37 protein-coding genes and 1 riboswitch (2 of these 38 cut by a window edge) are annotated in these 57,671 nt (G+C 42.1%); of the genes, 14 read left to right on the forward strand and 23 right to left on the reverse strand.

Annotated elements, in window-relative coordinates; translation table 11 throughout:
- The 5 genes from T530_RS13475 to T530_RS0104250 all read right to left on the reverse strand — a co-directional run.
- A protein-coding gene (locus T530_RS13475; RefSeq protein ID WP_197018238.1) for a transglycosylase domain-containing protein crosses the window boundary here: on the reverse strand, nt 1–1,329 show its 5' portion. Its footprint begins 738 nt before the window's first position; only the first 1,329 of its 2,067 coding nucleotides appear in the window; its start codon is at nt 1,327–1,329; its stop codon lies beyond the left edge, outside the window.
- 130 nt (nt 1,330–1,459) lie between these two features.
- Complete coding sequence (locus T530_RS0104235) at nt 1,460–7,663, reverse strand: alpha-2-macroglobulin (protein WP_027727954.1); 6,204 nt, start codon at nt 7,661–7,663, stop codon at nt 1,460–1,462.
- Nucleotides 7,664–7,740: 77 nt separating this feature from the next.
- On the reverse strand, nt 7,741–12,555 hold the full coding sequence (locus T530_RS0104240) for a hypothetical protein (protein ID WP_027727955.1): 4,815 nt from the start codon (nt 12,553–12,555) through the stop codon (nt 7,741–7,743).
- Nucleotides 12,556–12,564: 9 nt separating this feature from the next.
- Nucleotides 12,565–14,118 (reverse strand): OmpA family protein, encoded by a 1,554-nt coding sequence (locus tag T530_RS0104245; RefSeq protein ID WP_027727956.1) that lies wholly within the window; start codon nt 14,116–14,118, stop codon nt 12,565–12,567.
- Nucleotides 14,119–14,303: 185 nt separating this feature from the next.
- A complete protein-coding gene (locus T530_RS0104250) occupies nt 14,304–15,647 on the reverse strand; it encodes an acetate kinase (RefSeq protein WP_027727957.1) in 1,344 nt (447 codons plus the stop codon).
- Between the two features lie 288 nt (nt 15,648–15,935).
- On the opposite strand from T530_RS0104250, the gene dnaE reads away from it, so the two are divergent.
- Together dnaE and T530_RS0104260 are read left to right on the forward strand one after the other, a co-directional pair.
- Nucleotides 15,936–19,664, forward strand: a complete 3,729-nt coding sequence (gene dnaE / locus T530_RS0104255; RefSeq protein ID WP_027727958.1) for a DNA polymerase III subunit alpha — start codon at nt 15,936–15,938, stop codon at nt 19,662–19,664.
- The gene (locus T530_RS0104260) at nt 19,661–20,254 is read left to right on the forward strand and encodes a YggT family protein (RefSeq protein WP_027727959.1); all 594 of its coding nucleotides are present in this window, start codon (nt 19,661–19,663) and stop codon (nt 20,252–20,254) included. Before dnaE ends, T530_RS0104260 begins: the two co-directional genes overlap by 4 nt.
- 20 nt (nt 20,255–20,274) lie before the next feature.
- Here the strand turns inward: T530_RS0104260 and recG are convergent, their stop codons facing one another.
- Both recG and T530_RS0104270 read right to left on the reverse strand, forming a co-directional pair.
- Nucleotides 20,275–22,458, reverse strand: coding sequence for an ATP-dependent DNA helicase RecG (recG, locus tag T530_RS0104265; RefSeq protein WP_027727960.1), 2,184 nt, complete (start codon nt 22,456–22,458; stop codon nt 20,275–20,277).
- Nucleotides 22,458–25,193, reverse strand: coding sequence for an ATP-binding protein (locus tag T530_RS0104270; RefSeq protein ID WP_027727961.1), 2,736 nt, complete (start codon nt 25,191–25,193; stop codon nt 22,458–22,460). Before T530_RS0104270 ends, recG begins: the two co-directional genes overlap by 1 nt.
- 109 nt (nt 25,194–25,302) lie before the next feature.
- On the opposite strand from T530_RS0104270, the gene T530_RS0104275 reads away from it, so the two are divergent.
- From T530_RS0104275 to T530_RS0104290, 3 genes are all read left to right on the forward strand, one after another.
- Nucleotides 25,303–26,958, forward strand: coding sequence for a putative manganese-dependent inorganic diphosphatase (locus T530_RS0104275; RefSeq protein ID WP_027727962.1), 1,656 nt, complete (start codon nt 25,303–25,305; stop codon nt 26,956–26,958).
- Between the two features lie 562 nt (nt 26,959–27,520).
- Nucleotides 27,521–28,360 carry an RNA polymerase sigma factor RpoD/SigA gene (locus T530_RS0104280; RefSeq protein ID WP_038073625.1) on the forward strand — a complete coding sequence of 280 codons (840 nt, stop codon included), beginning with the start codon at nt 27,521–27,523 and terminating at the stop codon, nt 28,358–28,360.
- A 149-nt stretch (nt 28,361–28,509) separates the two neighbouring features.
- Nucleotides 28,510–28,606: riboswitch (glycine riboswitch) on the forward strand.
- Nucleotides 28,607–28,688: 82 nt separating this feature from the next.
- On the forward strand, nt 28,689–30,107 hold the full coding sequence (locus T530_RS0104290; protein ID WP_027727964.1) for a sodium:alanine symporter family protein: 1,419 nt from the start codon (nt 28,689–28,691) through the stop codon (nt 30,105–30,107).
- A 76-nt stretch (nt 30,108–30,183) separates the two neighbouring features.
- On the opposite strand, the gene T530_RS0104295 is transcribed toward T530_RS0104290, so the two are convergent.
- From T530_RS0104295 to ftsH, 5 genes are read right to left on the reverse strand one after another with little or no spacing between them, the layout of a single operon-like run.
- A complete protein-coding gene (locus T530_RS0104295) occupies nt 30,184–32,460 on the reverse strand; it encodes an ATP-dependent helicase (RefSeq protein WP_027727965.1) in 2,277 nt (758 codons plus the stop codon).
- A 9-nt stretch (nt 32,461–32,469) separates the two neighbouring features.
- On the reverse strand, nt 32,470–33,942 hold the full coding sequence (gene rimO / locus T530_RS0104300) for a 30S ribosomal protein S12 methylthiotransferase RimO (protein ID WP_027727966.1): 1,473 nt from the start codon (nt 33,940–33,942) through the stop codon (nt 32,470–32,472).
- Entirely contained in the window at nt 33,935–35,035 is a 1,101-nt protein-coding gene (locus T530_RS0104305) for a RodZ family helix-turn-helix domain-containing protein (protein ID WP_027727967.1), read from the reverse strand. Before T530_RS0104305 ends, rimO begins: the two co-directional genes overlap by 8 nt.
- A 3-nt stretch (nt 35,036–35,038) precedes the next feature.
- On the reverse strand, nt 35,039–35,704 hold the full coding sequence (locus T530_RS0104310) for an outer membrane lipoprotein carrier protein LolA (RefSeq protein ID WP_027727968.1): 666 nt from the start codon (nt 35,702–35,704) through the stop codon (nt 35,039–35,041).
- Between the two features lie 8 nt (nt 35,705–35,712).
- A complete protein-coding gene (gene ftsH / locus T530_RS0104315) occupies nt 35,713–37,716 on the reverse strand; it encodes an ATP-dependent zinc metalloprotease FtsH (RefSeq protein ID WP_038073634.1) in 2,004 nt (667 codons plus the stop codon).
- A gap of 179 nt (nt 37,717–37,895) precedes the next feature.
- On the opposite strand from ftsH, the gene fliS reads away from it, so the two are divergent.
- From fliS to T530_RS14640, 3 genes are read left to right on the forward strand one after another with little or no spacing between them, the layout of a single operon-like run.
- Nucleotides 37,896–38,336, forward strand: a complete 441-nt coding sequence (fliS, locus tag T530_RS0104320; RefSeq protein ID WP_027727970.1) for a flagellar export chaperone FliS — start codon at nt 37,896–37,898, stop codon at nt 38,334–38,336.
- A 15-nt stretch (nt 38,337–38,351) separates the two neighbouring features.
- Entirely contained in the window at nt 38,352–38,825 is a 474-nt protein-coding gene (locus T530_RS0104325) for a hypothetical protein (protein ID WP_027727971.1), read from the forward strand.
- Between the two features lie 33 nt (nt 38,826–38,858).
- On the forward strand, nt 38,859–39,383 hold the full coding sequence (locus T530_RS14640; RefSeq protein ID WP_051537817.1) for a dihydrofolate reductase: 525 nt from the start codon (nt 38,859–38,861) through the stop codon (nt 39,381–39,383).
- Here T530_RS14640 and T530_RS0104335 read toward each other — a convergent pair whose 3' ends face one another.
- The 3 genes from T530_RS0104335 to T530_RS0104345 are packed head-to-tail and all read right to left on the reverse strand — an operon-like array spanning nt 39,384 to nt 42,327.
- On the reverse strand, nt 39,384–40,652 hold the full coding sequence (locus T530_RS0104335) for a hypothetical protein (protein ID WP_027727972.1): 1,269 nt from the start codon (nt 40,650–40,652) through the stop codon (nt 39,384–39,386).
- A 15-nt stretch (nt 40,653–40,667) separates the two neighbouring features.
- Nucleotides 40,668–41,600 carry a hypothetical protein gene (locus T530_RS0104340; RefSeq protein ID WP_156011533.1) on the reverse strand — a complete coding sequence of 311 codons (933 nt, stop codon included), beginning with the start codon at nt 41,598–41,600 and terminating at the stop codon, nt 40,668–40,670.
- Between the two features lie 16 nt (nt 41,601–41,616).
- On the reverse strand, nt 41,617–42,327 hold the full coding sequence (locus T530_RS0104345) for a hypothetical protein (RefSeq protein ID WP_156011535.1): 711 nt from the start codon (nt 42,325–42,327) through the stop codon (nt 41,617–41,619).
- Between the two features lie 144 nt (nt 42,328–42,471).
- Here T530_RS0104345 and T530_RS0104350 point away from each other — a divergent pair, with 144 nt between their 5' ends.
- Nucleotides 42,472–44,427, forward strand: a complete 1,956-nt coding sequence (locus T530_RS0104350; protein WP_027727975.1) for an ABC-F family ATP-binding cassette domain-containing protein — start codon at nt 42,472–42,474, stop codon at nt 44,425–44,427.
- A gap of 15 nt (nt 44,428–44,442) precedes the next feature.
- Complete coding sequence (locus T530_RS0104355) at nt 44,443–44,802, forward strand: hypothetical protein (RefSeq protein ID WP_027727976.1); 360 nt, start codon at nt 44,443–44,445, stop codon at nt 44,800–44,802.
- 94 nt (nt 44,803–44,896) lie between these two features.
- Here the strand turns inward: T530_RS0104355 and T530_RS0104360 are convergent, their stop codons facing one another.
- Entirely contained in the window at nt 44,897–45,379 is a 483-nt protein-coding gene (locus tag T530_RS0104360; protein WP_027727977.1) for a YkgJ family cysteine cluster protein, read from the reverse strand.
- An 86-nt stretch (nt 45,380–45,465) separates the two neighbouring features.
- On the opposite strand from T530_RS0104360, the gene T530_RS0104365 reads away from it, so the two are divergent.
- Together T530_RS0104365 and T530_RS13485 are read left to right on the forward strand one after the other, a co-directional pair.
- A complete protein-coding gene (locus tag T530_RS0104365; RefSeq protein ID WP_027727978.1) occupies nt 45,466–46,437 on the forward strand; it encodes a DNA methyltransferase in 972 nt (323 codons plus the stop codon).
- Nucleotides 46,418–47,038: a pseudouridine synthase gene (locus tag T530_RS13485; RefSeq protein WP_051537818.1), complete on the forward strand. Its 621-nt coding sequence runs from the start codon at nt 46,418–46,420 to the stop codon at nt 47,036–47,038. Before T530_RS0104365 ends, T530_RS13485 begins: the two co-directional genes overlap by 20 nt.
- A gap of 113 nt (nt 47,039–47,151) precedes the next feature.
- Here T530_RS13485 and yicI read toward each other — a convergent pair whose 3' ends face one another.
- The 4 genes from yicI to T530_RS13495 form a co-directional block, all read right to left on the reverse strand.
- Nucleotides 47,152–49,518 (reverse strand): alpha-xylosidase, encoded by a 2,367-nt coding sequence (gene yicI, locus T530_RS13490; protein ID WP_051537819.1) that lies wholly within the window; start codon nt 49,516–49,518, stop codon nt 47,152–47,154.
- Nucleotides 49,519–49,542: 24 nt separating this feature from the next.
- A complete protein-coding gene (locus tag T530_RS0104380) occupies nt 49,543–50,379 on the reverse strand; it encodes a carbohydrate ABC transporter permease (protein WP_038073637.1) in 837 nt (278 codons plus the stop codon).
- A complete protein-coding gene (locus tag T530_RS0104385; RefSeq protein ID WP_197018239.1) occupies nt 50,376–51,161 on the reverse strand; it encodes a carbohydrate ABC transporter permease in 786 nt (261 codons plus the stop codon). The genes T530_RS0104380 and T530_RS0104385 overlap by 4 nt, the downstream gene beginning before the upstream one ends.
- A gap of 178 nt (nt 51,162–51,339) precedes the next feature.
- The gene (locus T530_RS13495; RefSeq protein ID WP_051537820.1) at nt 51,340–52,599 is read right to left on the reverse strand and encodes an ABC transporter substrate-binding protein; all 1,260 of its coding nucleotides are present in this window, start codon (nt 52,597–52,599) and stop codon (nt 51,340–51,342) included.
- A gap of 229 nt (nt 52,600–52,828) precedes the next feature.
- On the opposite strand from T530_RS13495, the gene T530_RS0104400 reads away from it, so the two are divergent.
- Nucleotides 52,829–54,562 (forward strand): sensor histidine kinase, encoded by a 1,734-nt coding sequence (locus T530_RS0104400; RefSeq protein ID WP_197018240.1) that lies wholly within the window; start codon nt 52,829–52,831, stop codon nt 54,560–54,562.
- A gap of 1 nt (nt 54,563) precedes the next feature.
- The gene (locus T530_RS0104405) at nt 54,564–55,328 is read left to right on the forward strand and encodes a response regulator (protein WP_027727982.1); all 765 of its coding nucleotides are present in this window, start codon (nt 54,564–54,566) and stop codon (nt 55,326–55,328) included.
- Here T530_RS0104405 and T530_RS0104410 read toward each other — a convergent pair.
- The 3 genes in view from T530_RS0104410 to T530_RS0104420 are tightly spaced (at most 25 nt apart) and all read right to left on the reverse strand, a layout consistent with a single transcriptional unit that may run on beyond the window.
- The gene (locus T530_RS0104410; protein WP_027727983.1) at nt 55,325–56,374 is read right to left on the reverse strand and encodes a LacI family DNA-binding transcriptional regulator; all 1,050 of its coding nucleotides are present in this window, start codon (nt 56,372–56,374) and stop codon (nt 55,325–55,327) included. The genes T530_RS0104405 and T530_RS0104410 overlap by 4 nt on opposite strands.
- Nucleotides 56,375–56,399: 25 nt before the next feature.
- Entirely contained in the window at nt 56,400–57,248 is an 849-nt protein-coding gene (locus T530_RS0104415) for a carbohydrate ABC transporter permease (RefSeq protein WP_027727984.1), read from the reverse strand.
- On the reverse strand, nt 57,241–57,671 hold the 3' portion of the coding sequence (locus T530_RS0104420) for a carbohydrate ABC transporter permease (RefSeq protein WP_252507350.1). Its footprint extends 391 nt past the window's final position; only the last 431 of its 822 coding nucleotides appear in the window; its start codon lies beyond the right edge, outside the window; it ends in the stop codon at nt 57,241–57,243. Before T530_RS0104420 ends, T530_RS0104415 begins: the two co-directional genes overlap by 8 nt.

The following is a 57,671-nucleotide window of genomic DNA, read 5'->3' on the forward strand; positions in this document are numbered from 1 at the left end:
TTTGTCAGAAAGAATTGAAGCGATTATGCGGGCAGTATCGGTGCTATATAATTGGCGTGCTGTAGTTTTGTCAGCACTTTTAAGCGCCGTCTTCCCACCCGCCAGATATTTCAGAGGAAAATAGTTTCCGTTCCTGACAAAAACGCTGAAGGCCGGTACCAGCTCCTTCAGGGACACTTCGCCAGCTCCAAGGGCAAGACCTAGATCAGCTTTAAGCCCGGCGTCATTTTCCCGAAGTGAGTCAAAGCCAAGTTCGTAGAGTTTTTCCAGGTAAGTTTTGACACCAAGACGGTCGAGAGTTGAGACCGCAGGAACATTGAGGCTTGAAGCAAGGGCAATTCGCATGCGAACAGGCCCGTTAAAACGGTTGTTGAAATTTTCGGGGATATAGAGTTTTTCGCTGCCGAATTCTGACGGCACGTCCGCAAGAACAGAATAAGGCTGAATTAAATCCTTTTCGATTGCAAGGGCATACAAAAAAGGCTTCATTGAACTGCCCGGCTGATTACGGACAAGAACACCGTCAATCTGGCCGGCATTTTCATTATCAAAAAAATCTCCGTTGCCCAGCCAGGAAATCACAGAGCCGTCTGAATTATCAAGGAGAAGCAGGGCCCCGTTTGTAATTCGGGAACCATGAGCCTGCTCAAGAGCATCACACAAAAAGCCTTCTGCAATCTGAGAAATTTCCAGATCTACTGTGGTGTGAAGTTCATAAGGAAGGCGCTGGTGGCTTCTTTCAAACTGATTTGTCAGGAAATTTACAAAGTGAGGAAGATTGAAAGGATAGCGGAAATATCGCGCGTCAGCAGGCACAATATAATTTGGATTTCTAGGAACCACAGAAAGAGCCAGGATTTCTTCTTTTGAAAGCTGATATAATTCACAGCCATAAAAAGTTCTAGCTGCCGAAGTAATTCCATAAGAGTTAGAACCAAAATAAATGGAATTCAGATAAAGTTCTAAAATCTTTTTTTTACTAAGTTTTGCTTCCAGACGATAAGCATTAAAAATATCTTTAATCTTCCTTCGTAAGGTCGGGGAATTATCTTTATTGATGAGTTTTGCAAGCTGCATTGTAATTGTAGAAGCGCCGCGCACAATCTTCCCGGACCGTCGGTTTTGAAAAAAGGCCGCAGACAAAGAAAGCCAGTCTACCCCATGATGAAAGTAGAAACGGCGGTCTTCCTGCCTTAAAAACTCCTTTTGCACGGCTTTGGGGATTTTCTTTATCGGAGTGAATTCCCGGCGTCCCCCGCCACTAACCGGCGTCACCTGAATAAGTTCCCCATTGCGGTCATAGATTCTGCAACTGTATTCCTGAGCCACAAAGTCATTCAAGGCCGGAAAGGGCAGAATTCGCAAAATCAGAGGAAAAAGAAAGAGAAATATCAGTATAAAAGCAATACATCGCAGGATTTTACACCCTGCGATGCGATGAATCCATTCCTTCAACTTACTACTCAATTACAAAGAGATAACCGTCGCTGCGGCCAAATACCTCAGGCTCATACATACATTCAGCCTGTACAGGAGGTGTCGGGTAAATACCACGTCGTACAGCCCGGAAGGTAAAGTCAAAGAAGTAGCGGCCAGAACGCATTTCGTCCCAGAAGAACTGAGCTTCATTATCAGTTATGTTCTTGTGACTCATAATGCTTCGCCAGCTCTGAGAATTAGAAGACTGTGCCGCAGAACCGCTTGTGACAAGTGTCGAATCAAGGATTTCTGCACCCGACGGAATCGGGGCGCGAACTGCAACATATTCTCTTGTGCGGTTGGTCTGAATGAAGACCTTAGCCTTATAAATCTTACCGGACTCAAGTTTTAAGTCGCAGGTATCTTTAGTAACATTTATAAGTTCGCCAGTATCAAAATCAGTGATTTCATAAGTGATATTCAAGCCTTCATCACGAGCTGCCTGGGCTTCATCCGGCAGGGCGTATTTCATTTCTACCGTGTAGAAGAGATAACCGTCTCCTTCCTTTTCAAAAACAAGTGGAATTGCCTTATCACGTGGAAGAGAAGCTATGAATTCATCTTCAAAAGGAAGTTTTAAAGTCTTAGGCTTTGAAGCAACACCCTTGAAGCTTTCCTTCATAAGCTGACGGCCACTCAAAGAAGCAGTTGCCGTATAATCAGTTGCATCAAGATTACGCTTTTTAATATAAGTATAAATTGATTCAAGAACTGATGCAGTTGTACTTGTGTTCTGCCAGTAACCGTGCGACTGCTTTCTCAAAAGAGTATAAATCAATCTGTCTACCATTCCGTCATCAGGATTTTCAGAAACAAAAGCAGTAAGAATTGCCGCATACTTCAAATCCTCATTCTGATAGAAGAACCAGTAGCCGCTTCTTGCTTTTTTAGAAAGAGTAACTCCCCGCTGGTCCGGCTGCAGATATGGCCTGATTTTTCCGTTGATAATTTTTACCTTTTCCTTATCTGATTCCTTATCAGAATTTCCGTAAGCCAGAGAAAGATAGGCGGCAGCATCCAGAGGCAAATCATCGATTCTTGAATAAAGTTCATCCCGAATAGAATTCAGAGAAGTATCTTTTACCAGACTGAATACATAGCAGGCAAAAGCTTTATCAAAATCATAATAATTTGAGTTTGTCAGTCGTTTTGAATAATTTTTAACCGCAGAAACAAGATAGCGCTTAAGGCTTGCTACGTTTATAGGAATATCATCAGGACTATATCCTCTCTGCATTGCAAGGGCATAAATATAAAGAATACGCATACTTACAAAATCTGAAGAATATATTGACTCAGGCCAGTAACCAAAGCCACCGTCCGAATGCTGATAATCCTTCCATTTACTTGTCCATTTTGTAACGCAAGTCTTGATATCCTGAATCTTTGAATCCATTCCAAAAATATCGATGTAGTCTCCAAAACTTACAAGAGGCAGGATTCGTGAACCCTGCTGTTCAAGACAGCCGTAAGGATAATCAAAGAGGTAATTTACCGAACTTCCAAGAAGTCCAAGGCGGGTTGCATCAAGAGTAAAGCTAAAATCACCGCGACCTTCTTTTGCAAAGCCCGGAATTATTACAGATTCTTTTTCAGAGCCGCTTTTTTCATCAGAAATTGTACCGGTCATTGTCACTGTTTCGTAAACAAAAGTCTTTTCAATTCTGATTGGAGAAACAAGCCTTTCATTCAAAAGGTCAGATTTAATCTTATAAACAAGATTTACAGTTCCCTCTTTTTGTGCAGCTACATCAAAATAAACTACAGTAGACTGACCTGAAGCAACGTAAACAGTATGAGAACTTTCTCCATCAACAAAGCCTTTTCCAGGAATTGTTTTACGGCCTTCAAGTTTATCCTGTTCGGTGTCCTTTGTCGGAGACTGAACTTCTAGGCTTACAGTAACCTTCTGACCGTCCTTTCCAAGATTTGAAATCAAAACACCGCATTCCGCAGTATCTCGTTCACGGAGTCGTCGAGGCTGAACCTGCTGAATATTTATAGGATTCTGGACTTTAACTTCTTCTTCCTGCAGGGCAAACAAATCATCTTTTACGCCAAAAGCCGTAATTCTGTAAGTTGTAAGACTGTCCGGCAGTTTAAAGGTAACCGTAGCCTGGCCGTTTTCGTCTGTAATCATAACAGGCTCAAAGAAAGCGGTAGGACGGAAATCCTTTCGTTCATCTTCCTTCTCTTCATCAGAGTCACCACCCTTAAGATCTTTTACACTATAAGTAACTGGGTCCATAAGCAGGGCACGGGAATCTCCACCGTAAACACGAAGCGGGAAGTTTGATTTACTATAGAAAAAATCTATCGGGTTCGGAACGTGATAATTAATTAAATCAAGAACGCCGCGGTCTACAGCCATTGCCGTAAGCTCTGCGCCAGCGTAAGGCTTTCCACCCTTTGTCGCTGTAAATTTAATGGTTGCAGTATCGCCCGGCTTGTAGCTTGGCTTATCGCATTCAACCTTAACAGTGAAAGAACGTACATAAGGATTTATTAAAAGCGGAGTTACACCGTAGTAGCCCTTTGGCTTATCAAGGTCCGGCTCACCATATTTGTGAACAGGCGGGCCCTGGCGTTCTGAATAAGAAGAAACCGAAACATAAACAACAGGAACATAGTTTCCAGCAACCGGAATTTCAAGAACTTCTGCACCATTTTCAAAATGACGGATTTCTTCTGTAAAGATACCTTCGCGTTCAACAGTAATCAGATAATCACCGGCAGGAAGAGGACTTTCCAGAAGCACCCTTGCAGTTTCACCCGGATTATATTGAGACTTATCAGGAGTAAGCTTCAAAGAATTTGAATTGTACTGATCAAACCAGCTTGAACCACTACCTGTAACATAGAATTCACTCTTACAGATAACCTTGTTTCCGCGGCTGTCTTTACCTGTAATTTTCAGAGTGTACCAGCCGCTTGATTTAGGAGTAAGAGGAAGAATTCCATTAGCCAGAGCCTTAAGGTCACCGCTGACATCTTCAACATCTGACCTTTCATAACGAGTGTAAATTGTATCATCAACACTCTGCTCATGAACCATTGTCCAGACTTCATGAGAAAGTGAATATTCAAGCCCCGAAACCTTAATTGCAACTTCACCTTCCGGCATAATTTTGCCGTCCGGATTTACAAGAATGTAAGGTATTTCAAGTTTTTCACCGGCCTTTGCAAAACCGCGGGTGTTACGGGCTTTTGCAATTCCAACGTAGAACTGGGCAGGATGAACAAAAATATCATTAGAAGCAGCAATTCTCTGATTTGAAACATCCGTTACGGCAGACTCTACGTGATAGATGTAAGGGGTGCCGTCTGTAATTTTTTCTGTTGAGCAGGAAATTGCAGCAGTACCGTCAAGACCGAGAACGCCCTCATCATTTGAATAATAATTTCTGTCAGGATAGATTCCCGTATAGAAAGAATAGCCTTTGGCTGCCGGCTCCGAAGTTTTGAAAGTTGTCGGAGACTTATACCAGGAAACTTCATACTGAGCGCCGCTTAATGAACCGCCGGCAAGATAATCTGCAGAAAGTGTTGCAGAAACTTTATCTCCTCCAAAATAAGAAACCTGAGGAACTGTGATAGAAGATTCAAACTTAACCCGCTCAAAGTCAGCAATCACAAAGGAGATTAATTCACTTTGATTTGATTTTCCATCCCGTGAATAAATCAGATTATAATAACCGCGTTCAACATCATCAGGAATTTTAAATGAACCATAAAAACCGCCTGATTCAGAAAGCTGGCCTTTTATAGGAGTGATAATATCCTTAGATTTCCAAGAAGTGCCTCTTGCCGAAATTGCATATTCCCCTTTATGTGGCGTAAAGGTTCCTAAAAGCTGGTCGCGGTCAATACCACGGAAGGTTACGATTTCACCAGGACGATAAATTCCCCGGTCTACGAACATAAAGGTTCTCTGTTCAGGAGTTCGGGCCCGTCCAATGCCGGCAGTAGTCACACCGTCACGCCATGAATTATGAGAAGAAGGAGCAAAGGCTGCCCGGTCTTTTCCATTTACAACATAAACAAAGGCGTCCCGACCTTCTGCCGTAATTTTTTCAATTTCTTCTTCAGAATAATTGATTACAGCAAGGCCGTTTTTATCTGTTCGTCCCTTTGCATAAAGCTTATCGTATGTGCCTGCATTTCCATAAACGAAAATCTCTTTCGGGTATTCAGATTTTCCGATATGGTCCAGATAATCGTTAAGATCGTGAACTATGTAAACTTCCGCATTTTCGACCGGCTTTCCGCTGGAAAGACTTCGCACCATTACGACAGCTTTATTTATAGACATACGGGCAGTAATACCAAGGTCGGTAACCTGCACTACACCACTCATAGAGGTCATTTCTTCCTCATATTTTTCTCTCCAGTAATTATATTCCAGATATTTTGCATTACCTTCGAAACGCACAAAACCATAACCGTCATCAAGGAAAGGATCCAGTTCAAGCTCCTGGAAAATTCTCTGATTTCTGCTCTCCAGATCCAGGTTCCCGATAGATGAAATTGTATTATTAAATCCGTAAACACCATTTCCTGACGGACGGTCTGTTTTCTGAAGCTGATAATTTCCATCAAGAAGATTCTGATACTCAAAAATCATTTTGTGAGGGAACTGAGCTTCCAGCATTGTCGTTCCATGATTCTGGAATCTTACATAAGATTTTTCTTTCGGAGTCTTAAAATCATAAGATCTGGTTGAAGAGGCAAGCATTTGCCCATATTTATCTTTGAGTCCGGCATTTATTGTAAGTTTATGATTTTGATTATAATCAAATGGCAGATTGCAGAGTTTTACCGTACGGCCATTTACAATAATATTTTTTTCAGTAAGTTTCTTTCCGTCATCCCATGTAAGATTTTCAACAAGAGACTGTTTATCAGGTATCTGGGAAAATGTAAGTCTTAAAGGCCATGCAATTTTTACAGAAGAATATTCTGTCAATTCGGCCACACGAGTAACTTTAAATGGAAGAAGTGTGTCATATCCCTTGGCTTTCCCATTAGAATTGCTTACTTCAACCCTGGCATTATGAGGAACGTTGTCTTTGATTTTTACAAGGAAAGTATTTGAGCGGCCAGCGTCTTCATCAAACTCGGCATGATTAGCCCACATATGAAAAATATCTTTGTAGACTGCTTCAATATCATATTGAACAGTTTCACCGCTCACAAAAACTTTAAGTCCATGTCGTACAGCAGAAACAGTTGTTGTGTAATTTGTTCTCATCACAAAACGATTTTCATAAGGCGGAAGGGCGCCAGTATCCCAGCCATGAGCGCAGTCGCTGTCTTTTACATAGCCACCCCAAATATTGATAACTTCAATAGCTTCTGCCGTAGTCCTAAACTCTGTTTCTCCTGTAAGCTTTTTACCGCCCGCAGATTTTAGTCCCGGCTTAATTTTGATTGTATATTGAACTGTCGGATCTGCCGGCAGGTCTGATTCAAAACTCAAATGCTTTGTGCCGTACCAGCGGAAAACGCCAGGAAGGGGAGGCTCAATCGACATGATATCAGAACTTGTCTGAGGCTTATCTACTGCCTGTAAAGAACGGGCAGGTCGTGAAAAAATAACATAAAAAGAAGGATGATTTTCTCCTGCAACGATTTTTCCCTGAGGGCCCCAGTCTTCAACAAAAAATTCTTTTGTAGAATCATCTTCTTCCGGTTCATCGGCAGGTTTATAATTCTGAAGCGTCGATTTTTTTGTTACATATTTTGTCAGATAGTCAGAAAGCTTTCTTATTCCCGGAATAAATGATTCACTTTTATCATTTTTATCAGCCGGATTATTTTTACCATTTTTCCCAGTACCAGCCTGCCCATCATCATTTCCCGCAAAAACAGAATCAGGATATTCAGGAGTGTAATCCAGAGTAAAAAACTGACTTACAGAATCGTAATCAACAAGATTTGAAGAATCTGTAGACAGATGAAGTGATGCCCGTTCCTTATACACAGGCTTTTCCTCTGAATAAGATTCCGCATTAAAAGGAGTTCCAGCAAACCCTGCTGAAACTCTGGCCTTTTTTACCGGTCCAGCTTTTTCACTCGGATTAACGGCAGCTGTATCTTCACTTTTCACGGCTGATTTATTTTTGCAGCCGGCAAAAAGCAAAGCCAAAATACAAAGAAAAATAAATATTCCAGACTTCTTCATAAAAACCTCTGTAAATAGAGTTTATTATGAAGATTATAACACGATAATGCGGCTAATAAAATCACACCCGAAGGATTTTATTCTTCCGAGATTGTTACACGAAAGCTTCTTGAAGTCTGCTCCCTTGATAACAGATCCCAACTGAATGAAATTGCTGAATCTCCAGCATCAGATTCGGAATTTGTATCTGTAAAGACAGAATTCAAATAGCCAAGATTTGGGCCTGTACCCGTATAGCTTCCGTACCAGAATCTTGAAACATCATCTACGCCAAGAGCATTCTTAAGGAATACATTGAAGCAATATCCACTGCCAGCCATAGTAAATCCGTTATTTGAAGGATTAATCTTTACCTTGTCCGCATCAGGCTTTGTAGCATTAGTTTCCGGAGCAACAAGGGTATCCATAATTACACCAAGCTTATCTGCACCACTGACGTCAGCCTTAAGCAAAAGGTAAGGAGTATCGCCGTCATAGCAGACTTCAGCAGTTACAGAAAGTGATATTCCAAGGTCATCTGCAGATTTTTCTGCAGCAGTTTTTTCAGATACATCCAGCAAATAGAATTTTTCTGCCTTTGTTGTGTTTCCTGAGCTTTCTTCAAGCTTTGCAAGATAAAGACTGTTTCCCTGCTGAACCAAGTAATGAAGTCCGCTGAAATTGTATGAAGTTGCTCCCCAGTTTTTACCGCCGTCAAGGCTTCCCACAATATCAACTCCGCCGGTTTTACTACCTTTATCTGTAGCAGTATAAATCCAGTTTGTATTTACTTCATTTATCATAGAAGCAAATCTGAAGGCAAGCTGCTTTGCATTAGTAACTGAAGAAGGACGAACATAGCTGCGTGTATCGCTGCGAGTCCAGCTTGTATAGTCTGTAACCTTAGTAAAATCAGAAATCTCAATCAGATATTCTTTTGTTTCAACCACACTAGAAAGTTCTGCTGTCGCAGAATAAATTACCTTTATTGTTTTTCCAGAATACTGACTGTAAACAGAATAAGGAATTGTGATATTTTTGTTCGAATCAACATTTACATCTTTATCTCCAGTAATATCTGCTGATTCAACATAAACCTTAGGATAATCAGAATTCCAGCTTGCCTTTTCTGACTTAGAAACATCAATCTGAATATCACCATTACTGTTTATGTTTGTCGCTGCTGTTTTTGAAGTAGAAAGCTGTAAACTATCACTATTATTTTTTTCCTTATTGTAATACTGTTTTCCTACAGCAGTAATTCCTGTTGTAGTTTCAAGATCAACTGTAATAATGGTGTCGTAATAGCGAATATAATTTGTATTTGTCTTGTTTGTAACCTTTACACGTACAATAATATAGTTATAATCAGTTTCAACATCAAAAGTGCCGTTTTTTGTTTTAGTACCATCAGTTGAAGTAACTTCTTTCAATTCTATTTCGACTGGGCTTGCTTCTGTCACATCTTTTTTATCGTTTCTATAAACAAAGGCTTGTACAATCTCGTTGTCATTAATAGGAAGAGCTTCAATTGTGTATTCACCAGTTCCGTCTGTTAATTCGAATTTGTTTACATATTCCTTACCCTCAGAAACTCCGGTCTTTTCTGTTCCAACATCATCCCACTTAAAGCCAGTAATTGCTTTATTAGGTCCTCTAACGTTATAAGTCTGCAAACGGGTTTCTGTATCGCCTGCGCGAACAAAGGTAACCTTATAATTTTTGGAATAAGGTTCTCCCACAGCACTAGTAACTTTATAAATGACCTGCGAAGTTCCAACTGGAATATTCTTTACTTCACTAGTCCAGCTTGTATATGGCAGTTCAGAAGGTTTTGTGATTACAATACCGTTAATATCATAAGGTTCTAGAATAACATCTGCCTCAATACTTTCATTTTCTCCAGCCATCTTGTTATAAGAAACAACAGAAATAGTCTCATTCTTCTGGCTTGTATTCATCGTAAGAAGAACTTTATCAGTTTGTGCATTAAGATAGTAAATAACATCATCAAAATCACTTACATAAACTCCGTATGAAGAACCTTTGTCAATTGCAGGTTTAGCAGTAAGTGTATGACAATCCAAATCTGGCTTATTAAAGGTGATTTTGCTTGATTCTTTTTCACCTACAAGAATCGTAATTTCTGTTTTTCCCATCGGCAAATCTTTAGTAGTTCTGCCATTGGCAACATCATTTGCATTTTCAGTCTGAATTTCACCAAGGATGATTTCATAATACTTCTTGCCATTTATTTCTTTATAAGTATGTGCCAATGTAGTTTCTTTCGTAGGATTCATAGAGAAACTTTCATTTGCGGTTGAATTAGTACTGCTTGCGCGGATATTCTGCACCTTATACGAAATCTTTTTGCAGGCAGAAGCATCATCATCAGCCATTCGGAAATAGATTTTTGCAACGTCTGTGTCTGTTGTTACAGTTTTTGGAACATTTTCTACAATGTGACGAACACCGGCATCATCATCTGTATCCAAGTAAGAATAATAACCATTTTGCTTATTATTTTCATTTATCGTCTCAATAATCAACTCTTTCACTGCTGTGTTAGAGTCACCAGGCTTAGAAATCACGATTTTATGATAACTCACATCGCTGCGAGTGCTAACATCTTCTGCGCGTACATTTTTGCTTGTATCAAAATCATCAGAATGATAATAAGGACGGCTAACTGTTTTAAGCCAGAGTGTAGTTAAAGCACTCGAATCTTTATTGCTCAAATCAAAAATTATACGGTTTGTATTATCAGCTCTTAAGTAACCAGTTCCCCATTTTGTACTATCTTCTTCAGGACAAGTATCTCCAACATAATAATAAATATGAGTATGACTGTCGTATGGTTTTACGCTGAATTCCATTTTCGTAACATCACAGGCATTGTCTGCACGCACATACAGTGAATAATTATTTGGCTTATTTTTTTCACCACCATTTGTCAGAGCTACCTTAGCAGGAAACATTGCAGTAACACCAGCCTTGTAATTTGCCTTTGCCCCAGTATCTTTATCCATGTAATGCGCAGTCCAGGTTCCCGACTTAGAATCCAAAGAAGAATAATTTATAGCTTCCAGAATTGTGTTTCCGCTCTGTTTGTAGGCATAAATTGTGTAAGTACGAGGTTGGCAACCTTCTTCCGTAACCGTAAATGTGATTACCTGAAGTCCGCCAAGAAGATTTACGCTGTAATTATTTGATTTCAATTCAGAATACTTGGTCTTTGAAACAGGATTTGACATAGTTTCATTTTCCGAAAGTTTCGGATTAAGAATAATCACATCTGTATTTTCTGAAACGACTAGCGAATAAATTGTTTCATCTTTATTAAAAGTAAAGTTTGTGATTGCCTGAGTTTCTTGATTTGTTTTGTTTCCCTCATCATCAATTGTTACAAGATTTGTAACAGAAAGATCTTCCAGCTTTGAAGTGTCGTCCTCACAGACTGGCGAAGCAGAACTGCCACCAATATCATTCAGAAAATCCTGACTTGTAGAATAATACTGAACTCTTGGCAATGTGATGGTATAAACATTTGTAATCGGATTTGTTTTATCATAAGCGAGCACCGTCGCCGTCACCTTTGTTACACCGTAAGGAAGGCTTGTAATACGCACACGGTCGGAATTCTGATTTTCAACCGGAAGAAGAATCGAAGAAATATCTTTCTCCTCAATTTCCTCCATTTTTTCCAGGCCGGTAACCGTCTCTCTTGTAACAGTGCTTGTAGTTGTTGTCGTTGTGCTTCCGTCAGAATCAGTATGCTCTTCAACACTTGTCGTATTTTCTACATACGAAGCAACTTTTTTTGTTTCCTTCGTCGTTTCTGGACCTTTTATAAGCTTTCCGTTTGCATCAACCTTTACTACAGTTTTTGTAACAGTCTGATAGTATTCATATTTATAAACAGGTTTTGCGGTGTAAGAAGCAGACCAGCTTACAGTGGCATTTTCATCAGAAGGAACAGCCTTAAGATAAACAGTATTATCCTTGCTTGTCAAATTAGCGGTTTTATAATCTTTTACGGAAGGCTCATAGGAAATCTGGTTTTTATTAAAACCGTCGCTTTCCTTTAAAACTACAAGACCGGTTGTTAAATCAGTTTTTTCTGAATTTCCTTCTTCAGCCTCAGAAAGTGAAGTCAAAATATGTTTTTTATTCAGATATACAATATAGGAATCCGAATAATAATCATCATCAGCAATAATTGTAATTTTGACGCAGGTAGTTCCATAAGGAAGATTTGAAAAAACAATCGGATCTCCGTTACCTTCTGCCACCGAAAATTCAACCGGCATTTGAGAAGCTTCAGGCAAATCAACAAAGACTTCCATGTTCTCTGTAATAGAGTCAGATGAAAAAATTCCATTCGCAATATTTGTTGTACGAGTCTGAACTGCAGAATAAGTAATTTTTGCGTTTGAATTATTTTTAAAGGCCTTTACCGTAACCGGATCGTCTTTTGCACAAAGGAAAACAGACGAAGAATGATTTCTTGCCGCTTTCTGGGCGTCTGTACAGTCAGCAGATTTATCATAGCCAACTTCGTATTCATGCTGAGCAGCATTATAAAAAATCTGATTGTAATTTCCTTCTGTTGCTTTTAAAACGACAATACCGGAAGTAGTTTCTGTATTTTTTACTTCATCATCAGAAGAATAAAAGGCCTCGGGATTTGAATTAATAACACTTCCGCCCGAAGAATTCTGTTCGGAAGAAGATGAAGATTTTCTTCCCCTTGAAGAAAAAGAAGACAGACTTAAGCTTGTATCACCGGTCTTAAGTGAGCCGTCAACATTCATAAAATCATCAAATAAACTTGAACAGGAAGTTGCCGGCAAAAGCGCAAGTCCAATCAAGACTTTTACTATTAATTCACACTTTTTAGCAGTCTTTTTCATATCTGATTTTTACTCCTGTTTTTCCACAATGAATTCTACGCGGCGGTTTTTCCACCAGTTACTTCTGTCTTCCCATGCCGCAAGTGGATTTGCTCCACCCTTTCCCTTAGCAATAAGAATATCTTTTGTAATTCCTCGCTCCGAAAGAAGCCCCATAATCGCTTGTGCCCGAAGCTGAGAAAGCGGAACAAGCTCATTTATATTTTCACGTTCAGTATTTGTAACGTTATTAGCATAACCTTCAATTGTAATCAGACAGTCCGGATGCTCCTTAATCTGATTAGCAATGCTGTCCAGAGTTTCAATATTTTCACGGCGCTGTTCTTCAGAAATCTGATTAAAGCTTGCCTTGTCCGGGTCAAAGTGAATTGTATTAACCACAATCTTCCATTTTTTATCAGGAATAATAACCTGAAGCGGGATTCCGGTTTTTACAGAATCCTGAGCAACAATCACAGTCTGTCCGGTTCTCGTAACATCTGCGGCAGAAGGAACTACAGTCAAGCGGATTCCATAAGTGTTCATAGCAAATACATCTTCGCCACCGTTTCCTTTTCCATCCCAGCTGAGAGTCTGCGGCGGCATACCGCTTCCAGAATATTCGCGGAAAGTAGCGCCTTTTGGATCAAGAATTTCAAGTTTCCAGCTCTGAGGAGGCTCACAGATATTTGTAAGCTCCGGAGTAAGGATTGCAAGGTCGTTTAGGCCGTCGCCGTCCGGAGTAAAGTTTTCATGAATATTTGACTGAATTTTAAGCTCAACAGGCAGAGGACTGTCAGTTGAAACAAAGTCAGAAGAAAGAGTTTCGGGAAGAGCTTTCTCCTGCATTTCAGCAGGCTTTTCCTTTCTGAACTTCTGAGACCTGTTTTTGTGGAAGGCAGATCCCGGATAAGTTCTGATTCCGATATTTGCGGTAAAGAACATTGCAAGTCCGCCGCCAATACTGTTGTCGTAAAAAAGATTGAAATCACCTTCAATAAAAGGAATAAAATAGTCTGTGCCCAGATAAAAGGCGTTTTCAAAGGTGACTTTTCCAAAAAAGCAGCGGGCACCGTCCTGGGCAAAGCCTACAGATGTAAGGCGGCCGTCAGCCTTTGCTCTTGTTGAGGTATAATAATCGGTAGTAATAAAATCGACGCCAAGCGCAAGACCCGGAATAATTTCCAGCCAGGAAGGCAGCTTTGAAATCGAAGCCTTTGAAATTACACGGCGAAGACGGAATTCAAAAAGATTGTTTACAAAGTTTTCCATCAGGGCCCCGGAAGCGGTTCCCTGGCCGTACATAGAACGGTTGTAATCAAAACCAAAAAGCCAGCCGCCCCAGTTAAAGCCGAATCCAGCTGCAATATCCCAGCCATTATCTGTCATAGGAACAAAATCCTGGCTGGTAAAAGAAAGCGGAAAGGCAAGTCCGCCATAGGCTTCCAGATAAAAGTTTGAAATGTCAAAATCAGCCGCAGAAGGGAAGAATTTTCCCGAATCAGATTCGGCGTGAAGATTAGAAATATTTGTAAAAATTAAAATTAGAAAAAGAGGTAGAACTTTCCCACAAAGTCTGCTCATCAGTCATGTCCTTAATTCTCCGACGGGACAGCCATTATATCAAGAAAACCCTGATATGTTCAAGCAAACTTTGCGGTTTTTTACGGTTTATTACTTAATATTACAAAATAAAAAAAGGAGGGATTTAAGACCGAACAAATCTGAACGATTAAATATCCCTCCCCTATAACATAGCACCTGAAACCTTACTTTCCGATGATATCTCTTGCCAGAATCTTAGCAATATTTGGACGCTTTACCAGGTCGCCCTTCAAGCCTTCTTCGCGGGCCTTGTTTACATAGTCCGGGCTCTGGAAAGAATACTTGAAGTTTGTATGAACATCGTATGTTCCCTTCATGAGAGCGTAGGCATCTTCTGTCATTACCAGCTCTTCGTCTGTCGGGATTACGAAAATCTTTGTCTTTGAGTCATCAGCGTGGATGTATGTTTCAGCATTACCTGTGAATGACCATTCGTTGCGCTGTGCATCAATCTTGATACCGTAGTTTTCAAGACCAGAACAAGCCTTCATACGAGTGATTGGTCCGCGTTCTCCAACACCTGCAGTCCAAACGATTGCATCTACACGGCCGAGTTCTGCCATGAATGCACCGATATACTTCTTAATACGGAGAGCTTCCATTTCAATAGAAAGCTGACAGAGCTTGTCCCCCTTTGCAGCATCAATTTCGATATCGCGGCGGTCAGAATATTTTCCTGTGATACCAAGACATCCACACTTCTTGTTGAGAGCCTTGTCCATTTCGTCAGCTGACATACCAGTTTTTCTCATGATATAGAATGGAAGAGCTGGGTCCAGGTCTCCGGAACGAGTTCCCATTACAAGACCTTCAAGAGGTGTGATACCCATTGTTGTATCGTAGCAAACGCCGTTCTTAACAGCACACATAGAAGAACCGTTTCCAATGTGGCAGATGATAAGGTTGCAGTCTTTTGGATCTTTTCCAAGGAGAACTGCAGCGCGCTTTGCTGTATAAAGGAATGAAGTTCCATGGAAACCATAGCGGCGTGCAGCGTACTTTTCGTACCATTCGCGTGGAATTGCGTACTGGAAAGTTTCTTCTGGCATTGTCTGGTGCCATGCTGTATCCATGATAGCTGAGTGAGGAACGTTTGGCATAACCTTCTGAGCAGCTTCAATACCCATGATGTTAGCTGGCATGTGGAGAGGTCCGAGGTCTACTACCTCGCGGAATCCGTCCAAAACCTCAGGAGTGATAAGTACAGACTTTGTGAACTTTTCGCCACCATGAAGAACGCGGTGACCTACAGCTCCAATTTCGTCCATAGATTTGATAACACCAACTTCCGGGTCTGTAATTTCTTTAATGATAAGTTCAATTGCTTCTTTGTGAGTTGGACAAGGGCTTTCGATTTCTGTCTTCTTTCCTTTAGCCTTGTGAGTAATGCAGCTTCCTTCAATACCGATGCGTTCTACAACACCGTTAGCCATTACTTCTTTGTTGTCCCAGTCATAAACCTGATACTTTGCAGATGATGATCCGCAGTTCAATGTTAAAATAACCATTATAAACCTCTAAAAATAATATGCGTGTAAAAATAAAAATGGGTGTCCGCTTGTCGGTGGGAGAATGAACAAAGTTCATTTAGCTGCTCGCTGGCAGGTAGGCACTCTTAATGTGATTTTGACAGTATATTCCTATTTAATGTGATTTTCAACATGACAATAATAGCAAATGCGTTAAAAACGGCAGTCCAGTGAACTGCCGTTTAGCATTTACAAGAAAACGTCTCGTCCGATTTATCGGACGTCAGATTGTGACTTTGAGTTAAAAATATGATACAATAAAACCCTATGGCAGATTATCATGTATTTCCTGATGCGCCGGAAGGAACTCCGGTTGCGAACTTTGTTCACCTTCATGTTCACTCGGACTATTCACTTCTGGACTCCTGTGCAACGCTGGATAAGCTTGTAGCAAAGGCTAAGTCGCTGAATATGCCGGCTCTGGCGCTGACTGACCACGGAAACATGTTCGGTGCCCTCAACTTTGAAAAACTCTGCCACGTTAATGGAATTAATCCGATTGTAGGTGAGGAATTTTACGTTGCCTACGGAAGCCACTACGAAAAAAACGACGTTCCCTACAGCCACAAGGGAGAAGAAGGCGACCGTCACGCCCACTACTTCCATCTTATCCTTCTTTGCGAAAATCAGAAGGGCTACGAAAACATGTGCTGGCTTTCAAGCCGGGCCTTCTGTGATGAAAACGCCCTCTACTACGGAAAGCCCCGCATCGACTTTGAGCTTTTGCAGCAGTATCACGAAGGCTTAATCTGCTGTTCTGCCTGTATTCAGGGTGAACTTCCCCAGATGCTGCTTGCCGGTATGGATAAGGAAGCCCGGGAGCTGGCTCTTAAATACAAGGAGCTTTTTGGCCCCGACCATTATTACATCGAAATTCAGGATCACGGTATTCCGGACCAGAAAATCGTTGCAGAAAAGCTGATTAATCTTGCCCATGAGCTTGATATTCCTCTTGTCGCAACAAACGATATTCACTATGTAGAAAAGGAAGATGCGGTTGCCCAGGATGCCCTGCGCTGTATCGGCTTTAAAAATCTTCTTCACGAAAAGCACGCAAAAATGGGCGGAGACCAGGACCTTGATAACTGGTATTTTAAAACAGAAGAGGAAATGCGCTCCCTCTTCCCTCAGTGCCCGGAAGCCTTTGACAACACAATTAAGATTGCCAACATGTGTAATCTTACCATTAAACAGTATTCAACTCCTGAACTTAAGGAATGTCTGCCTCGCTTTGAATTGCCGGAAGAATTCCGCACACACGGCGACGACTACCAGTCTGACCAGAACGACTATGTAAAATATCTTGTAGAAGAAGGACTTAAAAAACGCTACAAGGAAATTACGCCTGAAATCCGGGAACGTGCCGACTACGAAATGAATACAATTTTCAGCATGGGTTTCTCGGGCTACTTCTTAATCGTTTGGGAATTCATCAACTGGTCTAAATCACTTTACGACCCGGTTCACAAATGTCCTAAGCACTACATTCCGATTGGACCTGGACGAGGTTCCGGTGCCGGTTCCCTTGTTGCCTATGCAATGACCATCACCGACATTGACCCCTTCCGCTACGGATTAATCTTTGAACGCTTCTTAAACCCAGAACGTGTATCCATGCCGGATTTCGACGTTGATATGGACTTCGACTTTCGCCAGGAGATTATCCAGCATACCCGCGATTTGTACGGTGATGCCAACGTAGGACACATCGTAACCTTTGGTACCCTCAAGCCAAAAAACTGTATTGCAGACGTAGGACGAATTCTTGGAATTCCGCTGGCAGAAGTAAACATGCTCAAAAAATGCATTCCTGAAAGTCCTAAGGCAAAACTTAAGGATGCCTTCAGCGAGCCGACAGAAAAAATGCCGGACGGCGGACAGCTCATTCCTTACAAGGATGATCCCCGCTTCCAGGAACTTTTTGAACTTGCCTTTAAGCTTGAAGGCGTAAAACGAAACACAGGTCTTCACGCGTCGGGAATGGTAATCGGTCTTACTCCTCTTCCAAACTGGGCTCCGGTCTTTAAAGACCCTAAAACCGGTGAAGTCGGCGTACAGTACACCATGGATATCATCGAACCTTGCGGCCTTGTAAAATTCGACTACCTGGGATTAAAAACTCTTTCCCTGATCCGCTACGCAGAGGCTATCATAAATAAACACCGCGCGCCGGGAACACCGGAATTTGTTACCGCAGAAGTCAGCGAAACAGATAAACAAACTTTTGATCTTTTCTGCCGGGGCGACTCTGTTGCCGTATTCCAGTTTGAATCGCCTGGTATGCAGAAAATTCTGCGCCAGTTCCAGCCGGAAAAAATTGAAGACCTGGTTGCCTTGAACGCCCTTTACCGACCGGGACCAATGGATTGTATTCCTCAGTATATCGAAGGAAAATGGCACCCTGAAACCGTTCACTACCCTGACCCTTCTCTTGAAGGTCTTTTGAAAGAAACCTACGGTGTAATGGTTTATCAGGAACAGATTATGAAGGTTGCCCAGATTATTGCGGGCTTCTCTCTTGGTGGTGCCGACATGCTGCGCCGTGCCATGGGTAAAAAGAAGCCTGAAGTTCTGATGGGTAAGAAAAAGGACTTTGTTGAAGGTGCCCTTAAGAACGGCCATACAGAAAAACACGCCGAAGAGATTTTTGATATCATGGTTCCTTTTGCTGGCTACGGTTTCAACAAGTCTCACGCGGCCGCTTATTCGGTTCTTGCCTACCGCACAGGCTGGCTCAAGGCCCACTACCCTGCCGAATTCATGGCAGCAAACCTTACAAACGAAATTACCTCTACAGACGGACTTCCTTTCTATATTGAAGAAGCCCGAAAAATGGGCGTTCCCGTTGACCCGCCGGACGTAAACCGCTCGGATGTCATTTTTGACGTTGTTGACGGACGAATCGTTTTCGGACTTAAGGGAATTAAAGGTATGGGAGAAGGCGCCGCCAGCGCAATCGTAAAGGAGCGCGAAGAAAACGGCCCTTACAAAAACTTTATGGACTTTGTAAAACGCGCCTGCACCCGCTTAGAAAAAGGAGAAGACGGACGCGAAAAAATTGCCGTAAACAAAAAGGCTGTCGAAGTTCTTATTAAAACAGGCGGCTTTGACCACTGCGGGCAGCATAACGGCGAACTCCTTAACCGCCCGACCCTGCTTGCAAACCTGGACGGAGCTGTAGATTACGCTTCTGACATTCTTGCAGACAAGATGATTGGTCAGGGTGATTTGTTCGGAGAGCTTGGAGAAGAAGCAAATGCCTACACCGAATATCAGTTTAAGATGATTCCGGACATTCCGACTATGGAAAAACTCAATATGGAAAAGGAATGTATCGGTATTTACGTCAGCGGTCACCCTCTGGACGACTACCAGAAGGCAATTGATCATGCCGTTACCCTAAAATCCAGCAATATGGCACGCATTGCCGCTGAAGAAAAGGCTGCAAAAGACGCAATGGCGGCAAGCGGCGCTAAATTCTATCAGCTGCGTGACGCGGGAAAATCTTATGTGGCACTTGGAATGCTTAGCGGACGCCGCGAAATCACCACTAAAAAAGGTGACAGAATGGCTTTCTGCAAGCTGCTTGATAAGGAAGGTGAAATTGACTGTACCTTCTTCCCGAAAACCTGGGCTCAACTTGGACCTCAGATTCACGACGGCGAAGTTTATGCCCTGCGCGGAAAGGTAGACGGAAGCCGCGAAACTCCGTCCTTCCTTGTAGACGCGGTAGAAGATCCGCAGTCGCTGGAAACACACGCAGCCCAGTCTGTTCATATCAATGTTGATCCGACCTTCAACGGCGAACAGGGATTAATGCAATTAAAAGATTTTTTATTTGATAAAATGGGTAATTGTTCAGTATATTTTCATATAGACACGGGAAATAATCCCTTTGTAATCAAGGCAAACAGTCAGATTACAATCAGTTCCGATCCCGAAGTTCTTAAAGAGCTGAGGGGCATCCCATACGTAAAAGAGGTTTGGACAGAATGATAAGCGCTATTTTAGGAATTCTTTCGGCAGCAGTTACAATTTACACAATGCTCTGCTTTTTAAACATAATTATTTCATGGTTTCCGGGAGCCAAGTTCACAGGCTTTGGCAAGGCAATTTCTGCCCTCACCGATCCATATATGAACTTTTTCAGCCGTTCAGGCTGGCTCACCTTCGGCAACATTGATTTTTCCCCGATTCTTTCAATCGGAATTCTCACTGTGATTTCTTCAATTTTAGGCGGCATTACTTCTACAGGCCGCCTTTACGTGGGCGGAATACTTGCCATAGTAATTAAGATGCTCTGGAACACAAGCTCATCAATTCTTTCTATTCTTTATATTCTTCTTTTTGTTCGCTGGATTGTTCTTCTTATAAGCCACGGTTACACACCTTACAACAGCGGCTGGAACAACGTAGACCAGTTTTTACAGCGCCTCGCCTTCCGCGTTGCCGGTACCTTTGTAAAAGCAAATCTGTCCTACCAGAAAGCACTCCTAATCACAATCTTGATTTTTACAGTGATTCTTGGCTTCGGAACATTTTTCATTGCAAAACTCGAATTCCTCTGCTATCAGCTGCCCTTCTAACAGAGTTCTAGCTTTATATTTTACCCTTGAATGTAAGCAATCGCATCCGTTCTTGCCTGGGTAAGAAGGTCTTTATCCCTCACTATGTCTGCGATGGCGAATTCCAAAGCGCCGGCCTGCAGTGTACCTGTTAACTCGCCGGGGCCTCTTGTTTTTAAATCCTGTTCTGCAATATAAAAACCGTCTGTACTCTGGCGGAGTGCCTTCATGCGTTCAATGCCGCTTTCTGTAAGATTTTTGCTGTAAATAAGGAAGCAGTAGGACTGGTCAGAGCCACGGCCTACGCGTCCCCTGAGCTGGTGAAGCTGGGCCATGCCAAAGCGGTCGGCGTTTTCTATAGCAATGCAGGTGGCGTTCGGAACGTCAACACCTACTTCAATTACGGTAGTAGCAGCCAGCACCTGTATTCTGCCTGCACGGAAATCATTCAAAATCATTGTCTGCTGCTCTTCGTCAATTCTTGAATGGACGAGAGCGCATTTATACTGAGGGTAGATGTGCTTTGAAAGATGTTCAAAAGCCTTTTCTGCGGATTTAATTCGGGCATTTCCGTCATCATCGGTGTATTCGCTGTCGATAGCTGGGTAAACAAAATATGCCTGATGCCCCTTTTCAAGCTCCTTGCGGATTGCTTCGTAGGCATTCATTTCGTTACCTTCCTTTACAAGGTAGGTGGTAATCGGTTTGCGTCCCTGCGGCAGGGTTTTAATTGTAGAAACGTCCAGGTCCCCGAAAATTGTGTAGGCAAGGGTTTGCGGAATCGGGGTAGCGCTCATCATCAGAAGGTGCGGCTCAAAGGTAATGCCGTTTTCGTTTGTGCGCCCCTTTGCAATAATTGCCTGTCGCTGCATAACGCCGAAGCGGTGCTGTTCGTCAATTACAGCCAGTTCCAGATCATTGTAAACAACCTGATTAGAAAAAAGGGCGTGTGTTCCTATTACAATATCAATTTTTCCCTCTTTAAGGTTTTTCAAAAGCTGACTGCGGCCAGCTGATTTTACGTTTCCTGTCAAAAAGGCAACCCGTATTCCCAAAAAATCAAGAAGTCTGCTTGCGGTCTCGGCATGCTGGCGGGCAAGGATTTCTGTCGGCGCCATTAGAGCGCACTGGCCTTTCCAGCTGATTACGCGGAGGCAGACAAAAAGTGAAACCAGGGTTTTTCCCGAGCCGACGTCGCCCTGCAAAAGACGCTGCATGGTGAAGGCACTTTTTTTAGGAAGTGGGATTCCACGATCAGCCTGATTTAATATTCGAGAGCGTTCTTCGTAGCCCCGGTCGATTTCGCTGTCCATCTGATAGATTACCGTTCTCTGGTCATCAGTGAGAGGGAATGGCAGCTTTTCCAAAAACTGTTTTTGCAGCGGTGAAAGAGACTGCAAGAATACTTCAGCTTCTACAAAAGGCTTTGCAGCCGGCTCTTCGGGCGGATTTAAAGTGCCCCGGTGCTTGTAAGCTCGTCGCAAAATCACGCTCTGGAAGTGGAATAATTCTTCGTAGGAAAGTGTGTTACGAGCCTGAACAGCCTCTTGGATTGAAGCGGGCTCGTGAATCATTCTGATTGCGTCCTGTTTTGAAAGAAGTCCTCGTTTTTCTATGATTTCCTGAGGGAGTTCGTCTTCAATTCCCTTTGCATACTGCTGAAGGGCGGCGCTGATTGCCTTTGTAAGTGTTTTTTGAGTTACGCCTTCTGTAAGAGAGTAAACCGGAAGAACCCGGTTATCAGCTGGAAGGCGGCTTGCAAGGTCTGGAGGTAAAATTGCAGCTTCTTCAGGCGGCATAGGAATAACCGCAGGCTTTTCCAGCACAGTGGCTTCAAAGCTTGAAGACTGAAGGGCGTTGTATTTTACAAAAAAACTTCCGTGTACGCTGATAATAGCTCCGGCTGGAAATGATTTTTCAAAGAAAGGCCGGTTAAAGCAGATTAATTCCGCCTGAGCAGTGCCGTCATTTATAATCAGCTTTAATGTGCGCATGTTTCCGTAGCCAAACCACTCCTGACGGACGATTTTTGCTACAGTGTGGATTTTCGGCGAGCGGGCAAATTCGTTTAAGGAAACGCGTCGGGTACGGTCTTCGTAATCGCGGGGGAAATACTGAAGCAAATCCCCCACAGTGAAGATATTTAATTTTGCGAGATTTTTTGTAAGAGCTGGTCCCACCCCGCTTATTGAGGAAACTGGATTTTTAATCTCGGAAACTAACATTATCTGGTTACCACACCTTTAAGCGCACTGATAAGACTTGGGATATTAAAAGGCTTAGTCAAATAAGCATTCATTCCGCATTCAAATATTCTTGCCCGGTCATCACCATAGGCATTTGACGAAACTGCAATAATTGGAATAAGTGCCTTCTTCCTGTCTGAAAGGACGCGAATCTGCTTTGCAGCCTCATAGCCGTTCATAACCGGGAGCCTTGTTTCCATAATAATTACATCATAGTAACTTTCAGGACTGAGCTTAATTTTTTCAAGCGCCTCAACTCCATCACGGGCAAGTTCTACTAAAAAGCCTGAATTTTCCAGCATATCTCTTGTGATAATCTGATTTGTTTCCACATCTTCACAAACAAGAACCCTTTTACCGGAAAAATCTACTCTTGTAGATTTCTTTTCTTCCTGCATAACCGCAAACTCGCAGATTGTAAGAGGCAGCTCAATTATAAACTCACTTCCCATACCTTCCTTACTTGTAACAAAAATGTCACCGCCCATAAGTTTTACGATTCGTTTGGAAATTGCGAGTCCAAGACCGCTTCCCTGGACCTTCTGATTAATGACAGACTTATCGCGGACAAAAGGCTCAAAAATGACATTCAGGAATTCTTCGCTCATTCCAATTCCGGTATCTTTAATTATGATTTCAAAATGTGATTTCTGCTCCGAATCAATTTTTTCATCAGACTTCAGTTCGTTTATAGTTAAATAAATTTTTCCACCATATGGAGTAAATTTAATTGCATTTCCAAGAATATTTAAAAGTACCTGCTGAAGTCTCAGCTTATCAGCAATTATATTTGGATTTGTAATATTCTGCTTAAAGGTCAAATCCAGATTTTTTTCCTTAAGGCTCTGAGAAAGAATTGATGTAATATCAGCCACAAAAGCCGGAAAATTGATTTCATCTTCATTCAGGAAAACAGTCTGACTTTCAATGCGGCTGATATCAAGAATATTATTGATAATTGCAAAAAGATGCTCGCTGGAAACCGTAATCTGCTTAAGGTAATCCAAAAGTTTTTCCTTTTTATTGATACTGGCAGACGCAAGGGAAGTAAAACCGATGATTGAGTTCATCGGAGTCTGAATATCATAAGACATATTATCAAGGAAGAGGGTTTTTGCCTTATTGGCTGATTCAACAGCAGCCAGCGCCTTCTTTGAATGATTTGCATCGCGAACAATAAAAAATATACCGGTAAGGACAGCTGCCAGTATCATGAGGATAACAAAAAGAATATTATCCATTAAGAAGTCAGAAATTCTGTAGTTGTAAAGACCTTCTGTATAACGGTAGGCAAGATTCTGAGCAAACTCCGTTCCTACCATATTTATTCCGCGATTTAAAAGCTTCAAGAGACCTTCATTTCCGATATTAACACCAAAACAGCGGGAATCAGCTGAAATAAGCTGTCTTACAAAAAGTTTTTTATACTCACGGCTTCTTAAAATATCACTTCTAAGGCCATTTACTGTAGTGCAGTCAACAACCCTGTTACGAACCGCATCAAGACATTCTTCTATGTTTTCATATTCAATTATGCGGGCTTCAGGGAAGTAAGTTTTTATGTAATAAGACTGCATTGCATTGTTTCTGTTTACCGCAAAAACATGATTTCCCGATTTAGCGGCCGACACCAGATATATAGAAGACTGAATAAGAGGCTGCGACTGATATATTCCGTTTTTTTCAGAATAATAAAGGCCGCCGCCGACAGGAAATACAACATCAACTTCATTGCGGCTCATAGCCTCAATCATGTCGTAATAATTATCATAGCTGAGATAGATGATTGCCTTCTGAGAAAGTCCAAGGCTCCCTGCCATTCTTGAAAAAACGTCCTTTACGATACCGGTTACATTTCCCATAGCATCAGTTCCACTATAAGGAAGATAATTTTCAAGGTAGCCGACTCTCAAAAGAGGATGATTTTCAATCCAGTTTTTTTCCGCTCCGGTCAATGCCCTGCCGGAAACAGTAGAGTGATAGTATTTTGAACGGAGATTTGAAAGATAATTAGGCTCTTCAACATCAATCAGAGCCTGAGCCTGATTCAGCTGCTTTAAAAGGTCTGGACGTTTTTTATTCACGCAGAGAAAGTAGTCCGTACTTCCAAAATAACACAAAAGTTCGGCATTATGCTTGCTGTAAGTTCCGTCGCCTTCTGTTGCCAGAATATCAATTTCTTTATTATCAAAGGCCGAAAATAGATCTTCATAGGTATTAAAGGTTTCAACAACAGCGTTTACCTTTCCTGCCGCCAGATAATTTTTCAGGCTGTCTACCATGGCGCTTTCAAGAACACCGATTTTTTTATGACTGAAGCTTTGAATTTCATTTGTTACATCTGTATCCTGACGGTGCCTTAAAAGGGCATATTTTTCAACGCCCATAGAATAAGAAGGATAACTTATAAGGGATTCACGTTCCTTTTTCCAGGCCAGTCCCGCAAGCAAGTCAATTTTTCCATCAAGAAGCATAGAGTAAAGCTCAGAAAAATTTCCGTAAACATATTCATATTTCCAGCCGGTATATTCAGAAAGTTTTTGATAATATTCATAGGCATAGCCGCGTTTTACAGCCCCTTCTTCAGCGCCTTCCTGAAAAACTTCATTTTCATAGTATCCGACTATAACTTTATTCTGCCCCTCTTCAGCAAAAGAAAGATTGATTAAAAAAATACAAACAAAAAACAAAATTATTCTATTAATAAGCTTCATATTCCTACAGTATATCATAAATCATGATTTTACACACGACTGATAGAATAACTATCAGTCAATGCCGGAACTCGTTTAAATTCCCGTCCAAAAATGCTAAAATGCCTTTATGGATAAAACAATTTACGTTATCGGGCACAAGAATCCGGATACTGATTCTGTCGTTAGTGCCGTTGCTTATGCTAAACTTAAAAACCTGATGGGCTATCCTGAATATGTAGCTGCCCGTGCAGGTCATCTGAATCCTCAGACAACTTTTATTTTTGAGAAATTCGGGCTTACCCGCCCCCACTATGTTCCAGATTTGATTCCAAAGGTTGAATATTTTATGCCTAAGGGCTGCGAAACTGTTCAGCAGCACGTTTCAATCTGGGAAGCAATCGGACTTATGAAAAAGAAGTCTCTTCGCGTTCTTCCTGTTGTTGATGCAGACGGAAAGTATATTTCCATGCTTCACTACACAGGTTTTGCCGCCGGTGTCCTCAAATTCATGAATCCGGAAAAGCACAACTTTATTTCTACAAGCCTTTCCCTCATTCAGAAAACTTTGAATGCCCAGGTGCTTGTTCAGACTTTTGAAACTGATAAGATTTTCAAGGGCCACGTACTTGTTGCCTCATCTTCTACCAAAAAGTTTGAAAACAACCTCAAGGCTCACGCAAGCGAAGATTTAATCGTAATTGCCAGCGACCGAGAAGACATTCACGAGCTTTGTATCACTCATAAGGTTAAAGTTCTGATTATTACTTCGGAGTTTGCCCTTAAAAAAGAAGTCCGCGAGCAGGCAGAAAAGGCTGGTGTAAGCGTTTTAATCAGTCCTTATTCAACTTCCCCTACCTCAGAGATGATTTCCTTTGCCATGCCTGTAAGTGTAATCGGCGACAAGGAAATTGCCCCTGTTCAGCAGAACGACACAGTTTCAAAAATCAAGGAAATACTTTTTAATTCCCTGATTAAATATCTTCCTGTTGTAGACAATGAAAACAAGGTGATTGGAATTATTTCTGAGCACGATTTACTTCGTGAGCCAAACGTAGAAGTATGCCTTGTTGACCACAACGAGCCTAGCCAGGCGGTAGAAGGTCTTGATCATTACAAAATTCTCGAAATCATCGACCACCACAGACTTGGAAACCTTTCTACAAAATATCCTATTACCTTTATCAATAAGCCGGTCGGTTCAACAGCCACTTTGATTACAGGACTTTACCGCGAGGCAAAAATCCCTATTCCAAAGGAAATCGCTTCCCTTCTTTTGTGTGGAATCCTCAGCGACACCTTGATTTTAAAATCCGCAACCGTAACTCAGGCAGACATCGACACAGCCGAATATCTTTCTGACCTTGCAGACCTTGATATTGAAAGTCTTGGTAACGAAATCATTCTTGCGGGAAGCCGAATCGGTAACCGCTCTGCAGGAGAGCTTGTCCGCCAGGATATGAAGGAATATACCGAAGGCAAGGCAGTTTACACCGTCAGCCAGATTGAAGTTGGCAGCACAAAAGAAATTCTCGACCGCAAGGCTGAATTCTTCCGCGAACTGGAAATTGAACGCCGCAGCCGAAAGGGTCTTTTCTCATGCCTGCTTGTTACAGACATCACAACCCTTTCAAGTATTCTTTTGATTGACTGTGAGGAGGAATTTATTTCCTTTATCAACTGGCCAAAACAGGATGAGCATATTTACTTCCTGCAGGGAGTTGTTTCCCGCAAAAAGCAACTGGTACCGCTTATTACGGAAGTTGTACTTAATTATTTGAAATAAACTTACTGATAAAAGAAAAAATGCTTTCGCGCGGAACCCTGTTTTGCTCCGCCGAGAACGCAGATTGGAAATTATAAAACATTTTCCTGCGTTCTATGTTCCGCAAAACAGGAACCCTACCAAAAATCGAAGAACCGTTAAAAAACAAGCCGAAAGGGTTGTTTTAGGTTCATCGATTAACAGGTTCACAAAAGCCATGCTTTTGTGCCGCTGGGCATTTTTCTTTCTCCAGCTAATAATTTTCCCCTATTTTCAAGGCAATTGTGTCAAATTTACCCACAAATTCCCTTAAAAATCCCCAATGTGTCAAAAAAGACCACAAGATAATAATAAATGGCCAAAAAGGCAAGAAAAATCGTTCAAATTTGCAAAAATTTTCTGTCATTGCCGCACTTGATGCGGCAATCTGTTTTTAAAATACATAGATTGTCGGGTCAAGCCCGACAATGACAAGGATTTTCAACATTTTCTCTTAAATTTTAATAATTTTTCTCAAAATTTTACACTTGGCACATATATTGCTATATATCTAATGAAAAAAGATATCTGCGGAGGCAATAAAATGAAATACGATGATGAAGTTTTGGGAATGTACCTTAAGGAAATCAACAAAATCCCTCTCCTTTCACGCGAAGAAGAAAACGAACTGGCTGTAAAAGCAAAGAACGGCGACAAAGCTGCTAAAAATAAAATCGTAACCTCCAATCTCCGCTTTGTTGTAAATGTTGCAAAAAAATACCAGAATCATGGACTTGATATGACAGACCTCATCAGCGAGGGAAACATTGGTCTTATGACTGCTATCGAAAAGTTCGACGTTTCAAAGGGCTATCACTTCATTTCTTACGCTGTATGGTGGATCCGCCAGAGCATTCTTAAGGCAATCTGTGAAAAGAGCCGCGCTATCCGTCTTCCACTCAACCGCGCTAACGAGCTTGTTCAGATTGAACACGCCCGTAAATCAATCCACGGAAAGAAAACTGAACATCAGGAATACGAAGAAATCGCTGCAATGCTTAATATGAGCACAAGCCACGTTCGCGAAATGATTAACATCAGCCGCGAAATGGTATCTCTGGACGCAGAAGTTTCCGGCTCAGATTCAAGCAAGGCAAACGTTGCAGACTTCCAGGAAGATACAATCAACGTTCGTCCAGAAGAAAAAGTTATTGAGCAGTCAATGTCTAAGGACATCAACCTTGTCCTCGACACTCTTAAACCAAACGAAAGCCGCGTAATCAGAATGCGCTATGGCTTGAACGGAATGAAGGCTATGTCTTTGAAAGAAGTCGGCGAACACTGTGACCTTACAAAAGAACGCATCCGTCAGATTGAAAAGACAGCCATCACAAGACTTCAGCACCCAACCCGCGCCCGCCGCTTAGTAGACTACGCTGCATAATTCAGCTGTAAATCAGGCGGGAGCATGGAGCCATGCCGCAGGCAGCCCGAAGGGCCGCGCGCCAGCAAGTGGCGGAACGCGACTGGGTATTGCGACACGCCTGAAATTTCTATATTATTAGAGAGTCAGTATTTCAACGTGTTTTGAGACGCTGATTCTCTGGAGAGTTCCTGCGACGATGCGGGACGCCGAAGGGTTAAGGCTATTCCAGCCGATATCTCAGGCACAAAGGACAGGGCAAAATAAAAGTTCCATTCCTACTCTGGAGAGTTTGCTAAATGCCACTGGGCAAGACGCAAACTCTATTTTATTTTAAAGGACAAACAACATGTTTGAAGAAATCCTTAACAAAATTGATGACGTTGTATGGGGAATCCCTACAATCGCCCTCATTCTGGTAACTGGTATCGTTATGACAATCGCTACACGCGGTATCCAGTTTACAAAATTCGGCCGTGCTTTTAAGAGCATTTTCAAGGAAAACGAAGGTAAAGGTGAGCTTTCCGGCTTCTCTGCACTTTGTACAGCGCTTTCTGCTACAATCGGAACTGGTAACATCGTCGGCGTTGCTACAGCTATCCTCGCCGGTGGTCCTGGCGCTCTTTTCTGGATGTGGGTTGCAGCACTTTTGGGAACAGCAACAAAATATGCTGAATGTATGCTGGCAATCAAATATCGCGAAGTAAAGGCAGACGGTCACGTTCTTGGCGGACCTTTCTACACAATTGAAAAAGGAATGGGCAAAAACTGGAAATGGCTTGCAGTTCTCTTTGCATTCTTCGGAACTCTTGTAGGTCTTTTTGGTATCGGTACATTTACACAGGTAAACGGTATTTGTGGCGCTATTCAGAACGCCTTCGACCCGGACAAAACAAACATCGCATTTACAATCGGCGGCAATTCTTACGCCTGGGCAACAGTTATCGGTGGCGCAGTAATCACAATCGCTACAGCCCTTGTACTGATTGGCGGTCTTAAACGCATTTCTGCCGTTGCAGAAAAAGTAGTTCCTGTAATGGCAATCATCTATGTATTCCTTGGTGTTTCTGTAATCATCATGAACGCAACACGTATTCCAGCTGCTTTCGCTTTGATTTTCAAAGGCGCATTTGGTTTCGATACAGGTGTACGCGCAATTGCAGGTGCTGCAGCCGGAACAATTATCCGTACAGCAATGCAGAAAGGTATTGCCCGCGGTATCTTCTCTAACGAAGCAGGTCTTGGTTCTGCTCCAATCGCAGCAGCAGCCGTTCAGACTGACGAACCGGTTGAACAGGGTATGGTAAACATGACTGGTACAATCATTGATACATTGATTATCTGTACAATGACTGGTCTTTCAATCGTACTTGCCGGTGGAGACGTATGGAACAGCGGCGCAACAGGTGCAGCCCTCACTTCAAGAGCTTTCAGCGCAATCCTTGGCGGTGACGGTCACTCAGTTCAGTTCCTGGTAATGCTCTGTCTCGTATTCTTTGCATTCACAACAATTCTTGGCTGGGATTACTACTCAGAAAAATGTCTTGAATATCTTTCAGGCGGAAGAATGAAATATGTAAAACTTTACCGCTGGCTCTACATTCTTGCAGTAGCAATCGGTCCTTACATGACAATTTCTGCAGTTTGGACAATCGCCGATATTACAAACGGTTTGATGGCAATTCCTAACTGTATTTCCCTGATTGTTCTCAGCGGCCTTGTTGCTAAAGAAACAAAGGCTTACTTCGACAAGTATCCTAAACTTTAAAATAAATAAATAGCCACAGATAAACACAGATGAGACACGGATAAAAAATCTGTGCAAATCTGTGTCCCATCTGCGGCTATTTTATTACATCCAGTGACTTTCTTTGATATTTAGGCAGGAACTTCTTTCTTGCGCCGTTTTCAAACTGAATGATGGCAACAATCTCGTCTTCATTAAAATCACATTTTTCAATTACGCCATAACCGTAATCATCGTGATAGATTTTTGTGCCCTTCTTATATTTTTCTAAAATTTCCTCTTCCTCTGGAGTATGAGAAGAAGAATGAAGGTCAAACTCAGAACCTTCAATTTTCTTACCGATGCCGGCAAAGCGTTCCTGGGCGGCAACTTTCTTAATGCTGAAAGGCACCTGACCAATCATTGTGAAGGCAGAGGCTGATTCACAGATAAAAGGACTAGGTCTCATAAACTGAGGAGTTCCATACATATAGCGGCTCTGACAGCTGGTAACGTAGAGTTCGTTTCTGGCTCGGGTTACGGCAACATAAAAAAGGCGGCGTTCTTCTTCAAGCTCTGCACCAGTTTTATCCATTCGCGGGAAAATTCCCTCTTCAAGACCAGTAATAATTACCTTATTGTATTCCAGCCCCTTTGTATTATGAATTGTGATAAGGGTAACCGCATCCTCACTGACTTCGCCGTCTGAAAGTTCCAGAGTCCGGTCAAGATTGATTGCATCAAGGAATTCAGTAAGGCCTTCAATCGAACATTCATAAGGGCCGGCAGAGTTTACAAGTTCTTCAAGGTTTGCAAGACGCTGGGTTCCTTCAATTTCATCACTTGCCTTGTGATATTCGTCCAGGCCTGAAACTTTTATTACCCGCTCAATGAATTCAGAAAGATGAGATTCTGTTTTAACAGCCTCATTTTCAACTTCAGAAGTTCTTTTTACAAGGAAGCCGTCCAGTTCATCAAAGATTTTACAGAAGGCTTCGGCACCTTCACGAGCTTTTTTAGAAAGATCATGAGCTGCACTGCGACAGGCTTCAATCAGGTTTGAATAAATTGGAGAACCGTCAGCGGCAAATTCCACCGCGTTTTCCATTATTTTATCCTGAGTCTTTTCGCCAAGGGCGCGAGCCGGCTTATTTACAACACGGCGGAAAGAAATTTCATCACGCGGATTGGCGCAAAGTGAAATATAGGCAAGGGCATCCTTGATTTCTTCACGCTCATAAAATTTCAGGGAACCGACTACAAGGTAAGGGATTTTCCTGTGCAGAAATTCTTTTTCAAAATTAAGGGACTGGGCGTTGGTTCGGTAAAGAATTGCCCAGTCTGAATATTTGGAATTACCCATTACAGACTTAGAAATCAAGTCTCCGCAGAAAACTGCCTCGGAATTCTGATTATCCAGAAATGCTAAAACCGGCGGAGTTCCTTCCCCTCGGTCTGCAACAAGAGTTTTTCCCAGGCGGTTCTGGTTTTTGCTTACAACCAAATCTGCTGCGTGAAGGATTTTTCCTGTCGAACGGTAATTACGCTCCAGGCGGATAATTTCAGTGCCCGGGAATTTCTTTGGGAAAGAAAGGATGTTTTCTACTTCGGCGCCGCGGAAATGGTAGATTGACTGGTCATCATCACCAACGACGCAGACATAATTCGAACATTCTGACTCACCGTCCCCGTAGCCCGAAAGTTTTTGCAAAAGCTTATACTGGGCAATGTTTGAGTCCTGATACTCATCCACCATCACGACCTTAAAGCGCGAATGAATGTAGTCTGCAATTTCAGGGTTTTCGTCCATTACGCGGACGGGAAGCTGAATCAAATCACCAAAATCAGCGTTACCGGTTGCACGGAGTCGCGCCTGATATTTTTTATAGATGTCGTTTAAATCAAATTCACTGCCAATACAGCTCAAATCATCTTCCGGGAAAAGGCAGTAGTCTTTTGCAAGAGAAATCTGATGAGCGGCAAGTTTGGCTTCTTTTTTTCCAAGTTCAGGCACAGCCTTTTTTACCAGAGTTTCCATGTCGCCGTCATCATAGACTGTAAAGTTCGGATCAAGACCGGCTTTTTCTGCATATTTTCGAAGGAACCAGGAGCCGAAAGAGTGAAAGGTTCTTATCTGAGCGGAAGCAGCGCGCTCGTCCATGGCGACGGCACGTTCACGCATCTCATTTGCTGCCTTTTTGGTAAAGGTTACGGCAAGAATAGACCAGGGATCGATATTTTTTTCGCCAATCAAATAAGCAATTTTTGTAGTAATTACACGGGTTTTACCGGAACCGGCTCCCGCTAAAATCAAAAGAGGACTACCTTCATGCTTTACAGCCGCAAGCTGCTCTTCATTTAAGACAGAAAGATATTTTTCTAAGGTTTCGGTCATAGAGTACCCCTAGGAAATAAACTTTAATTCTGAATCTTTCGGAAATTCCTTTACAAGAGAAAGAAAGCGGGCATCCAGGTCTACGCCTGTGCTGGCAAGAATCTGAACTTTAATCACGTTGCCAGGCTGAACGGCAGATTTTTCTGCTTCCAAATCCAGGTCATAACGGATAACGATGCTGCCGTCAACTTCAGGAGCCTGAAACCAGCCGCGGCCAATTGCAAGTCCTTCTGACGGGTCTGAGTCAGCTCCTGTGCCGTCTCCACCGTCAGTGCCGTCAGCCCCGGCATTAATTACTTCTTCAACAAGAACATTTACAGTCTGGCCGACAAAACGAGAAAGTCTTTCATTTGTAATTTCAGTCTGCAGTTTTACAAGGGCGTCTGCGCGAGCCTGCGCCACTTTAGCCGGCACGCGGGGCTTCATACTCCAGGCAGGAGTGTCTTCTTCGCGGCTGTAAGGGAAACAGCCAGACCAGTCAGGCTGAATAGCCTTAAGGAAAGTCTGGGTATTTTCTGCGGCCTCGTCGCTTTCGCCAGGGAAGCCGGCAAGGAAGGTTGTACGCAGCATGCAGTCAGTAAGTTCTGAGCGTATTTTTTCTACAAGCTCAATGTATTTTTTCTGCGAACCAACCCGGTTCATTGCAAGGATTGTCTTATCATCACCGCTCTGGAAAGGAATGTCAAAGTAATGAACAAAGCGGCTGTCTTTTTTCATCACAGAAAGAATGTCTGTATTAAAATGGTCAGGATGAATGTACAAAAGGCGGACGATAAAATCACCTTCAAGCTCGCTGATTTTTTCAAGCAGCTGGCACAAAGGAGAGCGGACAGGATTTAAGCCCGCACGCATTTCCTTATCTTCTTCTCCGCTACCATATGCTGCCAAGTCCTGTCCAATCAGATTGATTTCGTAAACGCCCTGCTCTGTAAGTTCCTTGATTTCTGAAATGATTGACTCCATAGGGCGGCTTCTAAGCTCACCACGAATCAAAGGAATGGCACAGAAAGAACAGTGATTTGAACAGCCTTCGGTGATTTTTACAAAGGCGCTGCCCTTAAAGTTCATAAGATTTTTACGCTGTCCGGCGCTTACACCGCACTGGTCAAAAGTCTGAACTGTACGCTGACCACCGCTTACTTTTTTCATAAAGCCAGCAATCTTTGAAAGGTCACCGTTTCCAAATACACCGTCAAGTTCCGGCATAGACTCAAAAAGGTCGTTTGCATAGCGCTCTGCAAGACAGCCTGTAAGCACGATTTTTGAGTCCGGATAAGCCGACTTTACATCATAAATTGCGTCGATAGATTCTTTTTTTGCGGACTGAATAAAGCCGCAGGAATTAATGAGGATAAAATCAGCTTTATCTGCATCAAAAACCTGAGTAAAGCCCTCTCTTTCCAGAAAGCCTGACATAATTTCACCGTCAGTCTGGTTTTTGGCACATCCGTGCTGATCAATAAAAAATGTGTGTTTAGTCAAGTTCAATAACCACCAGTTTATATTTGCCGTCGGTATCTTTTATCCACTTGATGTCTTCTACCTGTACCTGTCCGGCTGCGCCCATATCCAAATCATAAGAGCGCGAGTTTGCGATTACAGAGAATTTTACAGCGTTACTGTTAGAAATCCAAAGGCGGATTCTGTTGTGAGGTGTAGCCGTAAATACATCTCCTTTGGCAAAATATCCTTCAACAGAGTTTGCATTGTCTACGCGGTCTCGGAAGAGACATGAATCGCGGAAGCTTGCATTGATTGTAAAAGGATAAGCTCTGTTATCTTCTATAAGAGTACGCTGGATTTTCTTAAGATTTACGTCTCCAACTGATTCAATTTCTTCCATATCAGAATCACTCATGCCGCTTGCCTGGGCAAGAGCACCGTGACGAAGCAATACGCTTACTTCAGCACCGCGGGCTTCATCAGTCTTGGAAATGTCAGAAACGTAAACAATCATATCTGAAACATTATCGCCGTCAACATCAAGCTCAGCTTCTTCTGAAAGTTCTACGTAATAGGTTCCGCTTGGCATTGCAAGGCCGAAAGTTCCCATTGTACTGCTTACAGTTACAACAATCGGATTGTTATTGTCAGAAGGAACCAGGAACTGGTCTCCCTTATATACTCGCTGGAAGAATTTCTTGTCTGAAAGTTCAAATACATTGCTGCGTTTTGCGCCTGAAACCAGAACATTGTCATCCGAAACCTTGTATTTTTTTACAATCAAAAGGCCGGAAATAATTCCGATGATACAAACCAAAAGGGCAATAGGAATTAATATAGGAAGAATATTTCTTGTCGGATTAATCGGTTCGTAAAGTCCTTCCGGAACACCAGATTCCTGAAGTTCCTTATTATGATAAAGCTTAAGAACATATTCAGGATCAAGATCAAGATAAATTGCATAGTTGCGCAAAAATCCCTTAAGATAGGCGCTTCCCGGCAAAGCTGAATCATCTTCCTCTTCAAGTCCGATAAGATAACGTTTTTCTATAGAAATTTCGTGAGCAATTATATCAAGGTCACCGTTTTTAGCTTCGCGGGTTTTCTTTAGCAATTCTCCGTAGCTTTCCATCTTTTACTCCGAGAACAAGAAGTTGTTGTAATTGTTTGCAGAAGAAGGCGCATCGTAAATAAAGCGCTGGTCTGTAATATTCTGATTGAGTTTGTAGTCGTAAAAATCAAAAACAAAAGTCTCGCCTTTTGGAGTAACAGCTTCTACACGACGGATAAGCTTTGTAGCTGCATTTACACAGATTTTGATTGAACGAAAGGCTTCTGCCGCAGTTTTTCTGGTGAGTACAAATTTAACCACCATTTCATCAGATTCTGCATCAAGCGGCTCAGCATTCTGGCCTGATTCATAGGCTACAGTGTAATAGCGACTCAGCAGTGATAATCCCTGAGGGGTTGCAAGTGTATTGGCAGAGTTTCCGCTTGTGCTTACATCCTGCTGAAGGATGGCATTTTCCCTTGGAAGATAAATTGTAAGGGTATCACCATTAAAAACAATTACCTGATCTTCCGGATTTGTATAATCCATTCGGATAAGGTCAGGTGATTTATAGGAAAGTTTTCCCGCAGATTCGTTTTTATCAATCTTGATTTCAAAATCTACTTCGTAATCTTTAAGAGTGCCGTAATATTCAGAAATTGTCTTAAAATAAGCGCTCGCAGTTGTAATGCTCTGGGCAAAAAGAGAAGCTGCAAAAGAAAAAGCAAGGGCTATAAATAATTTTTTCATAGCAGATATTATATATTATTCTCTATCTCCTTACAATGCTGTTCACCCTTAACAATTTCGTAGAATTCCTTGCCGTCCATTGTTTCAACTTCCTTAAGGCGATTGGCAATGTATTCAAGAAGCTCCTTGTGTTCTGTGAGAATTCCAAGTACGTGCTCGTAGCGTTCGTTCATAATGCGGGCAATTTCTTCATCAATGAAGTTCTGAGTCTGCTCTGAGAATTCGCGGACAAGATTAGGTTCGCCGCCGCGGTTTCCAAGAACGCCCTTACCCAAAGTCATGTTCTTGAACTTATCGCTCATACCGTAAACTGTAATCATATCCTTGATGATTGCGGTTGCACGGGCAATATCATTTGAAGCGCCTGTAGAAATATCGCCAAGGATGATTTCTTCGGCAGCGCGTCCGCCAAGACAAACGTCTACTTCATTCATCATGTCCCTGCGGGTCATGCAGAACTTTTCTTCATCTTCTTCACGGTACTGGGTATAGCCGCCAACTCCATGAGAACGAGGCACAACCGTAATCTTGTTTACAGGAGGATGATCTGGAGTAAAGGCACCTACAAGAGCATGACCTGTTTCGTGTACAGAAGTAAGGCGCATCTGCTTTTCGTTGTCCTTGCGGCTCTTCTTTTTAAGACCGATGCTTACCTTATCGATAGCATCATTAAAATCTTCCATAGTAACTTTCTTACGGCCATTGCGGACTGCAAGCAGGGCGGCCTCGTTTACAACGTTTGCAAGGTCGGCACCGGCAAAACCAGTTGTTCCGTGAGCAATAGAAGAGAAATCTACATCATTATCAAGCTTAACGTTCTTTGCGTGAATCTTAAGAACTTCCTCGCGTCCCTTTACATCAGGCTTTTCAACAGGAACCTGACGGTCAAAGCGGCCAGGACGAAGAATTGCAGGGTCAAGAACGTCAACGCGGTTAGTAGCGGCAAGAACGATAAGACCCTTGTCATTGTCAAAACCGTCCATTTCAACAAGCAGCTGGTTCAAAGTCTGTTCTCGCTCATCATTGCTTGAGAAACCGTTTGCGCGTGATTTTGCGAGGGCATCAATTTCATCAATAAAGATGATACAAGGAGCCTTGTCGCGGGCCTGACGGAAGAGGTCTCGAACACGAGAAGCACCAACACCAACGAACATTTCAACAAAGTCAGAACCGGAAATACTGAAGAAAGGAACTCCAGCTTCACCTGCAACAGCGCGGGCAAGAAGAGTTTTACCGGTTCCAGGGTCACCTACCAGCAATACGCCCTTTGGAATTTTACCACCAATATCAGTGTATTTTTTAGGCTGTTTAAGGAAGTCTACAACTTCCACAAGCTCGTCTTTTGCTTCATCAACACCGGCAACATCAGTAAAGCGGGTTTTGATTTTACCTTCTTCAACAACCTTAGCGCGGCTTGAGCCAACATTGAAAATGCTTCCCATACCACCGGCACCGCCTCCCATCTTTCTAAAGAGGAAGAAGTACATCAAGAAGATAATTCCAAACGGAATAATCAGATTGATTAAAAGCTGCATTAAATATGAATTCTGTTTTACGACAAACTTATAGCGGACACCTTTTGAATCCAGAAGTTCAATAAAGTTTCCCATAAGAACGGCAGCAGTTTTATAAACACGGCCAGTTTTCTGAGTCACTGGGAAAAGCTGAATTCCCTTAGGAGCTGAATTATTGTCGCTTACACGCTCAGGGCCATATCCTACAAAGTAGTTTTCGCCGATTTCAACAGAAATAATCTGTCCGTTTTCCACCATTGCGCGGAAATCAGAATAGTCAATCAAACCATCTGATTTTGAGAAAACAAACATATCCATTACTGCCAGTCCAAAAAGGATTACAAGCAAAATCGGCCAGAAAGGAAATCTTCCGTCGCCGCGGCGTTTATTGCTCTTTTTATCTTTATCATCTTCAACTCCGGCAAATTTGAAAAATTTGTACGGATCATTTTCATCATTTTTTTCGTTCTTGTTGTTCAGGTTCTGATCTTCTGCCATCGTAATTTCCTAATATAATAGAATAAATATACAAAGAAAATCTGATTTTTTCCATAAAAAAATATCTAAAGTATAAAATTAAGCTGCCGAAGATTTAATCGATAAAGTATGTAAAGCTAAAAAAAGCTTTGCTATCGGACATGGCGGGCTCCGACCGACCCGCCTCCACAGGAGGTATTATGGCATATCAGAACGCATATTCTGCATATCAGAAAAACAACGTTACCACAGCAAGCCAGGGACGTCTGGTTGTACTGCTTTATGAAGGCGCAGTAAAAAATCTGGGCGGAGCAATCAAGCTTTTTGAAGCAGACGGAAGTGTAAAAGCGCAGAATATCGAACAGTTTGGAAAATTTATTCAGAAGGCGCAGGCAATTATCACAGAACTTCAGGTAAGCCTTGACATGGATAAAGGCGGAGATATAGCAAAAAACCTTATGGCACTGTACATTTACTTTAACCAGCAGCTTCTTGACGGTTCCATAAAAAAAGATAAGGCAAAACTGGAAGAAATTTATAAAATGCTGAACGATCTTCTGGAATCTTGGAGAACTGTTGCAAACAGTACGGCAAATGCCCCTGCTGCACAGGTCCGAGGCGCACTGAACATTCAGGGATAACCCGGGGAAAATTTTATGAAAGAACTTACACAGGAAGAATTAAACGAAAGGGTGGCAATTTTACGCAGATTCAGAACTTTGCTTGAACAGCAGAGGGGGAAATTCCGCGAATATCTTACTGTGCTCGAAAAACAGCAGGACTCTATTTCCAATGAAAATACTGAAGCCCTGCTTGCCCATACGGAACTTGAACAGCAGGTTGTAAAAAATCTTATGAACCTGCAGAAAGTTATTGTCCCTATGCGTCAGATGTATCATTCGGCAGCGCCAAGTGAGGAACAAGATAAGGAAATTTATGCCCTTCAGGATGAATTGTCTTCACTTCAGGAACGCGTTCTTGCTCAGAATAAAATCAACCGTGATTTACTCCGCGTACATCTTGGACAGATTAAAATGCAGCTCGCAGGCCTCAAAAATCCTTACAGAAACCTTACCAGCGTTTACGCTCAGAAACAGCCTGTCAGCCAGATGGTTGAAGTTGAGGCTTAGGCAGGTGTTAGGTTTCAGGTGCTAGGTACTAGGATGAAAGTAGCGATAGTTGTGGCGTTTGAGAAAAACCGGGGTATCGGGAATAAAGGACGGATTGTTTGGGATTTTCCCAGCGACCGCGCCTATTACAAAACGCTGACTTTAGGAAACTTTGTAATTTTTGGCAGACGTACCTTTGAGGAATTTGGAAGAGCCTTGCCAGGACGCATTAATATAGTAGTTTCTTCCACAAAAAAATTTGAAGGCGAAAATCTTTACACTGTAAAAAATCTGGAAGCCGCAATCGAACTGGCAGAAAAAATTAATTCTACAAACGAGATTCTTCCTGCTCGCCCGCAATTCCTTCTGCCAAATCCGGCAATTTTCATTTGCGGTGGCCAGAACATATACCGCGAAGGCATATCCCTTGCACAAACAATCTACACAACCCAAATCGACGCCGACTACGCATGCGACGCCTTTTTCCCTGAACTTCCGAATGAAAGCTTTAAAATAGAAAATGAAAGTTCCACGCTTGAAAAAGGCGTAAAACTTTCATTCATCACTTACAGCAGATAATTATTTCTTATATTCTGCAAGTATCTTTTCAGCTTCATCTTTTGGCAAAATTGTAACCACATATGCGGTCTTTGATTCTTCATCATAAAAAGAATTTTTTACGCTGTACGGAATTTTTATGTTTGAAAAAGTATCAACAGCGCCAAAGAAAGAAGATTCTACTTCTCCATTCTCTGAGTTTTCCTGACTTACAGATTTTTTTGACTCAGAACGAACCTGAACATCTGCCGAAAGACTTAATTTTATCTGGCTTGCGGCAGTAATTTCTGCAATTTTCAAGGCAGAATCTTTATCAGCATGAGTTTTCTTCGCTGAACCATAAATGTAGTTATCATCAGCTTCAATAAAATCAGAATACCATTCAGGAGGATTTCCCTTTGGAGTATTCTGAGGCTTTTTTCTGTTTCGCTTGAAAGATTTTTTTACCCCAGAATCTTCTGTGCTTTCTTTTGAAATCTTATTCATAGACTGAGTACCGCGGGTTCCGGAAAAAGAAATCTCTTCAGATTCGCCGGACTGACCGGTTCCTGAGTTCTGTGTGATTGTTCTCAGCTGAATCTGTCCGCTAGGATCAACTTTTCCATAACTCTGGTTTTTACTTGAAACAACCATCTGCGAAAGGCCTTTTACACCGGAACGCACTGTCATTTCAAAGCCGCAGTTTATGACACCGTCTGCATTTACAATTGCAGGCCAGGTTTCAAAATCATCATCCTGTTTATCTTCATATTCCCAGATATAAAGACCGTCTTCAATTCTTACCTTCTGCTGGCGCTCTGTTCCGTTATCGGTCATTGTAAAATCACCGTCGTACTTTTTTGAAGCGCGGGATGCAGGATCTGAATAAAGGAGTGTTCCTTTTATGGCAATCTTTAAAATCTGGGAATTTTCTTCGTAGTATCCCTGAAAGAAGAATTCACCATTGCGTCTTAATCTTCCGCTGATTGACGGATTATCCGGGCTGGTAACTTTTCCAGTAGAAGAAACCGAAAGCAAAATTCTTGTTTCCGGTTCAATAAAACTTCCGTCTTCTATATAAACCGCATTACCAAAAGATTTTTTCAGGATATCCTGATAGGCTTCCATTCCATAACTCTGATACATAGCCACAAGTTCTACGCATTCAACATAGCGCTCAAAATCGTAGGAATAAATTCCGTCTTTTGGAAAAGTGTTTTTTGAAGCTCCGTAGGCAGGAACAGTCAAAAGAAAAGCAGCCAGCAAGGCAGCAGAAAATGATTTAAGTAATAACAATGGTGTTTTTTTCATTTGGTCTTCCTGAAACTACAGTAACTGATAAACCCAGATTGAAGCGATTCCCTGAGGCTTTGGACAATCCATAAAGATGAATTTTGGAGAATATTCAACAATGGTTCCCTCTTCAACTTCAAAAATTGCATTACGCCAGCGGTTTTTACCATCGTGTTCAACATTTGCAGGGAAACGCTGTCCGTTAAGCTTCAGTTCAAGAGTCTTATTTTCTGAAATTGCATCAGTACGAATGATGATTAAAGTTTTTCTGCCTTTTATAACATTCTTAAGATTGAATTCAAGAAGAGTGTTTTCCAGATGAACAACTGTATCATAAACTAAAATTCCATCAGGATAGTAGAAAGATTCTTTTGTTTTTGAACTCTTCGATTCGTAACCTTTTCCCTTACCTGACTGAACGATTCTGTGGTTTTCAATAGATTCCTGAGAATTAAAATTGATTGTATCAACAAGAGTAAATTTTTTGCCTTTGTACTGAAGGATTCTTGCAAGGTTAGAACTTTCAGAGATTTCTTTCTTTTCATCAAGAGCAACCTGTGGTTTTTCCTGAACTTTTTCAGTACTTACAGTAACATCAACCTTAACATAAGCGCCGCCGTCAGCCAAAGAATCATTATATTTGTAGCCGGCAAGAACGTGCTTAGCCTTCAAGCCTTCAGGAATTTTATAATCCTTGAAATATTCATCAAGTCTTTCGCAAGCCTTCTTTTCAGCGGCATCGCGGGCCATATCAAGAGAATAAATCTCATCAGTTACCTTTACAAATTCGCAGGCAGTATAAGTTCTGTCGATAAATGGAACCCAGGCGCCGTCAGCATTCTTGCGGGTAATTTCAGTTTCTGTAAAAGTAAGTTTGTTTGAGAACCATGATGGAGGAAATTCTTCACCAGAAAGATTTACGCAAAGCGCAGTAATTAATGAGACGATTAAAGCTAGTTTTTTCATTTTCAGTTCCTTTTTTTTAGTAATCAATTTCTTCTACAGAGAAACCAGAGTAATCATATCCAGAAGCTTTTGGCATAACGACTGATTCGCAAATCTTCATTGCAAGAACTTCTTTAAGGAACTGTGTTGATTCATCATTATCATCAACTTTTCTGATTGCAGCATTGAGCTGTGCATCGTAAAGGTTTCTGTTCATTGTGAAAACAACATAATATGTATATTCGTCAGTGTAGTCAGCTTCAGAAGTGATTTTCTTTACGCCAGGCTTCATTGTGCGGGTTTTAATCCAGTAATAAGAATCTTTTGTAAGACCGTTCAATGTAAGGTTTGTCATTGATGTTGAGTAAATTTTGGCAGCGCGAGTTTTTGTCTGTTCATCAGCATCTTTTGCATCAAGTTCTGCGATTACAGCCTGAGCAACTGTCTGTTCAATAGAAGAAGCAACTTCTGCGCGAACATCAATCTGATCTGTCCATGCTTTTAAGAAGTCAAGGTCAGAACCCTTATTCTGAAGGATGAAGATAGCATCTTCTTTATCAATTTCCAGTGATTTGCGTACTTTTTTCTGAGAACCTTCACCGATTGCAACAACCCATGCAGGAATTTCAGATCCGAGAGCCTGTCCCTGATAGTCTACGACAACAGGAGTTCCAGCCTTCATTTTAGGAGCTTTTCCCTTAGGCGCAGCAAATAAAGAAGCGCTTACCATAGCAGCCAAAACTGCCATACAACAAATTTTCATAGTTTTTTTCATGTTTTCCCTCTTTTGAAATATATTAACTTTCTTGCACTATAACAATTATTTTATAGATAAACAATGCTGAAACAAGTCAGTTGACATTAAATCCCGCCTCTATTTACTATATGAAACATGAATCTTCTCTCTATTAATAATCTTGCGAAAATCGGGCGGGAAAAGCCGCTTTTTACGGGAGTTACATTTGGAATTCAGGAAGGCGAAAAGGCAGCCCTGATTGGACGAAACGGAACCGGAAAATCAACTCTTTTGAATACGATTGCAGGAGTGTTACAGCCTGACGAGGGAAGTATTACTATCAACCGGGAATGCGGCGTTTCTTTTTTGCCGCAGAACCCCACTTACAATCCGGAAGATACAATCCGCGAGCATATTTTTAAGAGCAATTCCCCAAAACTAAACACAATCCGCGAATATATGGATGCCTGTGCGGCGCTTGGTGATGATGAAAAATCGCAGAAGGCCTACAACGCCGCCATGGAAAAGATGGACAAGCAGGAGCTTTGGAATTACGAAGCTCAGATTTCTTCGATTTTGGGAACTCTGGGACTCCACGACCTTACCCGCAAAATGGGTACTCTCAGCGGCGGAATGATTAAAAAGGTTGCTCTGGCACAGGTGCTGGTAGAAGACACAAAGCTTCTTCTACTCGACGAGCCGACTAACCACCTGGACATCAGTACAATTACCTGGCTGCAGAATTACCTTCACGATATGAAGCGTTCGCTTTTGATGGTAACCCACGACCGCTGGTTCTTGGACGCTGTCTGCACCAACATTTACGAACTTGCGCGAAACAAACTCAAACTTTACGAAGGAAACTATTCCAAATACCTTGAAAAAAAGGAAATGGAAGCAGAAATTGAAGAAAACACCGAACGCAGAATTGAATCTGTTTTGCGATTTGAGCGTGACTGGCTGCTTCGTGGCCCATGCGCCCGCGGAACAAAAATTAAGGCACGAATCCAGCGCGACATGCAGCTTATCAACCGAGAAAAATTTGCCGCAGACAAGGGCTTTACTTTTGAAGTAAAAGGAAAACGCCTGGGCGGAAAGGTTCTGGAACTTCACAACATAAGTAAATTTTATCCTAAAGGATTCGCTGGGGCAGAAACCACAACACCTGTCATCAAGAATTTTTCTTACAAGTTCACCAAAGGACAGAAAATCGGTATTTTTGGTGATAACGGCAGCGGAAAATCTACCTTTTTGAACATAGTTACAGGCCAACTTGCACCGGACACCGGCAATGTGGAAGTTGGCGTGAACACAAGCTTTGGCTACTACACTCAGAACCCAGTGTTCAAAGACACCTCCCTCACAGTACTTGAATATATTAAGGAAACTGCCGAGCGCATGACCTTAAACGAAGGAAAAAAAGAAGTAAGCGCAACAAAGTTTCTGGAAGAATTCGGTTTTGAAGGCAAAATCCAGCACAGCATGGTGAGCACTTTGAGCGGCGGCGAGCGCAAACGCCTTTATCTTGTTCGACTTCTGCTCCAGAATCCTAACTTTTTGATTCTGGACGAACCGACCAACGACTTTGACATTTTTACAATGAACATCCTTGAACAGTTTTTGATGAACTACGAAGGCTGTCTCTTACTCGTAAGCCACGACCGCTACTTTATGGACAAATGCGCCGACACACTCTTTATTCTGGAAGACGACGGCAGTATCTCAGGTTTTGTTGGTAAATGCAGCGAGTATGTGGAGTATAGAGAAGAACAAAAACAGTTAAACCGTCAGCAGACTGCGAAGCAGGATGCTGATGTTGCCGTTAGAGAAGCAAATAATGTAAAAGAGATTACGACGGCAACAAGCTTAGGAGCGCAGGGGGAGACTTCCCCCTCCCCTAAGAAAAAGCTTACATTTAAGGAACAGAAAGAATTCGAGCAGCTTGATGCCGCAATTCCAGCCCTTGAAGCCGAACAAAAGGAACTGGAAGCAAAAATGGGTTCCAGCAATTTTGAAGAAGCACGGGCTGCCGGCGACCGCTACAAAGAAATTGCCGCTCAGCTGGAAGAAAAATATGCGCGCTGGGAAGAATTAGCAGCGGTAGCGATGTAAAAAAGGAATTGGAAAATGACAGAAGAAGAATTAGACGAATATTTTATCTGCACGCTGAAAAAAATCCTTGTGGAAGTAAAAGAGTGCAAGGATTATGTAAAAGACCTTCATACGCCTGAATACGACGAAATCAATGCCGACTACGACGAGCAGATTGAAGAGCTTTCTTCTATTTTGAAAGAAGTTTCCAGCGTGGACGATCTGGCCCAGATGGACGAAGAAACCATCACCGCTGTTTACGACTTTATTGCCGACTATGCAGACAACTTTTTAATTGCGCCAGACGGCGAGCAGCAGGAAAAGGACTGGGCAGAATACGACAAGCTGGAAGAACTCCTCGATTTGTTTATGGACACCGAGGAGGAAGAGGTTTGAGGTTCTAGGTGTTAAGTTCTAGGTTTGACGCTGAGTTTTCTTCTCGAATTTAGTTTTCGTATCACGCTGCATCCTAGTACCTATAACCTGGCACCTATAACCTGAATTCCTTTCCTTCGCAGAACATCTTTTCAAAGTCGCGGCGGTCTAGCGGAATGTTGGCATCGTAACGGCGCTTCTGGACGTCAATTTCTTCAAAAGACCATTTGCGCCCCTTATTCATGCCGGGACAATCGGCGGCGCATTCATTCCAGGTTTTGTTATCGGCAAGCATCCAGCTCCAGAAAGGATAGGTTGAACACTGAACCGGGCGGGCTTCGTAGGCAGTACAGCCTGCGCCCCACAAAATGCAGTCATAATTATCTTGTTCCAGCAGGGCAAGAACCTGAGTTCCGTAATAATAATCTGCCCAGCGGCAATACTTGCGGGCGAAATCAACTTCGCTCATATCAAAATGAGTGCAGAGAGCTGTTAAATCGCGGTGAGAAAGATAAACAAAGCCAGGAGAATGGCCGCAGCAGAAAGAGCAGCGCTGGCATTCAAAATTAAGGCCGTTTTTATAAATACAGTCTGACATATATTCCTCAATAATAGCCACAGATGGGGCACAGATAAACACAGATAAGTTTTTTTTTATCCGGATTTCTATTATACTATCACATTATGCAGGAAAAAACTCGTGCTCCAAGAAACAGAACTATATCACTTTCAAACGAAGAAATTCCGGAATTAAAAGGGCGCCTTGTAAGCCCGGATGCAGTTAACGCCACAGCCCCGGAAAGTTTTTTGAACCGCACGATAAATGCAGATTTGATGGAAGCCCTTCCCCGCCTTCCTGATGAGTTTGCCGACCTTATAATCATTGACCCGCCTTATAATTTGACCCGGAACTTCAACGGACTTCATTTTAATGCCCGCTCCGAAGAAGCTTACGACGAATATCTTGCAAGCTGGTTTCCACAGGTGTGTAAAAAGCTTAAGCCAACCGGCTCGCTTTACATCTGCGGCGACTGGAAATGCACATCTGCCCTTCAGAGGGCAGTTCAGAAAGAACTTACAATATTAAACCGAATTACCTGGCAGAGGGAAAAAGGCCGGGGTGCAAAATCAAACTGGAAAAACGGAATGGAAGACATCTGGTTTGCCGTAAAAAATCCCGACTACTACTACTTTGACCTTGAAGCCGTAAAAATCCGCCGCCGGGTAATCGCACCTTACAAGCAGGGTGGCGAACCAAAAGACTGGAAGGAGACAGAAAGCGGCAACTTCCGCGACACCTGCCCTTCTAACTTCTGGGACGACATAAGCGTGCCCTTCTGGTCCATGCCGGAAAACACCGACCACCCGACACAAAAGCCCGAAAAGCTCTACGCCAAGCTGATTCTTGCAAGCAGCCGTCCCGGGGATATGGTCTTTGATCCATTTTTGGGAAGCGGCACCGCAAGCGTGGTTGCAAAAAAACTGGGCCGGCACTGGTGCGGAGTAGAACTCAACGAAGAATACGCAATGCTGGCAGAAAAACGCCTTGCCCTCGCCGACTCAGACACTTCAATTCAGGGCTATTCCGACGGCGTCTTCTGGGAACGCAACACTAACAACCTCATAAAGGCAACAAATGCGAAAAACCGCCCGTAATTCAGACTTTCCCCACATCTACCTGATGATGAATAAGCCTCTTGGCGCCGTTTGTGCCACCGCCTCAGATTCGCATCCCCTTGTTTTTTCTTTTCTGGATGATGATATGAAGAAGCAGGCATCTTCTGCCCCTCGCGGCTGCCGTTTACACACGGTAGGGCGTCTGGACGCTAACAGTTCCGGCCTGCTTCTTCTGACTACCGACGGCTATTTTTCCCACCATATCACTGCGCCGGAATCTGCCATAAAAAAAACATACCTTGTGACCCTAAAAACGCCGGTGCCCACTCACCAGCAGCAGCTTTCATACACCACAGCTTGTGCCGCGGGGCTCACCCTTCCCCCAGACCGCAAGGCCCCGGAACAAAACTCTGCCCCTGCCCAGCTTGAATGGCTGACTCCAATTCAATGCCGCATCACCGTCACCGAGGGCAAGTTCCACGAAGTCCGCCGCATCTTTCTGGCGCTGGGCAACGAAGTCACCGCCCTGCACCGCCTTTCAATCGGCAGCCTGCAGCTGGACGAAAATCTCGCCCCCGGCCAATGGAGAAAGCTTACTGAAGAGGAAATAAGAAGTTTCGACACGTATGAACACAGATAAGCACGGATAGGACACAGATAAAGAAGTCAAAAGTATCCGTGTCGCATCCGTGAACATCCGTGCTATCCGTGTCTAAAAAATCCATCTGCGGCTAAAAAATCACTATATTTTTATTAATTTACAATAAAACTTCCGCTCACATAAAATTCATTCTTTTCTGGAGTCAGGACAAAGCCGTTTTCAGACTTAGTAAATTTACAATCCGTTACGCCTTGAACCTCAAAACCGTGAAGACAGATTTTATTCAAATCGGAAGCCTTAAATTTCAAGATAACCTTATTATCACAAGCTTCTTTTTCTACAGTCAGAGCCGAAAGTTCTTTACCGTCGGAATCTAAAATCTGACCTTTTATCGGGTCAGAACAATTACTGCTTATGAAAAGGTTCCACTCGCTCTGCTTTTTGTAGTCGTAATCAGGGCGATTTTTTTCATTTCCAAACGGAATGATGCTGTTCTCCTTTACAAAGACAGGCAGACTGAAATAATCGTAAGTATCTGTAATCCATCTGTTTCCACTGTATTTTTTACCGGAAATCAAATGGGTCCACTGACCTTCAGGAAGGTAGAAAGTCTGAGGAACAGGCTGTCCGTCCGGAGATGGCGTAAAGACAGGGGCAACAAGAATCGAATCTCCAAGCATATACTGACGGTCAAGGTAGGCGCAGTTCAAATCATCTTCAAACTCAAGGTGCATCGGCCTCATAACAGGGATGCCAGTCAGGTGAGCGTTAACTGCCAGACTGTAGATATAAGGCATAAGGCTGCACTTCAAATTTGTAAAGAATCTTAATACGTCGCAGGCTTCGTCGTCATATACCCAGGGCACTCTGTAAGATGAAGAGCCGTGAAGTCTGCTGTGGGAAGACAAAAGGCCAAATGCTACCCAGCGCTTGTATAAGTCGGCGCTGCCGGTATCTTCAAAACCACCAATATCATGACTCCAGAAGCTGAAGCCGCTGTCCATCAAAGAAAGTCCTGCGCGAAGGCTTTCTGCCATGGAAATAAACTGGCTTGTACTGTCGCCGCCCCAGTGAACAGGGAATTTCTGGCCGCCCGCAGTTGCGCTTCTGGCAAACAAAATTGCTTCCCCCTTTCCTTTTTCTTTTTCCAGCAGGCTGAAAACACATTTGTTGTAAAGATATGTGTAAAAATTATGCATTTTTTCAGGATCAGAACCGTCAAACCAGGCAACATCATAATTGTTATCGCGGCTTGGGATTCTTTCGCCAAAATCAGTTTTAAAGCAGTCTACTCCCATATCCAGAAGGGCCTTTAATTTTGCCTGATACCATTTGTAAGCATCAGGATTTGTAAAATCAACAAGTCCCATTCCTGCCTGCCACATATCCCACTGCCAGATACTGCCGTCTTTATTTCTCAAAAGATAACCTTTTTCTGCGGCTTCAGCAAACAAAGGCGACTTCTGGGCAATGTAAGGATTTATCCAGACGCAGATTTTCAATCCTCTTTTGTGCATACGTTCAAGCATTGCAGCAGGGTTTGGGAAAACGTCTTTATCCCACTCAAAATTGCACCATTCAAAGCCCTTCATCCAGAAACAGTCAAAATGGAAAACTGTCAGCGGAATATTGCGGTCTGCCATTCCGTCAATGAAGGAAGTTATCGTTTTTTCATCATAATCTGTCGTAAAGGATGTTGTAAGCCAGAGGCCAAAACTCCATTTTGGAAGAAGAGGGGCCCGACCTGTAAGTTTTGTATACTTTGAAAGGACTTCTTTCTGATTTCTTCCATATATAATTATATATTCCAGCTCCTCGTCCTGAACGGAAAATTGAACGCTTTCAACTTTTTCACTGCCGGTTTCAAAGCTGACCTTGCCCGGATGATTTACAAAGACTCCGTAATTTTTGCTTGAAAGGTAAAACGGGATGCTTTTATAGGCAATTTCACTTGCAGTGCCCCCATCCTCATTCCAGGTTTCAACTACCTGCCCGTTTTTCACATAAGGAGTGAATCTTTCGCCAAAACCGTAAATCAGTTCGCCGACATCAAGTGAAAGTTCCGTCACGATATAGGCATTGCCGTCCCGATGCTTCATGCGGGAAATTCCCTTGTTTCCCGTCTTAGTAAGGGCTTTTCCTTCCGCAAAAAATTTGAGTTCAGGGGAGCCTTTTTCCACGCAGAGACTCAAAAGCCCTGAAGAAATTTCAGCTTTCTGGGAGTCACAGGAAACCTGCACTTTTCCGGATTTTTTGAAATCAGCGGCTTTTTCAAAAGCAGGACCGCCTTTTTTCTGCCCGGCATAGCCTGTAAGTTTTACGCTCAAAGTGTCTTCCATGATGCTTGAGCATTCAACAGTCATCATTCCGATATTGAGGGTGTCTCCCCGGCCTTCAATTTTTTTATAAGGCATGTAGAGGGTAAGGGTATCTTCAGCTGCCTTTATTTCGTATAAATCACGGGCATAATTTGCATTATACTCAGGTTTGGTAACCCAAAATCCGTTTGTAAATTTCATATTTTACCTACCTCACTTTTTTTATCAGCCTTTTACGGCGCCTGCTACCAGACCTTTAATGATGTGCTTCTGGAAAATCAGGTAAATCACAAGAGCCGGAATGATTATCAGAATTGCGGCTGCCATAATATTCTGCCATTCAGATTTGTACTGGCCCATAAAGCTGTAGGCTGCCAGCTGCAGGGTCTTTGAACTCTTGCTGCCGCCGATTATCAAAAGAGGAAGCAGGAAGTCATTCCAGATCCACATGACATTTACAACGATTACAGAAGCGGTAACCGACTTCAAAAGAGGGAAAATCACCTTAAAAAAAAGAGGGAGCCCTGTGCAGCCTTCAATGATTGCGGCTTCTTCCAGTTCGTAAGGAATTGTTTTTGTAAATCCCTGATAAAGGAAGATTGCCATAGGAGTTCCAAGTCCCCAGTAGATTATTCCCAGCCCCGGAAGGCTGTTTGTCATCCCAAGCTTGCGGGCAATAACGACAAGGGTAATCATAAAAGACTGGAAAGGAACCATCATAGGCATAATGCAGTATAGGAAGCTGAGGCGGCTGTAGCGGCTTTTATTTCGCGCCATTTTATAGCCGGCCATTGAACCAAGAAGAACAATTCCTCCAACTCCAATCACAGTTACCAGAAGAGTATTTATAAAAACTTTCGGGTAGTTCATGTCGCTGAAAACTGTCGCAAAATTCTTGAAAGTCAGCTTCTTTGGCCAGGAAAGGACATCCGTCATAATTTCGTTATAGCTTTTGAAAGCATTCAGAACCATCATTCCAAGCGGAGAAAGATAGATGATGACAAGAAGAGTCAATAAAATGAGGATTGCCGTATTTTTATATGTATTTTTCTTAATTTTCATGATTCAACTTCCTTACTTTTGAAGAATTTCACCTGAATTACAGAAATTGTGCAGACTATGATAAAGAGAACTACACTCTTTGCGCTTCCGTAACCAAAGTTGTTGTTATTAAAGGCAGTATTGTAAATATCAAGGGCAATCGGAGTAGTCGCAACTCCAGGACCGCCGCCTGTCAAACTGAAAATCAATTCAAACATCTTCATTGAGTTTGCCACTGAATAGAACATACAGAAAGAAATTGACGGCATTATCATTGGAAGGGTCACAGAAAAAAGACGTCGCACAGCCCCTGCCCCGTCAATCAAAGCGGCTTCAATCAATTCATCAGGTACAGACTGAAGACCCGCAATATAAATAATCAGGTAAAAGCCCAGGCCCTGCCATACGGAAACAAAAATAGTCGTAACGACGGCAAGTTTTGAATCACCCAGCCAGCTGAGGTTCCAGAAACCCATTCCTGTCAGAGAGCCAAAAGCTTCGAAAACACGGATACAGATGAATTTCCAGATAAAACCGATGATGATTAAACTGATGATATTTGGAATATAAAAAGCCATGCGGAATGCGCCTTTAGCCTTTATATCTCTTTCCAGAAGAAGGGCAAGCAGAATTGCCAGAGCATTTATGAAAATGACAACAAAAAATGCATACAAAAAAGTAAAAGCAAGAGCGTGAACAAATGACGGATCATCTGTCAGCAGTTTTATATAGTTTTTTAATCCTGTGAATGATGTATGTTTCGAAATTCCGTTCCATTTACGAAATGAATTGTAAATGCACATTAAAAAAGGAATCCCTACAAATAAAGTGATAAAAAAAACTGAGGGTGCCGCGAACAAAGCAAAATCCTTCGCTTCATGTGACAGATTCTTTTTTTTCATAATTATACCTGTGATTTTTTTTAATAAATTGAGATGAACTTGAGGCGTCCCCAAAAAGGACACCTCAAGAAGGATTTAATTACTGAGCATCGTATGCATCAATAAACAAGCGTGAAAGCGCAGCTTTTGTTTCAGCACGGCTGGCTGTTCCTGCAACATAATTCTGGAAAGCAGTTCCGAACGGCTGTTCAATTCCATCAGGACCTTTGAAAATCCACCAAGGACAGGTGATTTTTGAATCCTGTGCTACCACAGTTTCTTTTGCAAGCTGAGTGTCTGGAGCAGCGGCGCCGGCAACCGGAGAAATCTGCTTGATTACAGAAGGAATCCATGCCTTTCCATATTCTGATGTTGTAAGCCACTTTAAGAAGTTAAGAACTTCTGCGCGGTTCTTTGATTCCTTGTAAACTCTGAAAGTAAGGTTAGATTCAACTGCAACTACAGATTTTCCGTCTTTTCTAGGAGCCTTCAAATATCCGATATCAATATCAGGATTAATGGCTCTGATACTTGCTTCGGCCCAAGAGCCCTGGTGAATGATTGCAACTTTTTCTGTCGCAAAATCAGAAACCTGCATATCGAATGTAGATTCCATTGGTTTGTTTCCGCCGTATTTCTTAATCAAATCAAGAAGATCAAGGACGAAATCAATCTGAGGAAGATCGCCGAATTTGATTTTCTTAGCTTCTACATCTTTGAAGAGAGCCTCGTAATCTCCGTTATAGGCATCACTGATAGAAGGATAGGTTGTCTGAGGAAGTACCCACCACTCTGCAAAACCTGTGCTGAAAGGCTGAACTCCGATTGCTTCAAGTTTCTTGCAAACTTCTTTGTATTCATCAAGAGTTTCAGGCAGCTTTGAAATTCCTGCCTTTGCAAAAATCTTCTTGTTGTAGATAAATGAGTGAGACTGAACGAGGAATGGATAACCTGTAACGTGACCATCGAGAGTTACGCTGGAAAGAATGGCTGACTGCACGTTTTTCATAAAAGGCTCGTTTTCAAGATTATATGAATAATCCTTGAAAACCTTGTTGTCATTGTAGGCACTTGTAAGGAACATATCAGGAATATCACCTGAATTAAGGCGGGTCTTCAAAACAGTCTGATAATCATTCTGAAGAATATCAGCAACGATACTTACACCAGTCTGCTTTTCATATTCTGCAAAACACTGCTTGTAAGCCTCTGTAAGTTCCGGACTGTTCAAAAGGAAGGTCAGTTCCTTTTTTGCATTCGTTTTTTTTGCAGCTGTTGTTTTTTCATTGCAGGAAGTCATACCGATAAGAGCAGCTGTAATCATCCCTAAAAATAAACCTTTACCAATCAATCGCTTCATAAAATCCTCCTAAACGATTTCTAAATATAAATAAATTATAAATGCGGAATTTCCGGCGCGATATGAAAAATAATAAACAAAAAGGGTAAAAAAAAGAACAAAGTGTCCTTCTTCCATATTTAAATGATATAATTAAAGCATGTACAAAAAGTGCATTTTTTCAAAAATAAAATCTTCATTTCAAAAAAGACCCTTAATCACCCAGCTGAATATTTTTGTAATAACGCTGATGACAGTGATTTTACTTTCCCTGATTACTTTTACCTATTTTCGCTCAAGCAGGCAGATAATCAATCAGTATGTAACCGATACAAAAAAACTTCTGGCGCTTCAGGCAAGTCAGCTTGAATCATATTTCGGCCAGCTGGACAGTTTTTCCCTTCATTTGCGAGCCGACCAGATGTTTATGGAGCTGATTGCAACTTCAAAACCTCATTCCTACTTTTCTTCAGAATATTTGAAATCACTTGTGAGAAATGAATTTTATGCCCGCGAAGACCTTATCGACTTCAGCCTGTATGACGTTGCCCATAAATCCAGCTATACAATTTCACGGCAGGCAGCAAGAAACATTCAGACCGGAGATGCGGCTGCAATTTATGAACTTCCCAACTACAGCATTTTTTCTTCCGGCAAACGATACAAGGATGTAATTCCTTCAAGGCAGGAAGACGGACTTCTCACCTATTACAGAACCATCATCAACATAAAAGACCAGAAGCCCCTTGCCTTTGTAACTTTCAACGTGGACTGTTCCTGGCCTGATTTGAACATAGGAACCTCTGCCGAAAATGAAATTACAATTCTAGCCGATGAAACAGGAAAGATTTTTTATAAAAAAGGCAGCGTAAAAACATCTGCCCTTAATTTTCTATTTGAAAAAGATGATTTTGAAGAAGCCGCCGAAAAAGAAAAGCGTTTTATAAAAATCAAAAAGCAGCAGTATATGATGGTTCAAAGCCGCCTTCAAAAAAGCGGCTGGTACATAATCAGCCTGATTCCAAAAAAGCAGCTCGATTCTTATACCGCATCGACAATGAACATAGGCCTCTTTCTGGGCTTCTTTTCAATCCTGCTTTCCGGCCTTTTGATTTCAATCTTCATCAAATTTTTTACTCATCCTCTATCCGTGCTTTCAGATCAGCTGAAAATTGCCGGTCAGGGAAACTTCAAGACAAGAATAAATATCCGGGGTTCAAAAGAAATCGCCCTGCTTTCAGATACTTTTAACGGCATGATTGAACAGATTGACGGGCTTATTGAAAAGAACTACATTGCCCAGCTGGCCTGGAAAAACGCCCAGCTTGTCGCTCTCAAAGCCCAGATAAATCCTCATTTTTTATATAACATTCTTCAGACAATTTCCGCAGAAGCCATAGAAAACGATCAGGAAAAAATCAATGATATGGTAATGGCCCTTTCTTCAATGCTCAAATACACAATCCGCGGTGATGATATAGTTACCCTGCATACGGAAATGGAACGCGTAGAGGATTACCTTTTCCTTCAAAAAGAAAGATTCGGCGAAAGGCTTTCTTACAATATTAAAATTGACGAAGACCTTCAGCTTTTGATGATTCCAAAAATCAGCGTCCTAAATCTTGTAGAAAACGCCGTAGTTCACGGAATGTCAAAATCTTCTGAAAAGCTGCATATTGAAATCAGTGCAGAGCATCAGGAAGCCCAGCTGGTAATTACGGTAACTGATGACGGACTTGGCATAAGCCCCGAAAATCTTGAAGAAATCCAGAAATCCCTTGATTCGGATGACAAAACGATTTCAGGGGAAACTATCGGCCTGAAAAATCTTTCCAACCGGCTTAAGCTTATGTACGGAAATGATGCGCGGATTATCGTTTACAGCACTCAGTTCACCGGCACAAGCGTTGTAATGCAGCTTACAACTGCGGAAAAGCCATCCGAATCTCAAAAGGCCCTTAATATTAACTCCGAGGTAGTATGATATGTATAAGGCACTTATAATTGATGACGAAAGAGCGGTTCACGTTGCCGTAAAAAAACAGGGCGAATGGCAGAATTTTGACATGGAAGAACCGGATTCTGCCTGGGACGGTCAGGAAGGACTGGAAAAACTTCGCGCAAATAAATACGACATAATTTTTGTGGATATGAACATGCCGGTTATGAACGGCAGCGAATTCTTAAAACAGGCCTCGCAGGAATTCCCTGAGTCAAAATTCATCGTAATCAGCGGCTATGACGATTTCCGCTATGCAAAATCTGCCCTTCAGGCAAACGCCCTGGATTATTTACTCAAGCCGGTCGCAAAAAATGAATTGAATACAGTGCTGTCACGGGCAGTTCAGCTGCTGGAAGAAAAACGCGCGGTCCAGGCCGGAAAATCTGGTGAAGTCTCTGATGCCTCGCTTACGCCGCAGACCTTACCGCCGGCAATCAAGGCTTACATCGATGAGCATTTTGCAGAAGATATAACTCTGGAACAGCTGGGAAAAACTTTCTTTTTTACAAAAGAATATCTTTCAAGACTTTTTAAAAAGCGTTACGAATGCGGAATTTATGATTATGTTCTTAAAGTCCGCATGGAATTTGCAAAGCAGCTTCTTGAGCAGCCTAACCTGCAAATCCAGCAGATTGCCTTTAACACAGGCTACAAAGACAGCAATTACTTCAGCAAGGCCTTCAAAACTTTTTACGGTATTTCCCCGACAGAGTACCGGGACAGCCTGCAGGGGCAGAAAAAATCCTAAATCTTCTTTACTGAATCGCGGATTACAAGTTTTACAGGAAGCCTTACATTGCATTCCTGAACAGATTCACCGCGGATAAGGGAAACCAGCAGAGAAACTGCGGATTTTCCCTTTTCGAAAATATCCTGATTTACAGTCGTAAGACCTGGATTTGAAAATTCAGCGTAAGAGTTGTTATCAAAACCGACAACCGAAACTTCATCAGGAATTGAATGGCCCTTTTTTTCAAGATTTTGAACTGCTTCCGAAGCATAAAAGTCAGAGGCAAAAAAGAGGGCAGTAAATCTTTTTTGGGAAATCAGCTTTTCTACAATTTGCAGGCGTTTTTCCTTGTTTTTGGTGATTGGCACAAAATCACAATCGCCGTCAGGTCCAAAGGAAATGCCGTGCTTCAACAAAGAATTTTTTAATCCGATAAGACGGAAAGCGTCAACTCCGCTTGGCTGGGTATTATCAGCAAGAAAGGCAATTTTTCTGTGACCGCATTCAATCAGATATTCAGTCATCAAAAATCCGCCGTACAAATCTTCAAGTCCGACATTAAAAAAGCTTTTTCCGCCGTCAGATTTTTCATCCTTTTCTTCATCAGAAAGATAGGAGTCAATAAAAACGACAGGAACGTTGGCGCTCTGCCTTACAAGCTCAGCCTTATGCCCCGAAACACCAAGAAGAATAAGCCCTGCCATGTTCCAGGTTGAAATCAGCTTTATCCATTTTGAAAAATCATCATTTGAATAAAGCATAGTGTAATAGCCGTTTTTCTGTAAATTCTGTTCAAGCGTACCGATAATCGCACTTACGTAAGGGTCCTGAATTGCCAGATCATCATCGCGTGCATCATAATTAAGGATAATTCCTACAATATGAGATGTATTGTGAGCCAGCATTGAAGCGGCAAGGTTAGGCGCAAAATGGATTTCATCCAGAATCTTCTGCACCTTTTTATATTTTTCTGGAGAAACTTTTTTTGTATTTCCGTGAATAACGTTAGAAACCGTTGTTGGGCTTACTCCCGCTAATGCTGCAATTTCCTTAATAGTTGCCATAAACTTAATTTACATTTTTTTCGACTTATTTTATAGAGCCTTTCATAACTCCGTTCATGATAAAGCGCTGACATACGACGTAAACAATCAGAACCGGAATCAAAACCATGACGTAAGAAGCAAAGGCCAGGTTGTAATTCGTACTGAACTGAGTGCGGAATACATACTGAGAAAGCTGCAAAGTCTGGAATTTCTGCTTTGTCAGGAGAACCAGAGGCATTAAAAAGTCGTTCCAGGTCCACATAACAGTCAGAATTGCAATCGTTGAATGAATTGGTTTCAAAATCGGAAAAATTACGTGAATAAAAATCTGCAGGGGATTTGCGCCGTCAATATAAGCGGCTTCATCAAGGGCTGCCGGAATAGATTTCAGAACCCCGTTATAGAGGAAGGTATTCATAGGAAGTCCAAAAACGACATAAAGCACGATTATTCCCCAGACATTATCCAGATGGAAAAAGTTTGCCTGCTTTACAAGAGGCAGCATCAGAACCTGAAAAGGAATAAACATGGCGCTCAAAAAGTAGTAATACAGAAGATTAAAAAATCTGCTTCTCTGACGGTTTCTCGCAATTACATAGGCAACGGCAGAATTAGTAATGATAGTAAAACTGGCTGTAAAAATCGTGATGATGAAAGTATTCAGGAATTTTAAAGGAAATTCAGTAAGCTTCCAGGCCTCGGAAAAATTCTTAAATTCCGGATGCTTTGGCAGGCTGAGAATATTCTGCATATCTGACGGAGTTTTCAGCGAAATATTAAGGGTGATGTACAAAACTCCAAGAATTCCAAAAATACCAAAAAGAAAAAGCAGGACAAAAATTACATAATCAGAAATTGCATAATTTTTTTTATTTTTTTCGCTTTTATTCATATTTTTTCTCCCGATTTTCAAAGAATCTAAGCTGGAAAACAGAAACAGCAACGACAACAATAAAGAGGATTACAGAGTCTGCAGACTGATAGGCAAACTGCTGGCCCTGGAAGCCTCTTTTATAAATCAAAACTGCAATTGAAGTTGTTGCGTCTCCCGGACCTCCGTTTGTAAGGGCAATAATCTGGTCAAAAACCATCAGGAAGTTCTTTCCGCACAGGACCATATTAATAGTAAAAAACGGAGCAAGCATTGGGAAAGTTATTTTGAAAAACCTGTAGATTCCGTATGCGCCGTCAAGCGCGCAGGCTTCATAGATATCTGTATCAATTGTCTGTAAACCGGAAATATAAATCAGGGTGTTGAAGGCAAGACTCTGCCAGACTGTAACAAGCAGAACTCCAAGCCAGGCACTTTCCGTTC

The organism is Treponema sp. C6A8 (assembly GCF_000619925.1).
In the GTDB taxonomy this organism is placed as follows: Bacteria; Spirochaetota; Spirochaetia; order Treponematales; family Treponemataceae; genus Treponema_D.

Excerpts from the sequence above, each read along its gene's own strand:
- T530_RS0104290 (WP_027727964.1), top strand. The coding sequence starts at position 28,689 with ATGTTTGAAGAAATCCTTAACAAAATTGATGACGTTGTATGGGGAATC.
- T530_RS0104410 (WP_027727983.1), bottom strand. The coding sequence starts at position 56,374 with ATGGCAACTATTAAGGAAATTGCAGCATTAGCGGGAGTAAGCCCAACA.
- T530_RS0104400 (WP_197018240.1), top strand. The coding sequence starts at position 52,829 with ATGACAGTGATTTTACTTTCCCTGATTACTTTTACCTATTTTCGCTCA.
- T530_RS0104340 (WP_156011533.1), bottom strand. The coding sequence starts at position 41,600 with ATGAAAAAACTAGCTTTAATCGTCTCATTAATTACTGCGCTTTGCGTA.
- T530_RS0104305 (WP_027727967.1), bottom strand. The coding sequence starts at position 35,035 with ATGGAAAGCTACGGAGAATTGCTAAAGAAAACCCGCGAAGCTAAAAAC.
- ftsH (WP_038073634.1), bottom strand. The coding sequence starts at position 37,716 with ATGGCAGAAGATCAGAACCTGAACAACAAGAACGAAAAAAATGATGAA.
- T530_RS0104245 (WP_027727956.1), bottom strand. The coding sequence starts at position 14,118 with ATGAGCAGACTTTGTGGGAAAGTTCTACCTCTTTTTCTAATTTTAATT.
- T530_RS0104355 (WP_027727976.1), top strand. The coding sequence starts at position 44,443 with ATGACAGAAGAAGAATTAGACGAATATTTTATCTGCACGCTGAAAAAA.
- T530_RS0104325 (WP_027727971.1), top strand. The coding sequence starts at position 38,352 with ATGAAAGAACTTACACAGGAAGAATTAAACGAAAGGGTGGCAATTTTA.
- T530_RS0104275 (WP_027727962.1), top strand. The coding sequence starts at position 25,303 with ATGGATAAAACAATTTACGTTATCGGGCACAAGAATCCGGATACTGAT.
- T530_RS0104345 (WP_156011535.1), bottom strand. The coding sequence starts at position 42,327 with ATGGCAGTTTTGGCTGCTATGGTAAGCGCTTCTTTATTTGCTGCGCCT.
- dnaE (WP_027727958.1), top strand. The coding sequence starts at position 15,936 with ATGGCAGATTATCATGTATTTCCTGATGCGCCGGAAGGAACTCCGGTT.
- T530_RS0104295 (WP_027727965.1), bottom strand. The coding sequence starts at position 32,460 with ATGACCGAAACCTTAGAAAAATATCTTTCTGTCTTAAATGAAGAGCAG.
- T530_RS0104250 (WP_027727957.1), bottom strand. The coding sequence starts at position 15,647 with ATGGTTATTTTAACATTGAACTGCGGATCATCATCTGCAAAGTATCAG.
- T530_RS0104260 (WP_027727959.1), top strand. The coding sequence starts at position 19,661 with ATGATAAGCGCTATTTTAGGAATTCTTTCGGCAGCAGTTACAATTTAC.
- T530_RS13495 (WP_051537820.1), bottom strand. The coding sequence starts at position 52,599 with ATGAAGCGATTGATTGGTAAAGGTTTATTTTTAGGGATGATTACAGCT.
- T530_RS0104365 (WP_027727978.1), top strand. The coding sequence starts at position 45,466 with ATGCAGGAAAAAACTCGTGCTCCAAGAAACAGAACTATATCACTTTCA.
- T530_RS0104310 (WP_027727968.1), bottom strand. The coding sequence starts at position 35,704 with ATGAAAAAATTATTTATAGCCCTTGCTTTTTCTTTTGCAGCTTCTCTT.
- T530_RS0104280 (WP_038073625.1), top strand. The coding sequence starts at position 27,521 with ATGAAATACGATGATGAAGTTTTGGGAATGTACCTTAAGGAAATCAAC.
- yicI (WP_051537819.1), bottom strand. The coding sequence starts at position 49,518 with ATGAAATTTACAAACGGATTTTGGGTTACCAAACCTGAGTATAATGCA.
- T530_RS13485 (WP_051537818.1), top strand. The coding sequence starts at position 46,418 with ATGCGAAAAACCGCCCGTAATTCAGACTTTCCCCACATCTACCTGATG.
- T530_RS0104405 (WP_027727982.1), top strand. The coding sequence starts at position 54,564 with ATGTATAAGGCACTTATAATTGATGACGAAAGAGCGGTTCACGTTGCC.
- T530_RS0104350 (WP_027727975.1), top strand. The coding sequence starts at position 42,472 with ATGAATCTTCTCTCTATTAATAATCTTGCGAAAATCGGGCGGGAAAAG.
- T530_RS0104385 (WP_197018239.1), bottom strand. The coding sequence starts at position 51,161 with ATGTGCATTTACAATTCATTTCGTAAATGGAACGGAATTTCGAAACAT.
- T530_RS0104380 (WP_038073637.1), bottom strand. The coding sequence starts at position 50,379 with ATGAAAATTAAGAAAAATACATATAAAAATACGGCAATCCTCATTTTA.
- T530_RS0104240 (WP_027727955.1), bottom strand. The coding sequence starts at position 12,555 with ATGAAAAAGACTGCTAAAAAGTGTGAATTAATAGTAAAAGTCTTGATT.
- fliS (WP_027727970.1), top strand. The coding sequence starts at position 37,896 with ATGGCATATCAGAACGCATATTCTGCATATCAGAAAAACAACGTTACC.
- T530_RS0104335 (WP_027727972.1), bottom strand. The coding sequence starts at position 40,652 with ATGAAAAAAACACCATTGTTATTACTTAAATCATTTTCTGCTGCCTTG.
- T530_RS0104270 (WP_027727961.1), bottom strand. The coding sequence starts at position 25,193 with ATGAAGCTTATTAATAGAATAATTTTGTTTTTTGTTTGTATTTTTTTA.
- recG (WP_027727960.1), bottom strand. The coding sequence starts at position 22,458 with ATGTTAGTTTCCGAGATTAAAAATCCAGTTTCCTCAATAAGCGGGGTG.
- T530_RS0104235 (WP_027727954.1), bottom strand. The coding sequence starts at position 7,663 with ATGAAGAAGTCTGGAATATTTATTTTTCTTTGTATTTTGGCTTTGCTT.
- T530_RS0104360 (WP_027727977.1), bottom strand. The coding sequence starts at position 45,379 with ATGTCAGACTGTATTTATAAAAACGGCCTTAATTTTGAATGCCAGCGC.
- T530_RS14640 (WP_051537817.1), top strand. The coding sequence starts at position 38,859 with ATGAAAGTAGCGATAGTTGTGGCGTTTGAGAAAAACCGGGGTATCGGG.
- T530_RS0104415 (WP_027727984.1), bottom strand. The coding sequence starts at position 57,248 with ATGAATAAAAGCGAAAAAAATAAAAAAAATTATGCAATTTCTGATTAT.